Raw genomic sequence first — 57,671 nt, 5'->3', positions numbered from 1 at the left:
CTCATGGACGTTTTTTGGTGCGAGCGTTTTTAGCAAAGGTTTGCCGTAGTTCTGCTTCTACCCCTGCGATTTCAATTGGTCAGCGATCTGTTTGCGGACGGAGGCGATCTCATCTTCAATTGCTGTTAGCTGTTTCATAGCGGCAGCCACATTTCCTCCAGTTGTTTCCACTTTCTCGATGTCGCCTTGGATGCGAACGAAATCGCTTTTTAACTCGGTTAATCGATGTTCTAGCTGTTGAATGGTTTCCATATGGACGCCTCCTCTAATTATAACGATAACGTATCACAAAAGAAGGGGAGGGACAACGAAAGCGGATGTGCTACAATCATCAAAAAGGGGGGACTGAACATTGAGGGCATTGCTCGTTATTGATTACACGGAGGATTTTATTGCCCACGATGGAGCACTGACGGTTGGGGCTCCGGGGCAGGCGGTTGAGCAGAAAATCACGGAGACGATCGAAACGTTTCACAAGGCCAATGATTTCGTTGTATTTGCCGTAGACGTCCATGACGAGGGCGATATCTACCATCCTGAAACCAAACTGTTTCCCCCTCATAACCTCAGAGGAACAAAGGGACGCGATCTGTACGGAAGAGTGGGGGAGTTGTACGAGGAGATCAAAGGGAGTGCCAACGTCTATTTCATGGATAAAACTCGCTACTCGGCGTTTGTTGGGACCGACCTCGATGTGAAACTTAGGGAACGTGGCATCACGGAGGTTCATTTGGTCGGCGATGTGACAGACATTTGTGTGCTGCATACCGCGGTGTATGCGTACTCGCTTGGCTATGAGCTCGTGGTGTATAAGGATGCAGTGGCAAGCTTTGATGCGGCGGGGCATGAATGGGCATTGGGGCATTTTGAGAACGCGCTTGGGGCGAAGGTGCTTTAAGAAAAAGAGAGGCAGAGAATTCCGCTGAGGGCCTTCTCTGCTTCTTTTTATTTCTTGATGAGGATGTTGACGACGAACTTTGACCAGCTTTCCAGCCGCTCGTAGATCTCTTCCTTTTTTAAATCGGAAATGGGGACCCAGCGTCCCGTCATCTGATTCACTTCTTTCACTTCAACAGCCGCATCATCTGCTAGTTCAAGTACGGACAGGATGCCAATGTGAACACGGCCGACTTCCTCTTCATCGTCGTTAATTAAGCCAATCGCTTTGGTTTTTTTCTGTTTGTCTTTATCAAATTGAAGTTCCTCATGAAGTTCGCGATCGGTGTTGGCTTCAAGCATCTCCTGAAAGCTTGAGGACATAATCGTATTCATATGACCGCCAAAGCCGAGTGATAACTTATTGTGGAGCCGTGCTTCCCCGGCCCCGCTTAGACGCTCATACAAAAAGATGTCATCCTGGCGTCGGATCACGACGTAAGGGATGGGCTGCTTGTAGGAATCATTCTCTTCAGCGTCTCCACGTCGCATTTCGCTAAAATGGCGATTGATCCGGTTCATAATGGTGGCGATGTTTTCTCGTTCGCTCGTTACGCCTTGAAACACAAGTGATTCATTATGAAACACATGCTTCCGAGGCACAACGACAATCATTTCATCCATTTTGCCCAATTCAGTTCTCCCCCTATCCTGAAATCTACACATGCAGGTAAGCCCGCAAGCCACTGTACATATAGACATGTCCATTATCATACAGTGGCCGGTGCAAATCAAGAAGATTTTTCATCTGTTTGTCTGGAAAAATGAGCGATCGTTCGGTATTGGACGCAAAGAAACCGGGCACTGCCCGGTTTCTTTGGTTCTAGAAAATGAAAACATTCACAGCTGCGTTTGCGGTTCTTTCTCTTCACTTGGGAAGAAAAAATCATCGTCCCGCAGTGGTTCTACGGTGGCCTTTTTGTACCCATTTCCCTTCATGGAGAAGAAGTCGTGTGATTTGGTTTTTGTGTTTAAGCCGTTAAGGATAATCGGGTTGATTTCCTCCTCTTCAAAGTACGGATCAAAGCCGAGATTCATCAGTGCTTTGTTGGCGTTGTAACGGATGAATTTCTTCACGTCGTGAGCAAGACCGACCGGATCATAAAGTTCTTCTGTGTAGACAAGCTCATTCTCATAAAGATCCTTAAGCAGTTCGAGGGAGAACGCATGAAGCTCTGACTGCTTTTCTGGCGTTTGTTTGTTGTAAATTTCCTGCGCCAAGAGCCCCACATAGACCCCGTGGATCGCCTCGTCGCGGAGAATCAAGTTGATGATCTCTCCACTTTGCATCAATTTCCCCTGCCCGTAGAAATAAAGAGGGTAGTAGAATCCGCTGTAAAACAAGAAGCTTTCCAGATAGACGGAAGCCACCATTGCTTTAAAGAGCGAAATCTCATCGCCTTGCTGAATGTTTTTGTAAAGGGTAACGATGCGATCCGCTTTTTTCTGTAAGCGCGGGTTGGTTTTGACCCACTCAAACACGTCATCAATCTGCTCGGTGGTGGCGAGCGTCATGAAGATATTGGAGTATGATTTGGCATGGACGGCGTTTTCCATCATGGCCATGAAATTGAGTACCGCTTTTCGCTGATGGCCAGCCACATGATCGGCGACAATCGGCATCCCTGTGTTGCCTTGCTCCGTATCGAGGAGGGTCAGTCCAGCGAGTACTTTCATATACGTGTCCTTTTCATCTGGCGTTAAGTACTTCCATGTGAGGAGGTCGCCATTCAAGGCGACCTCCTCTGGAAGCCAGAACTGCTTGACGTTTTGGTTATAAAACATTTGTGTGAAATCATCTTCATGCTTCGACCAGTTGGCCGCATCATAGACATGACTCATACTATCTCTCCTTTCATTTTGCACCTTAGACGACGCAGGAGAGGCAATCGTCCTGGCCTGTATCCTTCGTTCGCGCATAGTACAATGTCTTGATTCCTTTATGATGAGCGTACAAATCAATCCGGTTTAAATCGCGGGTGGTCATTGTGTCTTTTAAGAACAGTGTGAAGCTAATGCCCTGATCGACATGCTGCTGGATCGTTGCAATCATATCAACGACTTTAAACATGTCCATATCGTACGCTTCTTTAAAGAAGAACCAGTTGCTCGTATCAAGGCCAGGCATTGGGTAGTAGGTTTTCGAATTTCCATAGGTGCGTTCTTCAATTCGCTCCATCACAGGCATGACCGACGCGGTTGCTGACTGTACGTACGAAATCGACCCCGTTGGCGCAATCGCTAGACGGTAGCTGTGGAACAAGCCATGCTCCTGTACGAATGCTTGAAGCTCCTTCCAATCCTTCTGTGTAGGGATGTGCATCCCGGTAAAAAGATCAGCGACTTTGGCGTGTTTGGGCGAAAAGTCACCTTCCATGTATTTCCTGAAATAGTCGCCTGTCGCATAGGTGCTGCCTTCGTATCCATAGTAGGTTTCGTTCTGCTCACGCGCAATTTCTGCTGAACGTTTGAGAGAGTAGAAATTCATCATCATAAAGAAGGTGTTCGCAAAATCACGCGCTTCTTCGCTTTCATAGGCGATGTTGTTTGCGGCAAGGTAGCCGTGCAAATTCATTGCCCCAAGGCCGATCGATTTCATCATTTGGTTTCCGCGACGAACGGCCGGCGCATTGACAATATCGGTGGAGGCCGATACGCGAGTGAGTGCATCCGTGGCTAGGCTGACCGTCTGCTCGAGCGACCCGTTCTTCATCACATTTAAAATATTGATTGAGCCGAGGTTGCACGAAATATCTAAGCCAATTTCATCGTCTTGGTCGTAGTCGTTGTAGGTGGACACGGCAGACGCCTGCAAAATCTCTGAACAAAGGTTGGAGAACTTGACGTTGCTGATGTGGTTATTGGCATGCGCTTTGTTGACGTTGTCGGCGAACATAATGTATGGGTAGCCGGACTCTGAACGCAAAATCGCCAGCTTCTGCATCAGGCGGCGCGGGTTGACTTTGTCTTTGCGCACATTTGGGTTCTCCACAAGCGTCTCGTACATGTCATCCATATTCATTTCGTCTAAATACTGACCGTACTCTTTATAAACCGTGTGCGGGTAGAAAAGGTAAGCGTCCTTATCTTCTCGAGCCAGCTCGACAAATTTATCAGGGATGACCACGCCAATCGAAAGTGTTTTGACACGTACATCTTCATCAGCGGAGATTTTGCGTGTATCAAGAAAATCGTTCACATCGGCATGAAAGATGTTTAAGTAGGCCGCGCCTGAACCCTGACGCTGTCCCATTTGATCGGCGTAGCGAAACGCGTTATCAAGCAGCTTCATCACACCAACGACGCCTTTGGTCGCATTAGCAACATCTTTAATCGCTTCCCCTTTCGCCCGTAGCTTGGAGAGATTGAGAGCGACGCCGCCGCCCAGCTTGGAGAGCTGCATGGAAATATCAACCGCGCGGCTAATGTCGTTCAACGAATCATTGATCTCAAGCAGAAAGCAAGAAACAAGTTCTCCGCGACGCTTGCGGCCGGCGTTGAGAAAGGTTGGCGTTGCTGGCTGAAATTCTTGGGAGATCATGGTCTCCACCAGGGCTTTAGCTCTCTCGATATCGCCGTCTCCAAAAAATAAAGCAACGACGGAGACGCGATCTTCATAACGTTCAAGAATCTTCGTTTTGTCATTCGTTTTCAGGGCGTAGTCATTGTAAAACTTAAATGCGCTCATAAACGAAGGAAAGCGGAACTTCTTCGCATAGGCGAGGTTGAAGACTTCTTTTACCTCGTCCATCGTATAGAGCTCAAGGAGCTGCTCTTCATAATAGTCGTTTTTAATGAGGTAGTCGATTTTCTCTTCTAGGTCATGAAAGAAAACGGTGTTCTGGTTGATGTTGTCAACGAAATAGCTATGTACCGCTTCCTTGTCTTTGTCAAACTGGTACACACCATCCTTTGAAATCATCAGTTCGTTATTGAGCTGAACCCACTTTGGTACTTGATTTTGTGGCATAGTTTTCGACCCCCTGTATAAATGCATGCACGTCCGAAGACGTACCGGAAAGCTCAAATTTGTGAAGGATGGGAACGTGGTAAGTTTCCCTAATGACGTCCGCACTGTGAGCAAAATTGTCGCCCCAAATCCGGTTTCCACTTGCCGCTACGCCGCGCAGATTCTGTCCATTGTTCTCAAGGAAGGCTCGCGTGGTTGGCGACATCGTACCGAATCCGGTGGTGTACGTAATTAATAGAAAGGGCTCGTCCACCACCATATTGGCGTCAAGCTGCACGATGTCCGAAAAAGGGAGCTTCGCAACAAAGCGCTTGACGTTTCCTGTTTTAGAATCAAAGACAATTTTCACGAGTATCACGATCCTACTGGTATAAGGATAAGTTTCTTGCAAAGAAGCAAGTATGTATTCTTCTATACCACATATAGTAGAGGATAAACGCCATTAAATCAATATATAGATATTGCCCACAGGCTGTGCATAATCGACTGTATGTCGGGCGGCTCTAGGAGAAGAGCTGTGGACAACTATTTTTCAACCAAAGCCATAAAAAAAACGCCCTGCGAGACGCAGAACGTTTATCATTATACTAGCACTACGATGAAAAAAGCTAGAGGAAATGAAACGGGTAGAGGCGAGGAAGCCACTAGTAATGATTTGTAGTATGATGGGGAGGATCATACGAAAAAAGGAGACATACGATGGGACTATTAGCTGGGTTGTTAGGGAACGCGTCACAGGTGGACAACAAGGAAGTGGAACGAGAGGTAAGCAGCACTCTTGTTCCAAATGAAGAGGTGGACATCGGCTTTAAGGTTGTTAGAGACTTGATTGTTTTTACGGACAAACGGTTGATTCTTGTAGACAAACAGGGGATGACGGGGAAGAAGATCGAGTATCACACCATCCCTTACCACAACATCGCGCACTATAGTGTGGAGACAGCGGGGACGTTTGATTTGGAGGCAGAACTGAAAATTTGGGTGTCTGGCACGCCTGAACCGATTGTGAAACCATTTAAAAAAGACAAAAGCATCATCGATGTTCAAAAGGCTCTGTCCATGTATGTGCTTGGTTAAAGGGGAGCGGGCATAGAGGAAGCTAGGGGGGTGACCATCTCCTAGCTTTTGTCTAGCTCCGGCGGGTAGAAGCGCCGAGATTTTTCAGGCCTGCACCGAAATCCAAGGTCGGGATTTCTGGTGCAGGGCTTCCAAAATTCACGCTCCTGAGCAACCCGCCTGCGCATTTCGGTATTGTCTAGCTCCGGCGGGAAGAAGCGCCGAGATTTTTCAGGCCTGCACCAGAAATCCAAGGTCGGGATTTCTGGTGCAGGCCTTCCAAAATTCACGCTCCTGGGCAACCCGCCTGCGCCGTTTACACGTTAATCGCCTTCAATCAATAAAGGCAACAAGGCCTCTGCCCAGCTTTCATGCCCTTCAATCGTTGGTGAGCCTTCGCTGACATAGTCATCCAGTTCCGCGTCATCGGTCTCCGGCCATGCGTCCCAGTGATCCACGTACGTAACGCCGTCCAGGTCTTCCGCAAATGTATTGAGCACGTCAATCTGGTTTAAATATGGTCCCGTGCTATTAATGGGATTGGTTGGCATCAAGATGATTTCGGTCTCCGGCAATGTTTCTTGAAGTTCGGCCAGCATCGCTTCGATGTTGGCGATTGAATCAGCCGGTTCCACCTCGCCATTGTCATTCAAGGTAAGAGATTCAAAAAAGAGGATGTGCGGGTCCGAATCAATGACCGCCTGAATGGAATTGCTGTTCACGATGGTCTCGCTTGTCGCTGTGTCGACATCCTCGATGACCGAAGTCACTGGCAGTGGGGAGGTAACCTCCTCTACGGCTTCCGTGACAAGCTCTGGCCATGTGGGCCCGTCCGTACTCGTAAGAGAGCTTGAGCCGAAATAAGTGAGTCGCAGTTCGTCAAGCCCTTCTGTTTCCTGAATATAGCCGCCAACCAACCCGTCGCTAAACGTGGAAGTGACTTCTTCCGTTTCATCGCCGCTCTCTTCATTGCCCACGGTTTCCTCAGGCACGGGCGCCCCTCCTGCATGTGCTTCCTCCGCAATCGCGTCAAGCCTTTGCTGGTAAGAGAAATAGCCAATCACAATAACTATCAAGGATAAAACAATCGTTAAAGGAAAAAGTAGTTTCTTCAAATAAAAAGCGTCCTTTCTGTAATGGATACGTTAGTTCTACATTGAACTACCCACCACTTAATTTCTACCGAAATTTGAAGTGGGGGATTCCTACGAACACCAGCGTAACCGCCAGTTGTTTTAGTAGGCTAGCCCCGTAGTCCCTACGGTTAGAAGTCTTAGTGCTTCATTTTTTACGTTGATACTTGCGTTTACATCTCGATCGTGATGGGTGCCACAAGAGGGACAGTCCCACTCACGTAACGCGAGATTCTTCACGTCCTTATATCGGTATCCACAGCACGAGCACAATTGACTGGACGGGAAATTTTTCGCCACAGTGACCACCTGTTTCCCGTACCACGTGGCTTTGTATTCAAGCATCGTGCGAAACTCGGACCAACTGACTTCACTAATAGCTTTGGCCAACTTGCGGTTCTTCAACAAATTGGATACCTGCAAATCCTCTATCCCGATGACATCGTGGTTTTTGATGATCGTGCTAGAGAGTTTATGCAGGTAGTCCGTTCGTGCATTGGCGATCGTTTCGTGGATACGAGCGACCATCCGTTTTTGTTTCTGGTAGTTCTTCGCTTCGTCTAAAGGCTTCCCATCTTTTAATGCTTGCTCCTTCCGTCTGGATAGGACTCGTTGAGCATCCGCTAATTTCGTTTCAAGGGCACGCAGGAAACGTGGATTCTTATACACTGTACCGTCGGAAAGAATCGCAAAATCTTTTAACCCAACGTCAATGCCAACAGAAGAATGGGTTTTAGGTTGATCGTAGATGTCCGTTTCCACTAAAATAGAAACAACGTATTTCCCCGTAGCGTTACGTCTAATGGTAGCGCTTAACATACGGCCTTCCACCTCGCGGCTTTTCACAAAGCGGATCAAGCCGAGTTTAGGCAACTTGAGTTTGTTGCCAACAATCGCAATATTTTCGTTGGTATTCTTTGTGGTGTACGATTGAACGTTGTTGTTTTTGGCCTTGAATCGCGGCGCTTTTGTTTGCTTTTTGAAATAACGAGCGTACGAATCAGCGAGGTGTTTCAGCGACGATTGAAGGGCGATGCTGTCGACTTCTTTTAGCCATGGAAACTCTTTCTTTAGTTGAGGAAGTTGAGAAGAGCAAGCGTTATACGTTAATCCTTTTCCTGTTTCTTTATACGTGTAATTCCAAAGAGAAAGGAAACGGTTAAATACAAACCTACTGCATCCCATCGTTTTGGCGATGACGATCTTTTGTTCTTTGTTCGGGAAGATCCTAAATTTGTACGCTTTATGGACGAGCATGGATGTTCACCTCGCTTCCCTTTTGATTATCAGGAACTTTTGTTCCATATTTTAATTATATCATTCGTCGAAAAAGATGAAAACCCTTTAGGCTATCGCCTAACCGACATTCATCTCCCCCTTACCGTTGGGCTACGCCCTTTACACGGTCGAAGAGGGAGTCTTCTGTAGGAAACAGGTAAACGACAAAAAGTGTGGGAACTTGTCGTTTTTTTAAAAGTTCGACCATATCAATATGGAAGCGAGTGCTTGGGATCAATCGCGGGGAGGTCGAGGTGGCGAGCGACTGGGAGGAGGGTTGTTCACTTTCTCAAACAGTATGTGACTTCTACGAGGTTCTTGAAGATTCGATGAATGTTGTAAAAAAGCACTCGCTTTTGTTTGGCGTGTGTTAAACTAAACGTTAGATCTTAAACTATGAAACTAGGGGTAATTGAGATGCCTACCATCATTCCAAATAAAACGGCTCGTGGGATCACGATCTTTGTTGATTTGCTCTTGATCTTGCTTGCGTACGGGCTTGCTTTTACGATGCTTAGCGATAAAATGTCGCCGCGTAACTTTGAGGCATTTGGCTCCGTTGTGCCGTGGATCCTTTTGATAAGCGTGCTTTTCTTGAGTATTTATGAACTGGATCGTCTTGTTCAGTATGACATCTGGGACATTATCCGCAAGCTGACAGTAGCGATTACCTTCATCATGCTGCTTACCATGACGGTATCGTTCTTCTTTCGAGAGTTCGCTTTGCCACGTTCGCTGATTTTAGTCGCGCATGTGAATGCATTTTTCCTGCTTTTAGGATGGAAGACCCTATACACGAAATACAACCAGGTATCACGGAGAGGCAAAGTGATGTTCATTGGCTCGGCTGCTGAGTACGATGAAATGGAAGAGAGTCTTTCCACCTTCCTTTCAAAGAACAGTTACGTGAAATGCTATGACAAAAAAGAATCTTTGGCACAGCTTAGAACGCAGCTTCTTCAGTACAGCGTCATTTTTCTAGGCTCAGGGTTGGATGAAGACAAAAAGGAACGGCTCATGTTCCATGCGATGAAAAACAATAAGCTCGTCTACGTCGTACCGAAAGTGAATGATATGCTTCTAATGAACACGTCGGTCACTTCCTTGGATGACACGATGATTATGCAGGTTCGTCCGTTTATGCTCAGCGTCCCGCAGCTAGTGCTCAAGCGCTTGATGGATATCGTTGTTTCCTTTGGCATCTTGCTTGTGACGCTACCGGTCTTCTTGTTAACGGCGATCGCTATTAAGACAGAGGACAAAGGCTCGATTTTCTTCCGTCAAGAACGGCTAGGGAAATACCATCAGCCTTTCAATATCTTGAAATTCCGTTCGATGGTGGAGAATGCGGAGGAACAAACAGGACCAACGCTTGCCAAGTCCGGCGATGCTCGTATTACCAAAATGGGCCGGTTTATTCGCAAAACGCGCATCGATGAACTGCCACAGCTGTTAAATGTTTTAAAAGGCGATATGTCACTCGTCGGTCCGCGCCCGGAGCGCGACTTCTTTGCCGACAAGTTTCAAAGAGAAAACAAGTGGTTTAACTATCGTCATGCCGTGAAGCCGGGAATTACGGGCTACGCGCAGGTCATGGGGAAATACACGACCAATGTTGATAAGAAGCTGAAATTTGACCTACACTACATTCGCAACTACTCCCTGTGGCTTGATTGCATCATCTTGATGCGTACAGTGCTTGTTGTGATCAACAAGGCGAAGTCAGAAGGAGCGGGGGAAGCTCCACGTAGGAAGCAGAAAGTCACGTACCTTCCTAGAAAAGAAGGAAACTATCGTTAGGAAAAACGCGCCCCACGCGAAAGAGCGTGGGGCGCGTTTTTCTCATTTCAAACAGACACTGACGTTTCACGAAAAGCTAGATGGCGAGGGCCCTTGTATTTGTACGGACATACTGCCTCATTTTCGCGTATAATGGGAGACAGAATGTTCGTTTAGTCAAAGCTAAGGAGGGCTTACATAATGACAATCTTAGTCACAGGCGGCGCTGGCTACATCGGTAGCCATACAGTTTTGCACTTATTAGATAAAGGAGAGGACGTTGTCGTTCTTGATTCTCTTGAAAAGGGCCATGCGGGTGCCCTTCAAGATGTTCCTTTCTATCAGGGGGAATTGCGTGATGAACCCTTGCTTGATGAGGTATTTACTAAACACAGCATTGACGCGGTGGTTCATTTTGCCGCTCATTCGCTTGTTGGGGAGAGCGTGGAACAGCCTTTGTATTACTATGAAAACAATGTTCTTGGGTCTCACGCGCTCATCAGTAAAATGGTCGAACATCATGTGAAACACATCGTCTTTTCATCGACGGCGGCAACGTACGGCGAACCGGAGCAAATCCCGATTGTGGAATCTCTTCCGACAGCACCGACAAACCCGTACGGTGAGACGAAGCTTGCGATTGAAAAAATGTTACGTTGGTGCGAGCCAGCGTACGGATTGAAATCGGTCTCCCTTCGCTATTTTAATGCGGCGGGTGCTGATCCGAAAGGACGCATTGGCGAGGATCATTTGCCAGAGTCGCATCTGATTCCCATTGTCCTGCAAGTGGCGCTTGGACAGCGACAACAGGTGCAAATCTTTGGCGATGATTATGACACGGAAGATGGGAGCTGCATTCGTGATTACATTCATGTGATGGATCTTGCGGATGCTCATTATCTCGCGTTAAAGCATTTAAAGCAAACGGGCTCAAGCGAGGTCTACAACTTAGGCATCGGGCAGGGATTTTCGGTGAAGGAAGTGATCGAGGTCTGCCGCCACGTCACGGAACAAGAAATTCCGGCTGTGGTTGCTCCGCGCCGAACCGGTGACCCTGCGACGCTGATCGCTTCTCCTGAAAAGGCGAAAGCGCAGCTTGGCTGGGAACCTCGCTACACCGATTTAAGCGAGATTGTGGCCCATGCTTGGGGCTGGCACTCGAATCATCCGAATGGATACGAGAAAGATAAGTAAAAAGTGTAAAAAGCGCTTTTCCGTTGAGGAAGAGCGTTTTTTGTTTAACTCGTGTGAGTTAGAGCGACTGCAAATGCTAACACTAAGGGAAAAGGCGTGTAACGTTTTCCTCATAGATGACAACTGTTGCTGTTCTGATGAAAACAAATGGTATTTCCCAATATACAAGCAGAGAGGAGAGTGAGAAGAGTGGAAGTTTACCTCGTAGCATTGATGACCAGTTTTGCCGCTGCCATAGCGATTACACCGTTGGTCGTTAGGTTCGCGCACAAGTGTCATTTTGTCGACCATCCAGATGAACGAAAAGTACATAAGGAAGCGATGCCTCGCATCGGAGGCTTGACCTTTATTTTCGGGATGCTCGCAGGACTTATTTTCTTAACAGATGTTCTCGTTAGCGAGTGGAGGCAGGTGAGTGCGATAGCGGTTGGAGCAGCGCTGCTAGTGGCAGTTGGATTACTGGATGACCGTTTTGTTTTAAGAGCCCGCTCGAAAGTCATTGTTCAAATCGCAGCCGCGTCCATCGTTGCGTATTCTGGAGTCGTCATTGACTTCATTGCGATTCCTTTTGGAGAGCGGGTGGACTTAGGTTTTCTTAGCTATATGGTTACAGTGCTTTGGTTCTTGGCTGTTATGAATTCCATGAACCTTATTGATGGGTTGGATGGACTAGCTGCTGGGATCGCCATTATTGCCTGTTTAACGATGCTGGTCATCGCAGTAGGCAACCCTACGGCGTATGGCCTTGTTTTAGCGATTGGTGTCACTTTGATCGGCAGCACAGGAGGGTTTCTTGTTTTTAATTTCCATCCAGCCAAGCTTTTTATGGGAGACACGGGCTCTCTCTTCCTTGGTTACATGATCGCAGTGATGTCGATTCTAGGGTTTTTCAAAACTGTGACAATGGTCAGTCTCGTTGTTCCGCTTCTAATTCTTGGAGTACCGATGATCGACACGATGTTTGCGATCATACGAAGAACATTAAATCAGCAAAAAATTGCGGCCCCGGATAAAGGTCATTTGCACCACTGTCTGCTTGCCAGAGGGTATGGCCACCGCAAAGCAGTGCTGCTAATGTACGGGGTAAGCATCCTGTTTGCCATGAGTGCACTGCTTCTCTCGAAAACCGGAATTTGGCTGTCGCTCTTTGTCCTTGTTGTGGTAGCCACGTTCATTCAACTCTTTGCTGAGTTTATCGGACTGATTGGCGACAAACGCCAGCCGTTGTTAACGGCCATTCGAAAGTGGGTGCAAGAGCGGGCGACCCTGCGAAGCAAATAGTGAAAAGGACGAATTTTCTAGATCCCTATGATCTGATGCAGAGGGTGGTTAATCGAGCTGAATGAAAAAAACGTCCAGAGGTGATCACCTCTGGACGTTTCTTTGACTTATGTCATTTCAATGTGTTTTGCCTGAACCCAGCCTTCATCCTTCCCAACTTTCACTTTTACCCAACCGTCTTGTTGATCAAGAATTTCTACCGTCTGGCGGTTATTGAGCGTCGTAAGGACATTGTTGCTAAGGCTTGCGTCCGAGCGCAGATCTACACGAGATTGTGTCACGCCAGTGTCTGGAAAAGCTAGTTCAACTTCCTCTTCCGTGACTGTGGACTCCTCCTCGGTTGTCTCCTTTTCCTCCGCTTCCTCACTTGGAGTTGAGTCAGCTTCTGCTTCCGGCGTTGGTGCCTCGATTTCTTCAGCAGCAGTTTCCTCTGTCTCCTCCGAAGAATCAGCGTCAGGCTCTGGATCTCCCTCTACATCTGAGTCAGAAGGAGAGGGTGCTTCTTCATCTTTGGAAGCCTCGCTTTCATCGGAAGCAGGCTCTTCCTGAGGAAGGGAGTCAAGGCTTTCGTTCTCAGAGCCCAGAGAAGCTTCATTCGCCTCATCCGGAGAATGAGCGTCAAGCTTCACAGTTTCCTCTACATCCGAGTCAGAAGGAGAGAGCTCCTCTTCGTTGGAAGCCTCGCTATCAGAGGAAGCAGGCTGTTCTTGAGAAACCGAGTCAAGATCCTCCTCCTCGGAACCAGGAGAGACCTCCTCGGCCTCGTCCGAAGAGTCGGCATCAAGCGCCGCCTTTCTTTCTAAGTCAGACTCAGAAGCAGTGGTTTCCTCTTCGTTGGAAGCCTCTTCCTCTTTACGGGATGCGGCTTCTTGCTCTTCACTCGCGGTCACACTCTCTTCAACAACCTCTTCCTGAGAGTTGACACTAGTGTTAAATGCTTCTTGATTGTTCTCTCTTGCCTTCGGAGATGCCTCTTCTTCAAGCGACGTAGACTCAGTGTCCTCAGGAACTACGGCCCCGAACGTGCTAAACGTAGCCACGCGACTAGCAGCCGCTTGACGTGATCCAGCTACGTTTAAGTAGTCCGCGGAAACCCATCCAGTCTGATTCCCAGCTCTGACTTGATACCAGTTGCCCTGTTTCTGAAGCAACTCCAAGTTCTGCCCGTTATTGAGCGTCGTTAAAATGCGATGCGAAGTGCCAGCACCGGAGCGCAAATGAAGACGAGCGGTCGTTGTAGCTGAGCCAATGGAAGGAGTGGTTTCACTCGCACTGCTGCCCGACCCACTCACATTTAGGTACTCCGCAGAAACCCATCCGGTTTGGGAACCGGCTTTAACCTGATACCAGCTGCCCTGCTTTTGAAGCAAGGTGAGCGCCTGTCCGTTGTTCAGCGTCGTTACAATACGGTTCGAGGTACTCGCACCGGAGCGAAGGTTAAGCCTTGCGGTGGTGGTAGCCGATCCAATGGAAGACCCTTCACTCGCATCTCTGCTCGACCCACTCACATTTAGGTACTCCGCAGAAACCCATCCGGTTTGATCGCCAGCTTTAACCTGATACCAGTTGCCTTGTTTCTGAAGCAAGTCGACGTTCTGCCCGTTGTTCAATGTCGTTACAATACGATTCGAAGTCCCTGCACCGGAGCGAAGGTTAAGCCTCGCGGTAGTGGTGGCTGAGCCAATGGAAGACCCTTCACTCGCATCTCTGCTCGACCCACTCACATTTAGGTACTCCGCAGAAACCCATCCGGTTTGAGTGCCAGCTTTCACCTGATACCAGTTGCCTTGTTTCTGAAGCAAGTCGACGTTCTGCCCGTTGTTCAATGTCGTTACAATACGATTCGAAGTCCCTGCACCGGAGCGAAGGTTAAGCCTTGCGGTGGTGGTAGCCGATCCAATGGAGGAAGACCCTTCACTCGCATCGCTGCCCGACCCACTGACATTTAAGTACTCCGCAGAAACCCATCCCGTCTGAGAACCGGCTTTAACCTGATACCAGTTGCCTTGTTTCTGAAGCAAGGCAACGTTCTGCCCGTTGTTCAATGTCGTTAAAATACGATTCGAAGTCCCTGCACCGGAGCGAAGGTTAAGCCTTGCGGTGGTGGTAGCCGATCCAATGGAGGAAGACCCTTCACTCGCATCGCTGCCCGACCCACTGACATTTAAGTTCTCCGCAGAAACCCATCCCGTCTGAGAACCGGCTTTAACCTGATACCAGTTGCCTTGTTTCTGAAGCAAGGCAACGTTCTGCCCGTTGTTCAATGTCGTTAAAATACGATTCGAAGTCCCTGCACCGGAGCGAAGGTTAAGCCTTGCGGTAGTGGTAGCCGATCCAATGGAGGAAGACCCTTCACTCGCATCGCTGCCCGACCTACTCACATTTAAGTACTCCGCAGAAACCCATCTCGTCTGAGAACCGGCTTTAACCTGATACCAGCTGCCTTGTTTCTGAAGCAAGGCGACGTTCTGCCCGTTGTTCAATGTCGTTAAAATACGATTCGAAGTCCCTGCACCGGAGCGAAGGTTAAGCCTTGCGGTAGTGGTAGCCGATCCAATGGAGGAAGACCCTTCACTCGCACTGCTGTCTGACCCACTGACATTTAAGTACTCCGCAGAAACCCATCCCGTCTGAGAACCGGCTTTAACCTGATACCAGCTGCCCTGCTTTTGTAGCAAGTCCAGTTCTAGCCCATTATCGAGCGTCGTTATAATAGAATGCGAGGTCCCTGCGCCAGAACGAAGGTTGAGCCTCGCAGTGGTGGTGGCTGAGCCAATGGAAGACGTGTCTTCTTCGCCACTTCCTGCCTCGTTTATGTAATCAGCGGAGACCCAACCTGTGCGGGAACCGGTTCTCACTTCGTACCAGTTGCCTTGCTTTTGTAACAGTTCGAGCGTTCGCCCTTGATTCAAGGTTGTGAGAATGCGACTGGAAGTGCTCGCCTCTGTCCGCAAATTAAGCCTCGCGGTCGTTGTGCCTGAGCCAATCGAAGGGGAGCCTTCATCAACATGGTCATCGCTACCGTCCGCGTTGACATAGTCCGCGGAAACCCATCCCGTCTGATGCCCCACTTTAACCTGATACCAGTTGCCTTGCTTTTGAATGAACGTAAGCTTCTGTCCACTGTCTAATGTTGTGAGGATACGACTGGAAGTGCTTGCCTCAGAGCGTAAGTTAAGACGTGCGGTCGTCGTGCCCGAGCCAATCGAAGGAGTTTCTTCTTCGACATTATCGGTTCCTTCAAGATTCACGTAGTCTCCGGACACCCAGCCTGTGTGTGAACCCGCCTTCACTTGATACCAGTCCCCTTGCTTTTGCAATAGTTCAAGCGTTTGACCACTATCCAATGTTGTGATAACAGAAGCCTGGGTTCCAGGGGCCGTGCGCAAATTGAGCCTCGCGGTAGTTTCACCCGTTGAACCTGAAGGCATCGGCTCTATTTCACCAGCTGTTCCACCTGGTTGATTTAAATAAACAGGGACATCGAAATTCAGTGAATAGTCATCAACAGAGCTGTAGAGTCGGGACATGGTATGCGTTTGCTTTGAAGCCCATCCAATATCTGTTGCATATTGGTGACTGCCAGGGTTGGCAGGATTCCATCTCATTTTATATAAAGTGTCCTGCCCTCGGTCGATGTAGCTTCGCGAAACAAATTGAGCTCCCCCCACAATCGCGTCTTCAACAGTGAACCAGCCTTGGTTATAAGCGTACTGGGCCCCTGATCGCACAGCGCTCCCATCAAAAGCACCTATGCCAAAGACGTTGTAGACGGTTCTGCCGTTTTGCTCCACCCCTCTCGCCAACTGGGAGGCCCCGTTTCCAGTCTCAAGCAATGCGTGTGAAATCAAGTAAATTTCATTGATGCCGTGGGTTCTGCTTGCATTGATAAAAGCTTGTCCTTGGTTGCTCAAAACACCTTTCCCACTTAACAGCTGATTGTTAATGGAGCTAGCGCTTAGGCCAGCACTGGAGGATAAATTCAAGAACTGCATATAGGATGGTGTCCCCTGAGAGAAATTGCTTGGGTTCAGGTGGGCAGCAACCTCAGAAGAGCTGGCATTTTGCCATCGGCCATTTCTGTCTGTCTGAGGACTCACATTCATTTGTCTTTCCAGCGCCTGTTGAAAACTAATGTTGTAATGAGTCTCTTTCGTTGTCGTTGAACTCGCAAAAGCGCTTTGCAGCGGAAAAGCGAAGGCAACGAGTGCCATCACCGAAGCGGTACCGCCGGCAGCGAACAATAAGTGTTTACGAATGATTCTCGCCTCCTTAAAAATATGGCCTAACCTATGAATCTAGCCTTCTCTATTATCGTCGAAAAAGAGTGAGATGTTAATAGAATATCGACATTTTCTCTAAAAAAATTGTAAAAAAAACCATGGTTCGCTAGCCGCACTCTGATCTACACAATCCGAAAAGCGCAGGCGGGTCGACCAGAAGCGAGGATTTTGGAAGGCCTGGACTAGAAATCCTGGTTTTGGATTTCGGGCCAGGGCTGAAAAATCCTGAGCTTCTACCCGCCGGAGCTAGACAAAAAAACACTGACTCTTTTAGTGAGTCAGTGTTTTTGTCTCAACCTTTGTTTTTTAGGTTCGTTAGTAATTGTAGTTTGGTTCGGGTTCTGAAGGCTCAGTGGAAGGAGGCTCTTCTACTGGAGCAGTCTCAGACGGTTCAGTAGGTGGTTCTTCCACAGGGTTAGTCTCAGAAGGAAAGGGATTTTCATACTCAAGATGTTCTTTCAACCGATTTTGTATTTCAAGCAAAGAGTTTTCATCCACTCTAAAATAGGAAACGCCGTCCATTCCTCTAAAATCCGCTCCTTCAAACTGCAATGTTTCAATATCACTAATAGAAGAAGCGTATCCGTGAAGAGAGATGAGGTGACCAAACTGCAGGTCTGTAATCATGTTATCGCCAATGCTGTCGAACACATCATCAAAACGATGGATACTGGAGAAGGAGGCAGCTTTCTCAATCATCGCCTCAATTACTTGTTGCTGACGCTGGCCACGGCCAAGGTCTCCGCCGCTATCGGGGTGTTTTCGCTCTCTTGCATACGCCAAGGCATGTTCTCCGTCTAAGTGAGAAGGCCCTTCCTCAAATTGTAGGAATTGTCCATCGTGTGTAAAATCGAAAGTGAAGGACACATCAACCTCAATGCCCCCAAGCGCATCAACAATATCTTCTAGGCCTTGGAATTTTACAAGTGCATAATGGTCTATAGGAATATCAAGTAAGTGTTCAACGGTATCAATCGTCATGTCGATGCCACCAAAGGCATTGGCATGTGTGATTTTGTCCATGGTTCCTTGGCCGACAATTTCTACATAAGAATCACGCGGGATACTTGTAAGAACAATCGAGCGTTCTTCCTTATTAAAGGTGGCCACAAGCATCGCATCTGTACGTGCCCGTTCTTCACCAGGTCTTGCGTCGTCCCCGAGTAACAGAACCGAAAAATTGTCTTGCCCAATGTCGATCGCTTCAGCGCGCCGCTCTGATTTCTCTCCGCGATCAAGTCCCCTGTAGGCCTCATTTGCTGCATTGCTCGCTTGCGTAGCTAGATAAGCGAGACCAGACCCAACAACGAGAAAGGCAAGGATGGTCACAGTCAACAAAATTTTAAGAACACGTTTCGTCTTTCGTCGACTGCGTCTACGCGATCGTGATTCATTATCCATCATGAGTACCCTCACTTTTATAATCAGAAATAGAAGAGCCATTCAGTAATAATATACAATTCGACTTTTCATTTTACCATAGTTTATTCGATATGCCTATGGGCGTTAAGTTAATTAGGAGATTAGAGTTTTATGGAAATAGGAATATGTAAAAGAAGTCGACGAAAATGGGGGTGATGATCTCGGCGATAAGCCCAATGTAACCGCTGTTTTTCAGAAAATAACTTCTAAACAAGCACAAACTGTTATATAATTTCACAAAGAAATATGCCTTACTTTCAAATTTTCTATTGCTTTCTAAAAACTTCTCTTTTATACTTAGGCTAATAATTTTACGAAATCAGTTAACTTTCAACAATTTTTTAATCAGAATCGAAAGAACAGTGAACGATTTTTGCTTATTGGGAAATGTGGAAAAGAAGTGAGTTGATGGGATGTCAAAGTTAGATACGTTAGATTTCTCTGTTCTTTCCCTGCTTCAGGAGAACGGAAAAGCTTCTTATAGCGATATAGCGAGAAAGCTCTCAGTAAGCGAAGGGACCATTCGTTCAAGGATTGGGAAAATGGTCAAGGATGGTGTGTTTGAATTTATTATCCACGTCAATCCGAACAAAGTCGGTCTATGCGTCCAGGCGATTATTGGACTTACGACGAAGCTCGGAAGGCAAGAGGAAGTCGCTGGCTGGCTTCATCAGTTTCCAGAAGTTCGCTTTGTCGCTGCATTTTCCGGGAAACATGACTTAATGCTACAGGCGTATTTTTCAAGCAACGAAGAGCTTGTTCATTTTGTTAACAAAGAACTGGCCAAGCTGGACGGGATTGACACGGTCGATGTCAGCATCGAATTAAAACAGTACAAGGATTCGTTTTCATACGCGATCCCTAAGAATTCAAATAATTCAATATCGAGCTAGGGTGGTCAAGATGGATAAAAAGAGATTGTTACGCCTAGAAAACGTAAAAACATCCTTCCTCATTGGCGATGATTATTATGCCGCCGTTGATGGAGTCTCTCTGGATGTAGGCAAAAACGAGATTCTCGGCATTGTCGGAGAGTCCGGATCAGGAAAAAGCGCACTGGCTTTCTCAATTATGGGCTTGCACCCGAAGAAAAAGTCGAAAATTGAGGGGCACATCTATTATAAAGACGAAGACATTGCCACTGCTTCCGATCGAAGGATGAACAAACTTCGCGGAGGGGACCTGGGCATGATTTTTCAGGATCCTTTGTCCGCCTTAAATCCTTTAATGACGATGGGCGATCAAATTGGTGAAGCGCTTCTTCTTCATACGAAACTTGGAAAAGAGGAACGCAAAGAGAAGGTGATACAGCTCTTAAATCAAGTAGGAATCCCTAGACCGGAACTCGTGTACAATCAATATCCGCATGAACTTTCCGGAGGCATGAGGCAACGGGTCGTGATTGCAATAGCGATTGCCAATGATCCCACGTTTTTAATTGCGGATGAACCGACAACGGCACTCGACGTTACCATTCAATCGCAAATTCTAGACTTGATTCGCCGGTTGAAGGACGATTTAGACAGCGGTATCATCCTCATCACACATGACTTAGGGGTGGTCGCGGAAATGGCGGACCGGGTAGCAGTGATGTATGCGGGTCAAATTGTCGAAATAGCGCCAGTTCGCGAACTGTTTAAAAACCCAAAACACCCGTACACACGGTCGCTTTTGCAGTCCAACCCAACGGTGAATGAAGCGAAAACGAAATTACACGTGATTCAAGGGGTCGTTCCGTCTCTTGTAAACTTGCCGAGGACCGGATGTCGGTTCGCCAGCCGAATTCCTTGGACCCCAGAATCGGCCCATGAGGAAAACCCTGAGCTTCATGAAATTTCACCGGGACATCTTGTCCGCTGTACCTGTTACAAAGAATTCTATTTTCCAACTAAGGCAGAGGGGGCGGCAGCCGATGGGATTTCTTAATGTTTCTGATTTGAAAGTTCATTTTCCGATTAAAGCCGGCATTCTCAAGCGAACCGTCGGTTACGTGAAGGCTGTGGACGGAGTCTCCATTGAACTCGAAGAAGGCAAAACCTACGGTCTTGTAGGAGAGTCCGGTTCAGGAAAAACCACCACTGGTCGCGCGATCATTGGGCTAAACGAGATTACTTCCGGACAAGTTTTGTTCAATGGCCATGACATTACGAAAAAGAACCGGAAAACTTATGACTACAAGCGTGATGTGCAAATGGTTTTTCAGGACCCCTTTTCTTCATTAAATCCAAAGAAGCGAATTCTAGATATCGTCGCGGAACCATTCCGGAATTTTGACAAGATGAATAAAGAACAAGAGCGTAAAGCGGTGGAAGAATTGCTCGATAAAGTGGGGATCTCTAAAGACAGCATCTTTAAATACCCCCACGAATTTTCCGGCGGGCAGCGCCAGCGGATTGGCATTGCCAGAGCGATTGCCTTAAATCCAAAGCTAATTATCGCCGATGAACCGGTATCAGCTCTGGATGTGTCGGTGCAGGCACAGGTCCTGAACTTTATGCAAGACATCCAGAAAGAACTTAATCTTACATTCTTATTTATTAGCCATGATTTAGGCATTATACGCCATATTTGCGATCGTATCGGCATTATGTACAAAGGACGGTTCGTCGAAGAAGGCTCGCCCGACGATATTTTTCAAAACCCGCAACATATCTATACGAAGCGATTGGTCTCAGCAATTCCGGATATTGACCCGGACAATCGGGAAGCACAGAGGGCCTTTCGGAACGAAATCAACCAAGAGTACAATGAACATTTTGACAACTACTTTGATGAAGAAGGTCTTGCGTACCCACTCACGCCCGTATCGGACACGCATCTGGCGGCCTTGCCGGAAAGAGGGTGAGGGTAGGATATGTGGAAATTTATTGTGAGACGGACGTTGATTGCGATTCCGCAAATCTTTGTACTAAGTGTGCTCGTCTTCTTCATCGCCAGCCAAATGCCAGGGGATCCATTCTCGGGCCAAATTGATCCAAACGTGACGGCTGAACGGTTAGCAGAGCTCCGTGAAATTCATGGATTAAATGATCCCTGGTATCAGCAATACGGGCGTTGGGTAGCCAATGTTGCACAGGGAGATTTCGGACAATCGTTTCGTTACAGTATGCCTGTACTTGACCTCATCGATGATCGCATTTGGAATACGGCAGGGTTAGGGGTTTTAACACTCGTGTTCTCATATCTACTCGCCATTCCAATGGGAATCACTAGTGGACGCTACAATGACACGATGCTTGATCGAGGTATTGCCGGGTATACGTATATAGGATTTGCGATGCCAAGTTTTATTTTCGGGTTAATTGCGTTGTTCTTATTAGGGTATCAATTCCGCTTGTTCCCGACGGGGGGGAGTGTAACACCGGGTCTAACCCCTGGTACATTTGATTATGTGCTAAGCAAAATCTACCACATGACGTTGCCTGCTTTGTCACTCGCTTTTTTGACAACAGCGAACACGGTTCAGTATTTGAGAAGTGAGGTCATTGACACGAAGCATAAGGAGTTTGTTGTAACAGCTAAAGCAAAAGGGGCTAGTGAGGATAGGGTGTATAACCGTCATATTTTTCGCAACTCCCTGCTGCCGATCGCTGCTTTCTTAGGGTATGAGATTACAGGAATCCTTGCGGGTGCTGTCTTTATTGAACGTGTCTTTAGCTTTCCAGGAATCGGGGATTTGCTTGTAAGTTCGATACTACAAAGAGATTATAGCGTAGTTACAGCTTTACTAATGTTAACAGGCGTACTAGCTATAATAGGAACGATGTTGTCGGACATTATTTTAAGCATTGTAGATCCGCGAATTCGAGTGAAATAAAGGGAAGCGAGGGGTGAAGTATGGAACAACCAAGGGTTAAAAATGCTGAGCAAATAGAAGTAGTCAAAACGCCATCTGGATTCAGAGTCATCATGAAAGAAATCTTGAGAGATAAAGTTGCGCTTATATCATTAATCTTTTTGATTTTAGTGGCGGGATTTGTATACGGTATCTCTTTATTTTTGGACCAGGAGCAAATTGTAACCGTTGATTTATTTGCGATTTTTCATCCGCCTTCATCAGAGTTTTGGCTTGGGACCGATCACGGAGGTAGAGATGTCTTTGGTCAACTGATTATTGGTACTAGAAACTCACTCACAATTGGGATTGCTGTTACGGCCCTTTCTGGGATTATTGGATTGGTTGTTGGACTCGTCGCTGGTTATTTCGGGGGGCAAGTAGACAATGTCTTAATGAGAGTGCTTGATTTCTTCCTCATTCTACCTACAACAATGCTCATCATTGCTTTTGTGGCGATTGTGCCGAACTACTCCATCCTACAGTTCACGTTAATTTTTACGGCGTTCATGTGGATGTCAATGGCTCGATTAATTCGCTCCAAGGCTTTGCAAGAAAGCTCACTTGAGTACATTCAAGCGTCCAAGACATTAGGCACACCTAATAGTAAGATTATTTTCAGTCACTTGCTGCCAAATTTAAGTTCGCTTGTCATTGTCAATATGACATTAAGTTTGGCAGCCAATATCGGTATTGAGTCGGGCTTGTCCTTTTTAGGATTCGGTTTCCCAGAATCAACGCCGAGCTTAGGAACATTGATGAGTTATGCGACGAATCCTCAGATTTTTGAGCTTCGTCCATGGGTCTGGTTACCTGCATCAATTCTCGTTCTGGTTTTGATGCTGTGTATAAATAACGTCGGTCAAGCGCTGAAGCGTGCGACGGACGCAAAACAAAGAAGAGGCTAAGGGGGAAAAGGGAATGAAGAAAATGTTAAAGCCGAGGTTTATGTTTGCGCCTGCGTTAGTGTGCGTGCTGGCTCTAGGGGCATGCAGTGATGAAACTGGCGGCGAGGGTGACGGAAATGGCGGCGGTGAATCTGAAGGCAATGGCGGGGAAGAGACTGTAGAAAATGAAGATGGCCTATACTCTATTGATGATTTTGAGATAACGAAAGACAATGAAGGGGATGCCATTGGGGGGACGTTAAACTACGGGGTTGTTACGGATACACCGTTTGAAGGAACCTTAAATTGGCAGTTTTATTCAGGGACTCCGGATGCAAGGGTGATTGAATGGTTTGATGAATCATTATTTACTCAAGACGAGGCTTTTGGTGTGACGGACGAGGGTGCTGCTACGATAGAAGCGTCCGAGGATAACCTGACCTACACGATTACAATTAGGGACGATGTAAACTGGCATGACGGGGAACCTGTCACAGCAGAGGATTATGTTTTCGCGCATGAAGTAATCGGCCATCCAGACTATACAGGCGTCCGCTATGACTCAAGTTTCCAAAACATTGAGGGCATGGAAGAGTATCATAACGGAGAAGCGGATGAGATCTCAGGCTTTAATATTATTGATGAGAAAACCGTAGAACTCACCTATCTTGAAGCAACCCCTTCGCTATTATCAGGTGGGATTTGGTACTACCCAATGGCGAAACATGTGTTTGAAGATATGGAGGTAGCGGATATGGAGGGTTCTGATGAGATTCGATCGAACCCCATTGGATTCGGACCGTTTAAAGTAGAGTCGGTCGTTCCCGGGGAGTCCGTCACTTTTACGGCAAACGAAGACTACTGGCGTGGAGAGCCGTTGCTTGATGGCGTTACGTTAAGCGTAGTCAATCCAGATACAGCGGCTCAAGCTCTAAGAGCAGGGGACATTGATATGGTCGATCAATTCCCAGCTACTCAATTTGCGGACAATGCCGACATGACAAACGTGGAATGGTTGGGTCGAGTGGCCCCGGGTTGGAGCTATACTGGATTTAAGCTTGGTACATGGGATGCCGATGCAGGAGAAGTTGTTCCGGATGAAGATGCTAAAATGGCGGACCCGGAGCTTCGAAAAGCGATTGCCCATGCAGTTAACTATGAAGACCTTGGAGAGCAAATGTATGATGGGTTGCGCTTCCCGGCTACGACTGTAATCCCGCCTTACCATGCTCTTTATCATGATGAAACGAACGAAGGCTTAGGCTATGATCCTGACTTGGCCAATCAACTCCTTGACGACGCAGGGTACGAGGATGTTAATGGTGACGGGTACAGGGAAACACCTGAAGGAGAAGAACTAGTCATTACACTTGCGGCTATGAGTGGGGATGCAACGGCTGAAGCTGTAACAAACTATGAAATTCAAGCGTGGGATGCTGTCGGTCTAAACGTTGAATTGCTGGATGGCAGCTTAACGGAATTCAACTCCTTCTACGACCGAGTGGAAGAAGATGATCCGGCGATTGACATGTACTCAGCTGCGTGGAGTGTCGGGTCGGACGTAGATCCTTCTAGTCTATGGGGACCGAGGGCGTTGTTTAACTATACTCGCTACACGGACGATAGAATTCAAGAATTGCTAGCAGACGGCCTTTCTGACGAGGCTTTTGAGGTCGACTATCGTCAGGAGGCGTACAATGAGTTTCAAGAGTATATGAACGAAGTTGTGCCTGTCGCACCGACTCTTTACCGTCTTGAAGTTCGTCCTATGAATGAGCGCGTTAGCGGTGTTACATGGGAAGTTGGAAACAATGATTATGGCTTCCATACCATCCAGCTAGATGCTGAAGAGCCTGCAGTGGACGAGTGATGTTGTTCTGAAATAAGAGGTTTCATAGATCAGGGGGAGAGCGTTACGCTCTCCTCCTCATTTTATTTATTTTTCATGTCAGAACAAGGTTTTCCTAAGTGATGAAAATATTTTTGGGAATATTTTAAATTAATTTGTCAAGCCTTTGTCCGCGTTGTAAAATAGCAAAGAAGAACGCTTGGTGTAAAACTAAAAGCGTATTCCGAAATTTAAGGAGGGTAACACCATGAACTACATTGCTGAACTGAATGCGTTCCACACACGCCAGGAGACAAATCCACTCACCCCCAAGGCGAAGGTCCTTTGGTCCGTGCTAATGGATGTTTGCAATCGAACAGGCTGGAAGCAACCATTCACCGTTGCCGTCTCTGTTCTCTCGGTGAAGACGGGGCTGACTGAAGACCAGGTTTTCAAGGCCCGTCGAGAAATGGTCAAACACAAATACATCACCGTTCACAGCCGTCCGGGCAAGGCAGCGGCCTACGAGATTCATTCTTTGAGAATTGATTACGCCGTCACACCCCCAGATAACGCCTCTGAAGCAACTGCACTCAAGTCGAACGAGCCTTCTGACCTTTCACCTAAAAACCCTCACCTAGATTTACCACATGATGAAACGAATGACCCATTGCATGAGGATTCGCATGGAGATGTGCAAGGGGAAGCGCATGACCAATTGCAAGGAGATGTGCACGGAGATCCGCATGCATTAGTTAAAAAAGAAAAGACGATACCAGACCATACCAAAGCAGAAGAAGAGCTTTTAAAAGAGGTGCTCCACTTTTGTCAGGAGCAAGGATTTGAGACGCCTACTACGAGAGTTAAAAATGCGATGCAAAAGTGGTGCACGGACAGTGCCTTTGAGGCGCCCAACGAGGTGGTGATTGAGGCGATTCGGCGCAGCGTTGCAAGAGGAGTGCCTCAGTGGCAGTATGCGGCTTCGCTGCTTCTGGATTGGAAAGAAAAGAGACTGACGCGCTTGGCGGATATCCACTTCGCCGACCCTAATCGAAGTTTGTTCCACCGTGAGACTAGGAAGGTCAATAGGGATTGGGGAGATGAGTTTCGGATTCCAGATGACCGCCTTGGGTTCTAACATGGCTTTGGCGGTTGAATCGTGAATGAGTGAAGAGCGCCTCTCTTGGAACAGGGGAAGGGGTTTCCTTTCCAGCGCCGCCATATGATTTCAAAGGGGCAATCAAGGATCGAAAAACGTTGGAAGACCCTCTGCATCGCTGGTTGCTCTTTTTGGATGAACAAATGCCCGAGAAAACGATAAAGGGTTGACGGAAATGGACTCGAGCATTCGGAAGGCCGAAAAACGTTTGAAATGGCTTAGCAGTAATGAGGAGATCAGGCGCCTTTATGTGGCGCGCGAGGAATCGTTGATTGAGCGGAACAGTTTGATTGATGAGGGGATGGAAAAGGAATAGAAAAAGGAAGAAAAGAAGTACAAATAACAGTCGTCGCTCGAATGCTTGAGAGAGGCGAAGATCCTGAGAGGGTCGCTTCTCTTACAGGTCTCGATCTGGACTGGCTCAAACAGATTCAATGCTCGCGGTACGTAGTGGTAGATGGTCCGAGGCTTCCGAACATCCATCCATGAGCTCAATTCTTTGCGGAACGAGCTCATGGATACCGTTTAGACTAAAGGATTACGAATCTTTCGCCGTAGAACGAAAACCCTTAGGTAGGTTCATCGTCTAAAAGGGGGAGGACACGCTCCAGACCCCACTTATCCCGCCTTCTGCACCACCGGCAACCGCCAACTGTAGCGGTTGGTTAGCATCCGCAGCACGACAATGGTGCCAAACAATACATACAAAAAGATGGCGTGGTTAAGCCCGAGTCCAACGACAAGTCCGGCTAGCAGCGCCCAGCCTGCATAAATATCACTATGCAGAACCATCGGCTTCCTGCCCGCAAGCACATCTCGTACGACACCGCCGCCGACCCCTGTTAACACAGCGGCCATCATCACCGCAACTATCGATTCATTCGCGCCTTGTGCGAATAACGCTCCCTGAATCGCAAAGGCAGAAAGCCCGACGGCGTCAAAAAAAACCCCCCAACGGAACCAGTGGCGAAACCAAGAAGACGGGACGACAAAAATGAGCGTGATAAGAACAAAGGTCGAGACGAATAGCGTGGTCTGAGCCCAAATCTCGGAAACGGGGAGACCGATCACGACATTGCGAATCATCCCACCGCCGAATGCAGTGATAAAGCCAAGGGTGTAGACACCGAACAAGTCATATTTTTCATCCAGTGCGACGAGTGCACCTGACAAGGCGAAGGCAAGTGTACCGGTAAGCGTGAATATTTCCCAAGTGTCCAAAACGATTCCCCCATTTATAATAATGATAGAGTTGAAACAGGGAGGGTAATTCATGAAGACAGTCCTACTAACAGGGTTTGAACCTTTTTTAAATCATCAAATGAATCCGACACAGCAAGTCGCAAGCGCCCTGGATGGCGAGCAACTAGCTGGATTTCAAGTGAAGTCACTTGTTCTTCCAGTGACGTTTCGTGAAGCGGCTGACACCGTCCTTAAAGATCTCAGTGAAAACGAACCAGCCGCTTTGATTATGCTCGGTTTAGCGGCAGGCCGTACACAGGTGACTCCCGAGCGTGTGGCCATCAACGTCATGGACGGTGAGCGGGATAATGATGGTGTCAGAAAAGAGGATGAACCCATTGTCGCCTCTGGTCCCGATGCGTACTTCTCAAAGCTGCCGGTTCGGAGAATAGTGAATCGGATGAAGGACCACCAAATTCCAGCGGCGATTTCCAATACGGCCGGAACCTATGTCTGTAATTTTCTCATGTATCGCGTGCTTCACGCATTAGCGAACCAGGGTAAATCGATTCCAGCTGGGTTTATTCACGTTCCTTACTCTCACGAAATGAACCTCTCCGCGCAGCCAAGCCTTGCGGAAAGGGACATGACTCAGAGCATACGGGTGGCCATCCGCTCACTCGCTGAGGATTAAAGCGCGTCTTCCTCTAAATACGTGAGCGCGCCCTCTTTTACAGTCGCTTGGCCATTCGTTAATTCGGTTACCCAAGCGTTGAATCTCTCTAGTTCCGTGCTTGGAACATAGACTTCCATTTCCACTTGATCGAGGTAGTGAATGTCTTTAAGGAGAAAGCTTGATTGCCGAATTTCATTTTCTACTTTTCCAAGCCATGTATAGTCTATGGTGGCGTGCATCACTTGGGTGAGCGTGCGCGTAACGAGGCCGATGGCTTGAAGGCCTTCCGTAACGGCTCCTCCGTAAGCGCGAATTAACCCGCCGGCTCCGAGTTTTATGCCGCCGAAGTATCTAGTCACAACAACGGTTGTATCTTTCAGCTCTCTTTTCTTGAGTACTTCTAGCATGGGGACTCCAGCCGTACCACTTGGTTCCCCGTCGTCATTGGCTTTCTGTATAAGGTCGTTTTCACCGATTAAATAGGCGGAGCAATTGTGAGTTGCATTGCAGTGCGCTTTTTTAATCGCTTCGATAAAACGCAGCGCTTCTTCTTCCGTTTCGGTGCGTTTGATATGGGCAATGAAGCGTGATTTCTGAATCACAATTTCATGGTTCCCTTCTTTTTTCACCGTTCGATACGTTGAAAGCAATGCGGCTCACTCCTTTCGCAAGTTGTCTAGATTTCATAGGTTTAGGTTGGCAGAGATGTGCGGCCACCGTCGCTTCGAGCGCACGAATCCTACAACAACTCAAGCCAGTCCACAAAGCTTTTTCACGAGCCTGTGACTGGTTGTCGTGTGTTTTTGACACTTTTACACATATCCGTTATCGTGATGTAACACAGCTTTGGTAGTATAGGCGGTGTTATAGAGAAAACGACCTAGGCAATCGTGCGCTTGGAACCAGCCTCCCAACGCAAGTGAGTCTGGTCCACCAACCCATGATTTATCGTCTTTTTCTAAGATATTCTAACGCTTTTCCCATGGAGATAGTGTAAGATAAGGATAGCGGAAAAAAGAATAAAAAGTAAAGCAAAGCAAAGGATGCTCTTTTCTGCTTTTAGAGAACGTGTTTCGGTAGTCATAGTGAAACAAGGTGAGAAATGACGATGACAGATGCAAAAGTGCTCGATCATATTATTACGCAGACCCTTGATTCAGTGGGAACCAGCCGTGAGAAGATTTTTGAAATCGGGGAGCGTTCGCGGAGTGAATTTGAGGATCTGGAGAAAGAGTTAAAAAAGATTCGTTCAAAAGTTGCAACGGTGATTGAAAAGACGGATCGCACGATGATGCATTCCCGCTTTTCTAGAAATCGACTGGCGGAAGTGAGCAGGGAATTTACGCGTTATACAAATCAAGAAGTAAGACAGGCTTACGAGCGAGCGAACGAGTTCCAAGTCCAGCTTGCGGTTCTCAGGCAGGAGGAAATGCAGCTCCGCGAGAGACGAGATGATATCGAGCGGCGCTTGCGAAATTTAAAAGTTACCATTGACCGTGCCGAACAGCTTTCCGGCCAAATGTCCATTGTCTTTGATTTTCTGTCTAGTGATTTAAAGCAAGTCGGCGAATACATCAAGGACGCGGAAGAGAAGCAGGCTTTTGGTCTTAAAATTATCGAGGCGCAGGAGGAAGAGCGACGGAGGCTTTCCCGAGAAATTCATGACGGACCAGCGCAAATGATGGCGAATGTGATGCTTCATTCCGAGCTTATCGAGCGCGTCTATCAGGAGAGGGGCATCGAGGAGGCATTATCGGAAATTGGCAGTCTCAGGAAAATGGTCAAATCCTCTCTTGCTGAGGTGCGCCGGATTATTTACGATTTACGCCCGATGGCGCTTGATGACTTAGGACTTGTGCCCACGCTGCGAAAGTACCTGGAAACCATTGAAGAACGACACCAGATTCCTGTGGTATTCAAGCACTTTGGGCAGGAGCAACGTCTCGCTCAGCGTTTTGAAGTGGCCCTGTTTCGCTTAGTTCAAGAAGCGGTTCAAAATGTGATTAAGCATGCCAACGCGAAGGAACTATCGGTCAAAATTGAACAGAAAACAAGCAATGTTTCACTGGTGATCAGAGACGACGGAAAAGGGTTTGACCCGTCAAGTCTACAGGAGGGCACCTTTGGATTAATGGGCATGAAAGAACGAGTAAGCATGCTAAGCGGTGTATTAAGCATCCACTCCAAGCCCAGGAATGGGACGACTATTATGATCCAGCTACCAATACAAGAAGAAATGCAAACGAATTACAAAACATAGTGACGTAGACAATGGGCTGCTAAAGAAGGCGTCACTCGAGAGGTGAAAACAAATGAATGCAATCGACAAAAAGGAAATCCGTATTATTATCATCGACGATCACCCTCTTTTTCGCGAAGGGGTGAAGCGTATTTTGGCAATGGAAGAACAGTTTGCCGTCGTGGCTGATGGGGAAGATGGAAGTGAAGCCATTGACCTCGTACGTGAGCATCAGCCGGACGTGATTCTCATGGACATTAATATGCCGAAACAGAGCGGTGTTGAAGCAACCAAAGAACTCGTGAAGACGTTCCCAAAAGTCAAAGTGCTCGTCTTGTCGATTCACGATGACGAGTCCTATGTCTCTCACGTGTTAAAAACAGGGGCATCTGGCTATTTGCTAAAAGAAATGGATGCAGAATCTCTCGTCGAGGCGGTTAAAGTGGTCGCCTCCGGTGGAGCGTATATCCATCCGAAAGTAACACATAACTTGATTAAGGACTATCGTCGACTGGCGAGGCAAGACGAGGCGCATCAGGATTCTGTTGGGTATCGTGAAGTGGAATACCGCAAGCCGCTTCACATTCTTACTCGAAGAGAGTGTGAGGTTTTGCAGCTCATGACAGATGGTCAAAATAACCGCAACATTGGGGAATCGCTTTATATCAGCGAAAAAACGGTTAAAAACCATGTGAGCAATATTTTGCAAAAGATGAACGTGAACGATCGAACGCAGGCCGTGGTTGAGTCTATTAAAAAGGGATATGTGCTCGTTCGCTAGATTTCGAGATTATTTCTCGGGAAATGTCGAGAGCGCTCAACATTTGCTTGAACACCCGCTCGATTTTCGATACATTAGGAAAGAAGCGCCGGCAAACGCCGTGTGTGAGGAAAAGCGAGGAACGGATGTGGCAGTATGAGAAAAACGGCAATTGTAACGGACAGTACAGCGTATCTCTCGAAAGAAGAGTGCGTGCAGCTCTCCATTCACACGATTCCTTTAAGTGTCGTGTTTGGCAACGACAGCTATCAAGAGGGGGTGGATTTAACCACAGAGACGTTTTATAAAAAGATGGAAGACACCTCCCTTGAGTTACCGACCACCTCTCAGCCTGCGATTGGCTCCTTTGTGGATTTGTTTGAAACGCTCAGAAACGAGGGCTATGAAGAGATTGTTTCCATTCATCTCTCCGCAAAAATTAGCGGGACCTTTCAAACCGTCGTTTCTGCAGGAGAGATGGTGGATGGCATCCAAGTCTATGCGTTTGATTCGAAGATTAGCTGTGCCCCTCAAGGATTCTTTGTACGAGAGGCGGCGAAATTAGCGCATGAACAAGAGGGTGGTGAGACCATCGTTCACCATTTGGAGGGCATACGCTCGCAAATGGGGGCGTACTTCATGGTCGATAACTTGAACCATTTGAAACGTAGCGGCCGTCTCAGTGGAGCCCAGGCACTTGTTGGCAGTCTGCTGAAAATTAAGCCGATTCTTCACTTTGATAACGGGGAAATCGTTCCATTTGAAAAGGTACGTACGGAAACTAAGGCCCTCAATCGAATGTTAACCCTTTTGGATGAAGACGTGAACAAAGGCGACGTCAATGAAGTGGTCGTGATTCATGCAAACCGACGTTCAGGCGCTGAAGAGCTCAAAGAAAGAATTTTAGAGCGCCATCCCAACCAACATGTTCGTATCAGTTATTTCGGTCCTGTGATTGGCACTCATCTTGGGGCCGGAAGCCTCGGTGTCAGCTGGTATTAATCCAGCTGACATTCCCCCTCTCAACTTTCTGAATAGGAGATGAACGAATTGATTCCATCTTCCCCTCCCCCTCCCCCTCCCCCTCTTACCTCCCTGCGTTCTTGTCTAGCGGGTCGCAGACTCCTCCGCTCCGAACTTCCTTTTGCCGACGCTCTTCTTGAGGCGGGCATAGAGGCTCAATTCATCAAGCAGGAACCTGCTCTTCTACGTGAACATGGAGAGTGGCGCTGTGTGCGCTGCAACAACAGAGACCAACGTCTGTTTGCCTCCCACTCGTGTGCGAAATGTTGTAAGCGCTGCGCATATTGCCGTCACTGCTTGAAGCTCGGTAAAGTGATGAGCTGTATGAGCTTGTACTCTTGGAGCGGTTCGCCTTTCGTCTACGAGGGACTAAAAAATGCCTGCAGCTGGAACGGCTCCCTGTCGATGCATCAGCAGAAGGCAGCGGCAACATTGGTCAAGGCGGTTGAAGCCAAAAGCAGATGCCTGTGCTGGGCCGTTTGTGGGGCCGGGAAAACGGAGATTCTCTTTCCTGCGCTAGAGCAAGCCTTTGCCAAAGGGGAGAGAGTGGTGCTTGCAACGCCAAGAACGGATGTTGTCAAAGAACTCGCCCCTCGCTTCAAACAAGCCTTTCCGCAAATTGTTCAAGCCGTGCTTTATGCAGGGCAAAAGCAGCAACCGCTTCATGCCCAGTTTGTCATCGCCACGACTCACCAACTTCTCAGGTATTTTCAAACGTTTGATTTGGCGATCATCGACGAAGTGGACGCCTTCCCTTTTTCCTACGATCCAAGCCTCGAACATGCCGTAACTGCAGCCTTAAAACCTTCTTCTACTCGCATTCTTCTAAGTGCCACCCCGTCAAAAGCATTGCTAGGGGAGGATGTACAAACGATCAAAATTCCGGTGCGTTATCACGGGTACCCACTTCCTGAACCAACGTTTCGCTGGTGTGGCAATTGGCGCCGATCACTTGCGAGAGGGGCACTTCCCAAGAAATTGCTGCACTGGATTTATGAAAACGAGTCCTTTCCGCGGATGGTCTTTGTACCCTCGGTGCACGTATTGGAATCGCTCTCAACCGGGTTGAAAGATGTAGGCATCTCACACAAGGCGGTTCACGCTGAAGCTACCGATCGTCATCCCGCCATTGCGGCGTTTCGCAAGCAGGAATGTTCGCTTATTCTCACCACAACGATTCTGGAACGAGGGGTCACGATTGCCAACTTGCAAGTAGCCGTCCTCGGTGCCGAAGACGATATGTTTACCGAAGCCGCTCTCGTGCAAATCAGTGGTCGCGTTGGGCGCAGCTCAAGTTGTCCAACAGGAGAGATCGTCTTCTTCCATTTCGGAAGGACACAGGCGATGAAGGACGCCCTCCGCCACATACGAGCGATGAATGAAGAAGGAGGGAATCGTGAATGAATCTTTGTCTGGTCTGCGGAGAAAGTTTCTGGCAGCCGTATAGCTGGAAGAGTCTGTTTGGCCTCTCAGAGCACAAGGGACTTTGCCTCAACTGTTCAGAGAAGCTCGTTCGCTTGGGAGAAAGAGGCTGCCTTCGTTGTCATAGAAGCCTTGAAGGGGATCAGGTTGTACGAGCGAGAGAAGGGGTTTGTTATGACTGTATTCGCTGGGAGAAGCGGTTAGGAGAAGACGTCTTAAAAGCGAATTACTCTCTCTTTGCGTATCAATCGCTTGTGAAAGAAATGATCACCAGCTATAAGTTTAGCGGCGATGCAAAGATGAGCGTCTTCTTCTCAAAGGAATTGGAAACCGTTTATCACCGATGGTTTGACGCCTGTCTCGTTGTTCCCATTCCTCTTAGCCCCAGCCGCCTTGCTGAAAGAGGCTTTAATCAGGCTGAACTCTTGCTGGAAGGATGGGCGGTGGACCCGAAACTTTTATATAGAGAAGAGCGGGAGAAGCAGAGCAAAAAAGGGAGGAAGGAGCGAATTTCACATGTGAATCATCCTCCGTTTTATTGCGCGCCAGCGGAAATCAGCCAATTAACGCTTCAGGATGTCCTGCTTGTCGACGATATATATACAACAGGGACTACCGTCAGACAAGCGGCCACCGTTTTAAAAAACAGCGGTGCGCGTTCGGTTTCATCCTTAACGATCGCCCGGTCGTAGAGGAAGCGGTGTCGTTTTGTTAAAATGATAACAACTAAAAGGTGATAGCATGGGAGAGTTAGCAAACTGTGGTCGATGCGGAAAGGTCTATGTGAAAACGATTCAAACGATTTGTCAGGATTGTTACAAGGAGGAAGAAGCGTGGTTCAAGGCGATTGACCGATTCCTTAGCAAAAAGGAAAACCGCGCAGCGTCGCTTGAGGAGATCCATCAAGAAACCGAGGTCCCTGTGAAAATCATTCAGCAGTTTATCCGCAAAGGCAGGCTGCTGCTTCAGCATTTTCCTCATCTTAAAGTCCCTTGTGAAAGATGCGGAGAAACAACGCAGGGAGGACGGATTTGTTCAGCGTGCATCAGTCAGCTGAAAAAAGGGTTGGCAAAAGCCGACCGAGAGCAGCAAGTTCAACGCAAGCAGCACCCGTTCGATGAACCAAACGTAGAACGTCCTCCTGACTATAGGCTTAAAAGAATTTTGGGTCAAAATGACCATCAATAAACGGCGGCGAGCCGTCGATAACTAAGGTGAGGCAGGTGACGGATAATGAAAATTAATGAAACCGGATCATTCCAAGCACTTTCTTATAAAAAACAAATGGAACAGCAGCAGCGTACAACAGAAGTGAAGGCCGTTGCAAAACAAGATCATTTGGAAATATCGGCGGACGCAAGAGCCATGCATGTGAATCATCAGGAAGGAAACGCGCGTTCAAGTCGAATCGAAGCGTTGAAGCAGCAAATTGAAAGCGGAGAGTATGAAATCCATTCTCAAAGAACGGCCGGCGCGCTTTATGATTACTGGAAAAAGGGAGGGAAATAACGAGATGAAGGAAACGCTTGATCAGCTGACGCAGATACATGAGGAGCTGCTTTCTTCTGCTTACGAAAAGCAAAACAGCCTTTTGCAGCAAGATATGGCTGCACTGGATACGACGACGCGTCAGGAGACCTCCCTTGTGGCGAAGGTGCGTTTTTTTGAAAAGCAGCTGAAAGCGCGACTCGAGTCGATCACTATGGGAGCGAATCGTACCTTCTCGGAATGGCTAGCCACAAGCGATGATCCGGACAACACAGAGCTGCAAGAAGCTCACGAAAAGCTACGGGCCACCATAGAGAAGGTGAAGCAGGTGAATGGGGTCAATCAGCAGTTAATACAAGATTCCTTGTCGTACGTTCAGGCGTCGCTGCAAGTTCTTAGGCCGAGCGAGGAAGACACACGCTACACCAAGAAGGCGTCGCACTTAGATAAAGGAACAAGTCAAGGTCGCTCCATTTTTGATTCCAAAGCGTAAGAAAGGGGGAAGGAAAGATGTCGACTTTTTTTGGCTTGGAAACGATGCGTCGAGCTGTTGGGACGAACCGTGCCGCTTTGCAGACGGTCGGTCATAACATCGCCAATGCGGGAACTCCCGGGTATTCAAGACAGCGCGTGAACCTCCAGGCAACCGGCGGATTTCCAAGTGCGGGAACACAACAGACAACCATCAACGGTCGCCTTGGAACGGGTGTGGAACTCGGAAGTGTCCAACGTGTCCGCGATCAATTCTTGGATAAGCAGTTCCGGACAGAATCAAAAAATGAGGGTTTTTATTACATGCAGACACAGGCGCTTGAGAGGTTGGAGGACATCTTTAATGAGGCGCCTAGCAATGACGGGGGAATGCCAACAGGCACCTTGTCAAGTCAGCTTTCCGCTTTTTGGAACAGCTGGGCGGAGCTCGGTGCGGGTCAAGAAAACCGAGCGGTCCTGAGGGAACAGGCAAAAAGTGTGAGCGATACATTTGCGCATCTACATACATCGATCACAGAAGAAAAGGAAGGGCTGGAGCGAGAGGCAGCCACACAGATGAAACAGGTCAATACCCTGCTCGAACAGATCGCTCAAAACAATCAGCGAATTGCGCAAGCAGAGGCAAGTGGCCATTTGCCGAATGATCTATACGATGCCCAAGACCAACTGGTGGATCAGCTGTCTGGCATGATGGACATTACTGTCGAACGCCAAACGCTGTCCGGGCAAGCCAAAGGGAATGCGGAGGGTGTTTACGAGATTGCATTAAAGCAGTCCAACCAGTCAGAGCAAGATCTGACGTTGGTCTATGCGAGTGGCGAGGAGCCAAGGCAGCTATCACTGTCTAAGGATGACGCAAATGGAGGGTTTAGTTGGAGCTTTGAAGGTGGCGAGCCCGTTGATCTAGGAAGGGGCGAGTTGGCCGGACTGGCGGAGTCGCACAAGGTTTTTGAGGAAGCCTTGCAAAAAGTGGATGAGATTGCGGGGGCCTTTGTTCAAGAGGTCAACGAAATCCACCGGCTGGGGTTCACAAAGGATGGTGTTCAAGCCGGTGATTTCTTTGTAATTGATGGGGACGTTGCCGCTACCTCGATAAACGTACACGAGAGAATCGAGTCTGACTTGGCTCAAATAGGCGCTTCGAGTGGGGAAATCGCTGGCGATGTCACGAATGCCCAGCGCATGGCTGAATTAAGGGATCACGCAACTATCGGCGGAGCTTACCGAGATTACATGGAGGAGCTTGGGGTGAGGACGGCTTCTTCCAGGCAGAACCTCGAAGCCTCGACAATGCGAATCGCCAATATTGAGACGAACCGAATGTCTGTGAGCTCGGTTTCGCTTGATGAAGAGTTGACGATGCTCGTTCAGTATCAACATTCGTATAACGCCGCTGCCCGAGCGTTGACGGCGATGGATGAAATGCTTGATCGAATCATTAACGGCATGGGTGTCGTAGGAAGGTAAGGGAGGGAGCCAGCAATCATGCGCGTAACACAAGGAATGATGACGTTTAATGCGCTTCGTCAGACGACTCAGAGCTATGCACGGCTTGGAGAGCTGAATGAACAGCTCTCGACGCAGAAGAAGATTAGTCGTTTCTCGCAAGATCCGGTCATTGCCACGAAGTCGTTACAGCATCGTGAAAGCTTAGCCCAAATAAACCAGTTCAAACGGAATATGGGGGAAGCGCACAGTTGGCTTGATCAGTCGGACGCGGCGCTCACCGAAACAACGGACGTACTAAGCCGAGTCCGTGAGCTAGCAGTTCAGGCGGCTAACGATACGTACAGCGAGGAAGAACGGAACAGCGTCGCCAGAGAAGTGCACGAACTGCGCGAACATTTACTCACGCTCGCGAATACGAACGTGAACGGCAAATACATTTTCAACGGGGCGGACACGACGAACAAGCCTGTCACCGATGGAGACGTGTCCATCAATAGCCAAACGGTGGAGCTTGAGTTGCAAAAAGGGGTTTTTATCCAAGTGAACGCGCAGGCCGGGAATCTATTCTCCCAAGAATTGTTTGACGATATGCAGAGGTTTATCGATGCTCTCGGGAATCCTGAGGTCACTTCTGATGAGCTTTCCTCGTTTCTTGGAGAGGTCGAGGGCTATTTAAATTCGGCGATTGATGTGCATGCCGAGGTTGGAGCGCGGATGAGTCGGGTGGATATGGTCGAAAATCGCCTAGCCCAACAGGAGTTCTTGCTCAAAGGCCGCAAGTCCGAAAATGAAGATATTGACTTTGAAGAAACCGTGATGAATTTACTGGTGGCTGAAACGGTTCATTCCGCGGCACTGGCCTCGAGTGCAAGGATCATTCAACCGTCACTGCTTGATTTCTTGCGTTAAGCGTAGGATATGTAAAGGGTAAACCAAAACGCGGGCATGGTCGATGCTTATGAGGACAAGCTCCTCTAATTCGAGTGAAAGGATGATATCGATGCGGCTATCGGGGATGTCTTCGGGTCTTGACATTGATCAAATGATGAAAGACCTGATGCGGGCAGAACGAATGCCTGTGAACAAACTAGAGAAGCAGCGAACGGAAATTGGTTGGAAGATGGATGCTTACCGGGAAATTAATATTAAAATGAGAGCTTTTCACTCCAACATCTTTGACACGGTGATGCGAAGCTCACAGATGCAAAAGCGGAGTGTGAATTCCTCGAACCCAAGCATTGCCTCAGCTACAGCGTCTTCCAATGTGGGGAATACCTCCTTTACGCTAAACAAGGTAAACCAGTTAGCGACAGCGGCGACGGCTGAAGGGGATCCACTGACCGCTGAGAAAGGTGGAGGCGTAAACGAATCTTCCTCATTAAAAGAACTCTCCGGTGATATGAACTGGGTGAAAGGCAGCCTGCACAAAGAAACCCACCAGGTGGATAATGACGGAGCTTTTTACTTGAACCATGAAGCACTTACGTCCATTGATCAGGCAGTTGTTAAAGTGGATGGAAAAACCTATGAGGTAGTGACAGCTACTGGGGATTTGAACGATGATCAAGTGCTCATCACCGAAGAGGGAAAGGTGCAATTCAAACAGGGTGCGGTAGCGGAAGGCGCTTCCGTTGAGGTGACGTACTTGAATGAATACGCACAAAGAAGCGTCAACATTCCAGAGCCGGATGAGGATGGCGTTCGTGAAATTCAGCTGGCTCAAGGGTTGGAAAACATTAAACTCTACGCCAACGGAGAAGAAGTATCCACGGATAGTTTTGATTATAGCGACGGCAAACTGACCATCCATACAGGCGTTGAGCTGGAAGGGCCCGTGACCTACCGTTATACGGATCAAACAGAATACACCAAGTCTTCGGTTCGTAGCGTGAACGCCGATGGGAAGGAAGACGAGAGCTCCTTTTTCTTCCGCTCTACCGATTCGTTAGCAACAGTGATGCGGACGATGAGAGATTCTGATGCTGGGGTCAACGTCTTTTTTGATGATTTTAGCCAAAAGCTCGTAGTGACCCGCAAGGAGACGGGTGCATTTCCAGGTGTGGAAGGTGACACCTCCTCACAGTTATCGTTTTCAGGGGACCTGTTTGCTGGAGTCTTTGGCTTAAACAATAACGTAACAGCTGGTCAGAATGCCCAATTTAAGTTGAACGGCATTGAAACAGAGCGCCGGTCCAATTCGTTTTCAATCAGTGGCATGTCGATTACATTAAAGGATGTATCGGGGGGGCCCGTTACGCTGAGTGCGTCTGTGGATACGGATTCGGTTTTTGATACGATCAAAGGGTTCGTGGATGAATACAATGAAATGCTTGAACTGGTTCATGGACGACTTGGGGAAACCTATTACCGCGATTTCGATCCGTTGACAGATGAAGAAAGGGACGCGCTCTCAGAAACGGAAGCTAAGCGCTGGGATGAGAGGGCCCAAAGCGGAATGCTACGGAATGATGCCATGCTGCGCGGGCAGTTGGAACGAATGCGCCAGGGACTCTACACGAATGTGCTTGGGGACGGAACGTTTACTCACCTTTCGCAAATAGGGATCACGACCTCACGTGACTACAATGAAGGTGGAAAACTTGTGATCGATGAAGATCAGCTTCGAGCAGCGATTGAGGAAGATGTAGACGGTGTTTACACCCTGTTTAGCGGGGACGGGTCGACAAGCGCTGAAAAAGGAATTGCTCGCCGGATGCGTGATGACTTGCAGCAGGGAATGAGCGCGATTGCGCGGCGTGCCGGAGGGTCGGAAGGATTTCATCAAAATCATCAATTTACCTTGGGGCGAGAGACAAGCTCGGTGGACGACCGCATTTCCAACTTTGAACGACAACTAGAACAAAAGGAAGCCCGCTATTGGCGTCAATTTACAGCGATGGAACAAGCGATGCAGAGGGCGAATCAGCAAAGTGAATCGTTGTATAACTTACTCTATGCAGGCCTTTAGAAGGGGGAATCGTGGAAGTGGGAGCATTTAAACAAGCGGCTTATAAACAGCAGTCCATCCAAACAGCCTCGCCAGGTGAGTTAACGCTTATGCTCTACAATGGCTGTCTAACGCAACTTAAGCAGGCCAAACGGGCGCTGGAAGCAAAGGATATTGAAGCAAGGCATCTCCATATTGGGAAAGCGGAGACGATCATCCGTGAACTCATGGTGACGCTGAAGCAGGACGCACACATCGCGGGAGAGATGCTACGAATGTATGAGTACATTTTGCATCAGCTGATTGAAGCAAACGTCAAGCAAGATGAACAAGCGCTTGATGAGGCCATCCTGTATGTCACCGAGTTTCGTGATACGTGGAAGCAAGTGATACAGCGTGATAGACAAAACCGATACAGCGCAGGCGGGGGCCACGAATGACAAGGATGGAGGAGGCGCACAGAGTGACCCGCAGGCTTCTTGAATCTTTGCGCACAGGACTGCCAACCTCTGATGATGAGCGAGAGACGTTTCTAGCGGCCGCGCGAGATTTGCTTGGGGAAAGAGAGGCGGTGCTAAAGACGCTCACACCGGAAATGAGCAGTGAAGAAAAGGCGGTCCGGGAGTTGCTGCTACTGGACAACGAGCTCAGGCAGGAACTCACCTCGATTCAGGCGCTGATCAAGCGTGACATTCAAGAACTCTCCCTGCGACGAAAATCGAATCAACGCTATTCTTTTTCGCAAATAACGGATGGTATTTATGTGGATAAGAGAGGCGTATGATAAGGGAGTATGCACTGTTTAGTACGAAAAGGAAGCTCATGAGACAATGTCTCATGAGCTAATTCTGGTCTTCCTGTTGCAAGGCGGTCTCTTTTGCTTCCTCTGGCAGCTGAATGCTCGTTTCATGATTGTAATCCGTCATCACAAGGGAGAGTTCTTGGCGTAAGGTAACCGGATCATCATCCTCTTGGTTCACATCCACCTCAATGGCGGAGTTCGTTCCTTCTAGCAAGAATGTTTCCTTGTTGATGAAGAGCATGTAATCCAGCTGGGCGACTGAGTATTCATCCGTATTTCCTCCCACGATGTCGAAAAGCTTTATGCCAAGCATTTCGAGATGTTTTGCAATTTTTTTAAGATCCTCGCTATTCGCTTCAATGGAAATGGTATAGATATCCTCTTCCTCACCGAGCGTTAAATAGTCCTTGGCGCTTAGTAACAAAGAGAGCTGCTGGTCAGGGGTCAGCCCAAGGGGATTCGCATGTTTGGATGCCGAAGTCAGTGCCGGGTCCGACACGGTCCAGCCGTCTTCTTCGGTGTATGAATAAAAACCGTCCTCCGTTAGATAGCCCACATGTTCCTCTTGAATGGTGTCACTGCCCAATGGGGTGGTGACAAAGTTGGTAGAGAGCATCGACGGATTTTCTTGGTAACTGAGGCGTCCCTCGACCTCTCGATTGCTATATGAATCATCATAAATAGGGTCTCCTCGTTGATCAAAGGCAAATTCCTTCATTTGCACTTTTGCTGAGAAGCTCGTTATCTTCTCATCTACTTCCAGCGACTGCTGGATCACATCAGCTGCAGAGAGGTTTTCTGAGTTCAAATCGGCAGACTCTACCTCGTCTACGGAATGGGGAGAGTGTAATTCGTCGAGATTCTCTGATGAACTGGACGTGCATGCCGCAAGAATAAAAACGGAAGCCAAACCAAAGAAGAGCCAGCTCGTTTTTTTCATGTATGTTCCACTCCTAAATTAAAGCTGTTCCAAAAAGAAGAAAAAAGTTATGTTACATTTTCATTACAAAGGATGTCTTTCATTGTAACAAAGCTATTCGGTAATAGAAATAGGAAAATAGAACTAACCAGCGGAGACAGAGAAGCCTATGGTTGTGCTTCACTTGAATGCCCCTCGTCTTGCTCCGGCGGGTAGGAGCGTCTAGATCTTTCGTGCTGACAACGAAATTCAAGATCGGGATTTTCTTTTGGTCAGGTCTCCAAAATTCTCGCTCCTGAGCACCCCGCCTGCGCTTTTTGATTCATCGTTAAATAACCTCAAAAACACCAAAAAAATTCGACACATTTTGCGTATATTTGGTCGGTATTTCGGGGCTAAAACGCCTTGTTATGGAAAGCGCTCTCAAAAGTAGCGTATCTCCTTCGACAAAATCAGACAACATTCTTTCAAATGTATGAAGAATAAGGGTTTGACTTTGCAGAACTTCGCTGTTATAGTAAAAACTGTGGAAAAAGCACCACAATGAATTTTCAGTAACGAAGGGAATGTGAAGCATGCAAGGAAAAGTAAAATGGTTTAATGCAGAAAAAGGTTTCGGTTTTATCGAGCGTGAAGATGGAGACGACGTATTCGTACACTTCTCTGCAATCAACGCTGAAGGATTCAAAACGCTTGACGAAGGTCAAGACGTAGAATTCGAAATCGTTGAAGGCGCGCGTGGACCGCAAGCAGCCAACGTAGTTAAGCTTTAATTCACATTCCTGATTGGATTTGAATAATAGCTAATTATGATCCCATCTCAAGTTTCTTGAGGTGGGTTTTTTGCGTTTTTCACTAAATGAGGGGCTTTTTCATTTCGTGGTTTAAAAAGGATTTGACCAGGGTATTGTAGAATAAGTAGGGTAGAAAAGGAGGAGTTCTTAATGCATTATAATATTCGTGGCGAAAACATTGAAGTAACTCCAGCAATACGAGAATATGTCGAGAAAAAGGTTGGCAAGCTCGAAAGATATTTTGACACGACCCCAATAGCGGATGTAAACGTAAAGCTACAAATTCTTGGTAACAGCGAGTCCAGTATCGAAGTAACCATTCCGATGCCGAAGCTGCTCCTACGTGGGGAAGAAACCAATGCGGATATGTACGCAGCGATTGACATCGTTGTAGAAAAGTTAGAGCGGCAAATTCGCAAACACAAAACGAAAGTGAACCGCAAGTTTCGTCAAGAAGGAAGCTTGAAATATATGTTTAAAAATGAGCTAGAATCGCTCAGTGACGGATCGGAAGAAGAGGATTCGGACGATCTGGATGTGGTACGTACGAAGCGTTTTAACTTAAAGCCGATGGATGCTGAAGAAGCCATCTTGCAAATGGATATGCTTGGACATAGTTTCTTTGTCTTCTCCGATGCTGAAAGCGGCAGTACCAATGTTGTCTATCGTCGGAAAGACGGGAAATACGGGCTGATTGAATCTGAAGCCTAAGCGAAGAGTTCACATAATCAAGGCGTAGCCGACTTCCGGTTGCGCTTCTTTGTGCGCGTTTGGACTTGCGGACGCCCTGTCTTGTAAGGTGGTATGGAACCTGATAAACTATAGCGTACAGGATTTCCTTTCAAAAGAGTACGCTTTAACGGAAATAGATGAGCCAAAGAGAGGAAGATTGGATGCTTGGGTTATTAAAAAAAGTGGTTGGTGATCCTAGCCAAAAGCAGCTAAAGAAAAATGAGAAAATCGTGGACCAAATTGAAGCATTAGCCGATGATATGCGTAAACTCTCTGATGACGGCTTAAAACAAAAAACGGTCGAATTTCAGAAGCGAATGGAGGACGGAGACAAGCTAGATGATATTGTCGTGCCCGCACTCGCTGTCGTTCGTGAAGCCGCAGGCCGTGTGCTTGGCGAATATCCGTACCGTGTTCAACTGCTTGGCGCTCTTGCTCTTCATCAAGGAAACATTGCGGAGATGAAGACAGGGGAAGGGAAGACGCTTGTCGGTACCATTGCTGTTTATGTCCAAGCCCTCGCCCGTAAAGGTGTGCATATTGTCACGGTGAACAACTACTTGGCTGGACGTGACCTTGAAAATTACGGACGTATTTTCCAGTTTCTCGGTCTGACGGTCGGGCTCAATGAAACGGGTTTGTCCAGAGAGGAGAAACAAGCCGCCTACGCCGCAGATGTGACCTACAGCACAAACAATGAGCTCGGGTTTGACTATTTGCGTGACAATATGGTGCTGTACAAAGAACAGATGGTTCAGCGCCCGCTGAACTTTGCGCTTGTGGACGAAGTCGATTCTATTCTCGTTGATGAAGCAAGAACGCCGCTGATTATCTCCGGCTCAGTGGAACGAAAAACACAGCTTTATGCACAGGCGAATACCTTTGTGCGCGTTCTTAAAAATGAAGAGGACTACACGTATGATGAGAAGACGAAAAACGTTCAGCTGACCGAGGAAGGGGTCAATAAGGCTGAGCGTGCCTTTAATATTGATAATCTTTATGACCAAAAACATGTCCAACTCAACCATCACATCACGCAAGCGCTGAAGGCTCATGTAGCGATGGAGCGCGATGGCGATTATGTGGTAGAGGACGGAGAGGCTGTCATCGTTGACCAGTTTACCGGTCGCTTGATGAAAGGGCGGCGCTACAGCGATGGTCTTCACCAAGCGATTGAAGCGAAGGAAGGCCTGCAAATCCAAAAGGAAAGCATGACTCTCGCATCAACCACGTTTCAAAACTACTTTCGAATGTATCAGAAGCTGGCCGGGATGACAGGGACGGCGAAAACGGAAGAAGAGGAATTCCGTAATATTTACGGGATGGATGTGATGGTCGTTCCAACAAACAAGCCGATTGCTCGTGAGGACAAGGCCGATCTCATTTACAAAACAATGGAAGCGAAGTTTAAAGCGGTGGTGCAAGAGATCGAGGAGCTGTATAAAAAGGGGCAGCCTGTGCTTGTCGGGACTGTGAGTGTTGAAACGTCTGAGCTTGTTTCCAAGATGCTTGCGAAAAAGCGGATTAGGCATCATGTGTTAAACGCAAAAAACCATGAGAGCGAAGCGGAAATTATTGAGCGAGCTGGCCACAAGGGATCGGTGACGATTGCGACCAACATGGCTGGACGAGGGACCGATATTAAGCTTGGCGACGGTGTTAAAGAGATTGGCGGTCTGCATGTGCTTGGCACAGAACGCCATGAAAGCAGACGGATTGACAACCAGTTGCGTGGGCGTGCCGGACGGCAAGGGGATGTAGGCTCCTCCCAGTTCTATTTGTCGATGGAAGATGAGCTCATGCGTCGCTTTGGCTCCGATAATATGCGCTCAATGATGGAGAGGCTCGGCATGGAGGAAGATCAGCCGATCGAATCAAAGCTTGTTTCTCGTGCGGTGGAGACCGCCCAGAAACGAGTGGAAGGAAACAACTTTGATGCGCGGAAGCAAGTCTTGCAGTATGATGACGTGATGCGTGAACAGCGCGAAATCATATACAAGCAGCGGATGGAAGTCATTGAGGCGGACAACTTGAAGGCTATCGTTGAAAACATGATGAAATCGACGGTGGAGCGCACGGTGCAGCTGCATACACCTGAAGCAGAAGTTCAGGAAGACTGGGACCTCGCAGCGATTGTTTCTTATATGAACTCTCAACTTCTTGGAGATGATGAGCTCGCAGAACAAGAAATTAAAGGTAAAGAGCAGGATGAAATCATTGAAATTCTCAATGACAAAGTCATGCAAGCGTACAACGCGAAGCAGCAAGAAGTAACGGAAGAGCATATGCGTGAGTTTGAGAAGGTGATCGTGCTTCGTACCGTCGACCGAAAGTGGATGAATCATATTGATCAGATGGATCAGCTCAGACAAGGGATTCACCTTCGGGCCTATGGTCAGAACGATCCTTTGCGTGAATATCGTTTCGAAGGGTTTAGCATGTTCGAGGCCATGGTAGCTGAAATTGAAGATGAAGTCTCCATGTACATTATGAAAGCCCAGGTACAGCAAAACCTTGAGCGACAAAAAGTGGCTGAAGGAAAAGCGGTTCGTCCCACGGGTGAAGAGCAGGAGAAGCAACCGAGACGAAAGCCGATTCGCAAAGGTGAAACGATTGGACGAAACGATCCGTGTATTTGCGGAAGTGGAAAGAAATACAAAAATTGCTGCGGCGCAAGCGCCTAAAGGGTTTGTCCGCCGTAACTTGAGGTGTCGAGATGGATTTAACGGAAATAAAGCAAGAGCTGACGACAATAGAGAAGCGACTATCAGAGTTTAGGGGGTCTCTTTGACTTAGAAGAAAAGGAAGAGAGAATTGCCGAGCTTGAAGAAAAAATGACGGACCCGGAATTTTGGAACGATCAGGAAACCGCACAGAAGGTGATTAATGAAACGAATGGCCTGAAGGAGCAGGCGTATACGTTTCGAGATTTAGAGTCCGCTTATGAGGATCTCGAAGTGTCGTACGAGCTAGTGAAAGAAGAGGGCGATGCGGAACTGGCCTCAGAACTTGAGAGTGGTGTTACGTCGCTGATTTCTAAAGTCAATAACTTTGAGCTACAGCTTTTATTAAGCGAGCCCTATGACAAGAACAATGCCATTCTTGAGCTGCATCCAGGTGCCGGGGGGACCGAGTCCCAGGACTGGGCAGCGATGCTGCTTCGTATGTATACGCGCTGGGCGGAACAGCGAGGGTTCAGCGTCGAAACGCTTGACTACCTCCCAGGAGATGAAGCTGGTGTAAAAAGCGTGACGCTTCTAATTAAAGGCCATAACGCTTACGGCTATTTGAAAGCAGAAAAAGGTGTCCACCGTCTTGTGCGCATTTCGCCGTTTGATTCCTCCGGTCGACGCCATACGTCCTTTGTGTCGTGTGAGTTAATGCCGGAACTTGATGATACCATTGACATTGAAGTTAACACAGAAGAGTTAAAGATTGATACGTACCGAGCCAGCGGCGCAGGTGGACAGCACGTCAATACCACTGATTCGGCGGTCCGAATCACGCATTTGCCAACGAATACGGTTGTCACCTGCCAAAGTGAGCGCTCGCAAATTAAAAACCGCGAGCAAGCGATGAAAATGATGAAAGCGAAACTCTATCAGCGTCGGATTGAAGAGCAGGAACAGGAGCTTGCGGAAATTCGCGGCGAGCAAAAAGAGATTGGGTGGGGAAGCCAGATTCGCTCGTATGTGTTCCATCCGTACTCGATGGTCAAAGACCACCGCACCAATTTTGAAGTCGGCAATACGAATGCGGTGATGGACGGAGAACTCGATGGCTTTATCGATGCCTATTTGCGCCAATCGATGTCTGTATAAGAAAGAGGAGAGAGGTTGCTGTTTTACGGCGATCTCTTTTTTTTGTCTCGCTCCTGCCCATCCGCCTGCGCTTTTCGTGTCTAGCTCCGGCGGGTAGGAGCGTCGAGATTTTTCGTCCTGACAACGAAATCCAAGATCGGGATTTCTTTTGTCAGGTCTCCAAAATTCTCGCTCCTGATCAACCCACCTGCGCTTTTCTTGTCTAGCTGCGGCGCCCACTCGCTCGAGGTTTCTTCACGCCGCCAGATCAAGCCAAGACCGGGCTTGATACTGACGGCGCTCCAGAACTTGTCGCTCGTGAGCAGGGCGCCTGCGCTTTTCAGTTCACATACCGAAAAAAGGACTATATGCCCTCATTTAGGAAAAGCACACGGGTAAATAGTCTTTTTTAGTGCAATAAACTGGTACGAAAAGCTAACGAAATCATTAGAGAAACGAAATGGTTTCTCCAGTATAATAGATTCATAGGTTCCTCTTTCAGAACCTTCTTAGCTTTCGCAAATGAGAAAGGAGGCCATGTTGTTTTTTAAAAATTAGCCAGATAAAATCTAGTTAGAAAGAGGGGAATAGGGTTTGTATTTTACGAATAAGAAACCATTTATCGTCGTATTAGCACTTTTATTTGCATTGTCGCCCTTTGGCTCGGCGTTCGCCAATCAAGGGGACGGAGGTACGCCGGAGTTGGCGGAATTGTATGGGACGATTGACGTTTCATCAACGGAACCAACGACGGTCATTGTTGAATTGAAGGAAGAAGCGGTCGTTGAAGCGAAGCAAAATGGACAAGCTCAAAGCGAGTCGGAGATCGAAAGCAAAAGAAATCAACTTGTCGCAGACCTAGAGGATGAGGTTGGCAATGTAGAAGTTAAGCAGGAGTATGACTACTTGTTGTCAGGCCTCTCTGTGGAGCTTCCGGCAAATGAGATTCAGTATATTCTCTCCCATGAAGAGGTTAGAGCCGTCTACCCTGACGTGGAATACGAAGTGCCGGAAATGGAAACAGCCCCTGATGATGCTGTTCCATACATGTTTGACAGCGCGCCTTTTATTGGGGCGAATGAGGTATGGGAGGATCTAGGCTACACAGGTGAAGAAGTTACCGTTGCTATCATCGACACGGGTGTGGACTATACCCACCCTGATTTGGCACATGCTTTTGGTGATTACAAAGGACGGGACCTTGTAGATAATGACGATGATCCGCAAGAGACGCCGCCTGGTGACCCGAGAGGAAACGCCACGAATCATGGCTCCCACGTTGCGGGAACGGTAGCTGCAAACGGTGAAATTAAAGGTGTAGCTCCGGATGCGACGCTGCTTGCCTATCGTGTGCTAGGGCCTGGAGGCAGTGGCTCGACGGCCAATGTGATCGCCGGTATTGAACAGGCGGTGCAGGACGGAGCGGACGTCATGAACCTCTCTCTCGGCAATACGTTGAATGATCCGGACTTCGCCACGAGCTTGGCTCTAGATCGAGCGATGGCAGAAGGAGTGATGGCCGTCACGTCAAACGGAAACGCAGGCCCAGCAGAGTGGACAGTCGGTTCTCCTGGTACGTCTCGTGATGCCATTTCCGTAGGCGCTACGCAACTGCCATATGCGGTATTTAATGCACAGGTGGAGACGGACGGAGGTGTCTCTTACCCGAGCGCAGCTGTAATGGGTCCGGGTCCGGAGGAAGGCATTACGCAGCTAGATGGCAATGACTATGAACTTGTGGATGTAGGACTAGCCTTTACGGAAGACTTTGAAGGCGTAGATGTAGAAGGGAAAGTGGCCCTGATCAGCCGTGGCGATCTTCCTTTTGTCGAGAAAGTCGACAATGCGAAGGAAGCCGGAGCAGCGGGTGTCATTATGTATAATAATGTAGATGGAGATATGCCTTATATCCCTAGCTTGGCTCTACCTACAGTGATGCTGAATAATGTGGACGGTCAAAAGATGCTCGATGAACTGGAAGCGGGAAATAACACCATCACCATCTCTATCGAAGAAGCAGGAGAAGTAGGGGAATCTGTGGCTGACTTTTCTTCCAGAGGCCCGGTCATGGACACTTGGATGATCAAACCGGATGTGGTTGCGCCCGGTGTGAACATTACAAGTACGGTCCCAACGCATAACCCTGAAAATCCACACGGGTATGCAGCTCTACAAGGGACGAGTATGGCTGCCCCTCACGTTGCTGGAGCAGCAGCTCTCATTCTGGAAGCTCATCCTGACTGGGGTGTGGAGGAAGTGAAAGCGAGTCTCATGAACACCGCGGAACGTATTACTGATCCGGACGGGACTATGTATGCTCATAACACGCAAGGAGCAGGCAGCATTCGTGTGCCGGAGGCCATCCAAACAAAAACATTGGCTGTGCCAGGGAGTTATTCGTTTGGAAAATTTGCTAAAGACAACGGGCGTCAGGTGGAACGTCAACACTTTGAAATTAAAAACTTATCCGATGAACGCAAACGGTATTCGTTTGACGTAGAGTTTAAGGGAGATCCGCAGGGGATCAGAGTAAACACAAGCAATAACTTGAATGTGCAACCGGGCAAATCTCAGAAAGTCAACATGAACGTACAAGTGAACGCTTCCCAGTTGGAGCAGGGGTATTATGAAGGAATGATTCGCATTAGCGATGGGGAAGAAACGTTTGAAGTGCCTACGATTCTCTTTGTGCAAGAGCCAGACTATCCGCGTGTGACCAGCTTGGCTGTCTCTGAAGCAAGCGAGGGCTTTGCGCTGAACTTCTACTTGCCAGGAGGCGCTGATACCGTCCAAGTTGCTGCTTATGATGAAAACTTGCAGCCACTGGGAGCAGGTCCTTCCACTGAAGACCTTTCAGAAGGGTATAATACGATCGAGTGGGATGGAACCATCGCTACAGGTGAAGTGATCGAAAATGGGAACTATGTGGCCGTATTTGCCACAGCTAACGGTCAAACAGACTATGTTTTAGCAGAGTTGGATTTTTAATAGCCAACCCCAAAAGTAATGAAAAAGGATGACCGCAGGCAGCTTTGCTTGTGGGTCATCCTTTTTTACTGTTGATGTATAGGAGAGAAGGCTGGTGTGCATGAAAATGGTCTCTGTGCGCACGATAAGAAACGTGGAACGTCGCACCTTGACTGATGTAGTGGTTTCCTCCTAGGTGCGCGCTTAAAATTGAAAGGAGTGAACCTCACGATGCCACCTCGTCCCAGAGCCAGAGTCCGTAGTCCTTTTTTACAAGGGATCTATGATTATACCCGTATTTTGATTGGGGCCGCGTTGATCGCTTTTGCCTTTAATCTGTTTTTCCTGCCCAATCAAATTGCTCCTGGCGGCGTAAGCGGGATCAGTACCATTGTCACGTATACGCTCGGAATTGAGCCGGCTTATACCCAGTGGGCGCTGAATATTCCCCTTTTTCTCATGGGCTTGTGGCTACTTGGGGGGTTGCGCTACGGGGTGAAAACGCTCGTGGGCACGGTTTTTTTGCCATTCGTCGTCTTTATTAGCCGAGGTTGGCAAGTCGACGTCAGCGACCCTTTGCTTGGTGCTCTATTTGGAGGCGTTCTCGTCGGAGTGGGGCTTGGGATCGTGTTTCAAGCTAATGCCAGTACAGGAGGGACGGACCTTGCTGCTCAGGTTGTGCAACGGTTCACAAATTTATCTGCTGGGCTCTGCGTCGGGATTATTGACGGCCTTGTTGTTTTGACATCCGCAATTGTGTTTTCGATTGAGCTTGGCCTTTATGCGCTCATCTCCTTGTTTGTAATCAGCAAGACAATTGATCTCGTGCAGTTAGGAATTGGCTATTCGAAGGTGGCTTATATTATTTCGGATAATGAGGAAAAGCTGCAACAAGCGATTTTTCAGTCGATTGATCGTGGGGTGACCAAGCTTGTGGGGTATGGAGGGTATACGAAGCAGTCGCGGTCGGTGCTGATGTGCGTGGTCAATCAAACGGAGATCGCCAAGTTGAAGCAAACAGCGAGAGCCGCTGATCCGAAAGCGTTTGTGATTGTGACCAACGCTTCGGAAGTCCTAGGCGAAGGGTTTAAAAATACATAACCGTAGAAACGCTACTGACTTCGTGTGGTGGCGGTTTTTTGTCTAGCTGCGGCCCCACTCGCTCGAGGTTTCTTCACGCCGCCAGATCAAGCCAAGACCGGGCTTGATACTGCCGTCGCTCCAGAACTTGTCGCTCGTGAGCAGGGCGCCTGCGCTTTTCGTGTCTAGCTCCGGCGGGTAGGAGCGTCGAGATTTTTCGCCCCGATAACGAAATCCGAGAGCGGGATTTCTTTTATCGGGTCTCCAAAATTCTCGCTCCTGATCGACCCGCCTCCGCTTTTCAATCCATTCATCGAAATGAAATAGAACTGTAATGTTACCCAGTATTGGCCGGTGATATAATTACCGCAAAGAGATTGTGACAGATTTGCCTCTTTACCGACAAAAACCTTCACAGAACGAGTTGATTGCGTTAGAAGGAGTGTATATATGATCAAACTGCAAGATGTCTGGAAAGTCTATTCGAACAATGTTAAAGCCATTAATGGCATTACCATTCATGTAGATAAAGGAGAATTCGTTTATATTGTCGGCCCAAGTGGTGCAGGCAAATCGACGCTAATCCGCTTATTGTATAGAGAAGAACGAGCCACACAGGGAGAGATTTTCATTAACAATGTAAGGCTTTCTTCACTCAGGCCCCGAAAAATACCCGCACTTCGCAGAAAAGTGGCTGTTGTCTTTCAGGATTTCAAACTTCTTCCCACCCTCACAGTCTTTGAAAATATTGCGTTTGCTTTAGAAGTGATTGAGGAGCACCCGACGATTATTCAGAAAAAAGTGAATGAAGCGCTAGATCTTGTGAAATTAAAAAGCAAGGCGAAGTTTGTGCCCGGGGAATTGTCCGGGGGAGAGCAGCAGCGTGCGGCGATTGCGCGGGCGTTTGTCAACAGCCCGGACGTGATGATTGCGGATGAGCCCACGGGCAACTTGGATCCTGATACGGCTTGGAGCATTATGGATGTTTTGGAATCTATTAATGCAAAAGGGACGACCATCATGATGGCTACCCACAACAAAGAAATTGTCAACACCTTAAAGCGTCGTGTAATTGCGATTGAGCGTGGACGAGTCGTACGTGACGAGGCAAGAGGGAGTTACGGGTATGAAGCTTAGAACGTTTAAGCGCCATCTCATTGTAGGCTGTAAGAACCTCGTTCGAAGTGGTTGGATGACATTTGCTTCCGCAAGCGCCGTGATGGTGATGCTTCTTGTCGTTGGCATCTTCCTCCTATTTGTGTTAAACGCCAATCATATTGCGAGTACGCTCGAGGATAATGTCGAGATGCGCGCGCATATTGCCTTGAACGCGTCAGAGGAGGAGCAAGAAGAGCTTGAAAGAACCATAGAAGAAATGGAAACGGTCGAGAGCGTAAACTTTGTGAGCCGCGATGAAGGACTTGAGGATTTAATTGCCTCTACCGGTGAAAGTGGACAAGCTTTTGAGAGTTTGAGAGAGGAAAACCCCTTGCCTGACGCCTTCCAAGTCTTCGCTACAAATCCCCAGCTAACCGAACAAGTCGCCGGTTCCATTGATGAACTAGAGTCTATCCGCTCCGTCAATTACGGAGAGGAAGCCGTAGGTTCTCTGTTTGCCATCACCAATGTTGGGCGAATGATCGGCGTGATTTTAGCGGTGAGCCTGATGTTCACGGCGATGTTTTTAATCTCCAACACGATCAAATTAACCATTGTCGCTCGCTCAAAAGAGATTCAAATTATGAAGCTTGTTGGTGCAACGAATGCCTTTGTGCGCTGGCCCTTCTTTGTAGAGGGGGCATCACTCGGGCTCATTGGATCCTTTGTGCCCATAGGTCTGGTCGTAGGCGGTTACTCCTACCTATATACCCAGTACGGAGCGACGTTAAGCAGTAGCTTCTATTCGATCCTACCGCCGTTCCCGCTCGTATGGCAGGTGGGGATGCTGCTGCTGGCCATTGGGCTTTTTGTTGGCATTTGGGGAAGTGTGATGTCTGTCCGTAAGTTTTTAAAGGCTTAGAAGAATGTTTGATGGGGGAGTGGGGACATGAGGAAGAAGGCGGCAGTTGCTGCGCTGGCAGTCGGTTTAGTTGTTGGGGGGATGGTATCTCCGTCGCCGTACGTCAGTGCCAATGAAGAACTGAGGGGCCAAATGAATGACGTTCAGGATGAGCAGGAAGAAAAAAGCAAGGAAGCGAAAAACAAGCAGGAGGAAATCACAAAGCTAGATCTGGAACTAAAAGAGCTCACTCGGAATCTAGAAGAGATTGAGGTGGAGGCTTCAGAGGCGGCCGAGGAACTTGAGGAGAAAGAAGCGGAACTCGCTGATCTCGAAGAGGACATTGTCCGACAAGAGAAAGAGATTGCAGAGCTTGAAGAACGCATCAGCGAAAGGAATGCGCTACTAGAAAGCCGCGCGGTCGCCATCTATGAAGCGGGCGGCGATATGAGCTATCTGGAAGTTCTCCTCGGTTCGCAGAGTTTTGGCGATTTCATTGACCGAATGGGGGCTGTAACAACCATAGCTGAACACGATCGGTCGCTAGTAGAAGAGCATGCGAAAGATCAAGAAGCGCTCGAAGCATCCAAGCAAGCGGTTGAAGGGCAGAGGGCTGCTGTGAGCGAACAAAAGACGGAGCTTGAAGGATTGAAAGCCGAGCTTGATGAGCAACAGGAGGAAATGGCGACGGCCCTGGATGAGCTTGAAGACACGGAGGCACAGCTTGCAGAAGAGCTGGGTGAGATTTCAAGTGAAGAAGAAATTTTAAAAAGCCAAGAAGAGGCGCTGCAGGTAGAGCTGGCCGCCTGGGAAGAGGCGGAAGAAAAGCGCAAGCAAGAGGCGGAAGAGCAGCGCCAGCGAGAATTCAGAGCAGAACAGAAGCGCGAGCAGGAACAAGAGCGCAAAAAAAGAGAAGAAGCGAGTGCCTTTTCTTCAGAGACTGAATCGGATTCATCGTCTGAGTCAGCCTCTGGCTCAACGTCTGAGTTAAAGTCAGCGAATGCGAATCAATCAGCTGAACGAGGCGCTGAAGTTCAAGGCTCTACCGTTTCAGAGAGCGGCTTTATCCGTCCAGCGGCAGGAAGGGTTACTTCGCCCTTTGGCCCACGCCTGCACCCAATTTCTGGAGAACGGTCGATGCACAATGGCATTGACATTGCTCAAGGAGGGGACGTACCTGTCGTGGCCGCTAAAGAAGGAACCGTTGCTCTAGCAGAATACAGCGCTAGCTACGGCAACTGGGTGATTGTCACTCACCAGGTTGATGGCGAGCGTATGAGCACTGTTTATGCCCACCTCGATGCAACGGATGTGAGCGTTGGCGATCGTGTGGAGCAAGGGCAAACGATTGGTACCATGGGCAATACCGGCTCTTCAACAGGACAGCATTTGCATTTTGAAGTGCATGAGGGGGAGTGGAACCGCTCCTTCTCAAACGCTGTGAATCCATTAAACTATATTCCACATTAAGAGATTGAAAGTACTAGAAGGCGCTCGTTCGATACAACGAGCGTCTTTTCATTTCTAGCTCCGGCAGGGTAGAAGCTCGGGATTTTTCAGTCCTGGCCTGAAATCGAAGACCGGGATTTCTCGTCCAGGCCTTCCAAAATCCGCGCTTCTGTTCGACCCGCTTGCGCTTTTCTTGTCTAGCTCTGGTGCCCACTCGCTCGAGGTTTCTTCACGCCGCCAGATCAAGCCAATACCGGGCTTGATATGACGTCGCTCCAGAACTTGTCGCTCGTGAGCAACCCGCCTGCACTTTTCGGATATGCAGTAAACGTCTTTTGACAACGATTCAACTACGTTCTAGAATAGTAGGAAGTGAACGTGCATACGACGTACAGGCTTTCATATACATGACATAGAGTCTTCCGTTCCGGTTCACATGGTGTGGCGCTAGGTGAACCCTAGGATTTAGCCAATGAAGCCAATTTGTGGGAGTGGTTAGTGTGAGATCGAAGCATTTTTTTATAATGATTGCCTGTGTGCTCATCGTGGCTCTAGGCGCGGTATTTTTCTTTACGAGTAACGATAGCGGAGAGCCACTTTCTCCATCAGGGACTCCGTTGACTGGAGGAGAGGCCACTGAATCACTGAGTGATGAGGAGCTTCTCGAGAAGTTTTCCCAGGCTCTGGAAACCATTGATTCAAGCTACGTCGAGGAGCTGGATCAAGCCGACCTGATTGAAGGGGCGATAAACGGGATGGTAGAGACGCTAGACGATCCATTCTCAAGCTATATGAACCGGGAAGACGCTGAGGAATTTCAGCAATCGCTTAGCTCTAATTTTGAAGGGATTGGGGCGGAAGTGGGAATGGTGGATGGGCAGGTCACCATTATTAGCCCGATGAAAGATTCGCCTGCGGAACAAGCAGGAATTCTCCCGAATGATAGCATCGTCGCAATTGACGGCGAATCGATTGAAGGTTGGTCGGTGGATGAAGCCGTTGCGCAAATCAGGGGCGAGGGCGGAACCGATGTGACACTAACGATTGATCGAAGTGCAGCAGCGGACACGTTTGACGTAGAAGTGACACGCGATACGATTACGGTGGAGTCAGTGCGTACGGAGACGATTGAGAAGGACGGTCAAACCGTTGGGCACTTAGAAGTCACCAATTTTTCTGAAGACGTCGCCACTCAGTTTGAAGAGGGGCTAACAGAGCTAGAAAACGAGGGAATGGACGGCCTCATTGTGGATGTCCGTGGAAACCCTGGCGGCTACTTGCAAGCGGCAGAGGAGATTGGTGATCAGCTGATTCCAGAAGGCGAGCCCGTGGTACAAATTGAGGACGGATCAGGAGAAAAACATGCGTACCTTTCAAAAATGGAAGAGACAAAGGATTACCCAGTGGTTGGTTTGATTAACGGCAGCAGTGCTTCCGCTTCTGAAATTTTGGCCGCCGCGATGAAAGAGTCCGCAGGCTTTGAGTTGGTTGGCGAAACGACATTTGGAAAAGGAACCGTCCAGCAGTCGATTCCGATGGAGGACGGCAGTGCCTTAAAAATAACAACGGATCGCTGGCTGACGGCGGGAGGAAACAATATTGATGGCGAAGGGGTAGAGCCAACGATTGAGAAAATGCAGCCGGATTATTTTTATTCGATTGCACTTTCTGTGGAGGAGCCGTTAGTTGCGGATACAGTCTCAGACCAAGTGACCAATGCGCAAAACATGCTGAAGGGTCTTGGCTTTGAAACGGGGCGAAACGACGGATACTTTGATGAGCAAACGGAGCAGGCGGTGAAGGCCTTCCAACAGTCTGTCGACCTAGAAGATAGCGGCGAGATTGATCAGGAAACGGCAGGGAGGTTGCAGGAAGAAATTCTTGAGCACATCCGTGATTCAGACAATGACCTCCAGCTGCAAACAGCGATAGATGTCGTTCTTGGACATAGGGATAACTAATGACTCGGACGTTTGTGTGAAAAAGAGGAATTGTTGCAGGGTTTGTCGAACGATAAGGGGCGTCTGCCTAAGTGGTAGACGAACCCTTTTTTTTAGACTAAGAGTTGAAGGACTCGTGTGAATGTGCTAGGAGTGGGACATGATGGATGTTGTACAGATGCTTGGTGTAATGCTTGGAGGTTTTTTTGCTCATCCTCTTCTATATATAGGTGTGGTCGCTATCTTTGTCATGAGCTTGCATCGCGTTTCTAAGGAACGTGCGTCTTTTCATACAAGGGTTCTAGCCAAGAGGGCGGACATGATCATCCCTTTTTTGCCAAGTCTTGTGATGGGTGTGCTGATATCATTGGTGACTGTTAGTCTCGGAGTGGTCCTCCCTTTTTCTGCTCTTCTGCTGCTATTATTTGGCTATGTTCTTATGGTAGCTACTGCGCAAGTGCACGTGATGTCCCCGGTCTATGCCTTGGGGAGTACGCTTGTAGCGATTGTGGTTTTAGATGGGGCGAGCGTCCCAGGCTGGCTTGAGGTATCAACAGAGGTGGTGCCAGGTCTCTTTCTTCTTCTAGCTCTTTTGCTTGTCGCAGAGTCGCTGCTTATTTTGAAAAATGGACCAGCATTCACGTCTCCGCAGCTGGAACGTGGAAAGCGTGGCAAATGGATTGGCGTCCATTTGGCAAAACGATTGTGGATTTTGCCTGTGGTCCTCTTTATTCCGGAAGGGTTAATTCCTGCAGCTGGATACTGGCCTGTTTTTAGCCTAGGTGAGACAAGCTTTCAGCCGCTGCTTGTGCCCTTTCTTATCGGATTTCAAATGAAAAAACGTTCGGCCCCACCTCAGGAAGCGATTCGCACATATGGTCACCGATCGCTCGGGTTCGCCTTACTAGCGCTTGCCTTGGCTTGTACGTACGTTGCCTGGCCGGTCCCTTGGCTTTTGGTCGTCATGGTTCTCGTGCTTCTTGGCGTGAGAGTGACAATGACCCTCCTGCCCATGCTAACCGAACGGACCAAAACCGCTTTCTTCACGGAATCGAGGGAGGGCTGTACGATTGTCGGCGTAATCCCAGGGAGCCCGGCAGCGAAAATGAACCTCAAGCCTGGAGAGCAAATTGTGAAAGTGAACGGCTTGCGTGTTTCTTCGGAAGAGAATTTTTATGCAGCGCTTCAACAAAACGCTGTTTACTGCAAGCTCGACGTCCGCGACTTAGAGGGCGAGATCCGCTTTGAGCAGGGGGCTTTGTATGCCGGGCAGCACCATCAAGTCGGAGTCTTGCTCGTACGAACAGAGACCAAGCTATCCAATTCTGTAGTGTGAAGAAAAGCGGAGGCGGGTTGGTCAGGAGTGAGAATTTTGGAGACCTGACAAAAGAAATCCCGGTTTTGGATTTCGTTGTCAGGGCGAAAAATCTCGAAGCTCCTACCCGCCGCAGCTGGATCAGAAGAAAAGCG

At 48.2% G+C, this 57,671-nt stretch carries 50 protein-coding genes; 38 read left to right on the top strand and 12 right to left on the bottom strand.

Translation table 11 applies throughout. The annotated features are described in order from the left end of the window. Positions 1 to 57: 57 nt before the first annotated feature. Entirely contained in the window at positions 58 to 252 is a 195-nt protein-coding gene (locus tag AVZ68_RS04815) for an SE1832 family protein (protein WP_059103395.1), read from the bottom strand. Between the two features lie 100 nt (positions 253 to 352). Between AVZ68_RS04815 and AVZ68_RS04810 the strand changes: the two genes are divergently transcribed. Continuing rightward, entirely contained in the window at positions 353 to 898 is a 546-nt protein-coding gene (locus tag AVZ68_RS04810) for a cysteine hydrolase family protein (protein WP_059103394.1), read from the top strand. 47 nt (positions 899 to 945) lie between these two features. On the opposite strand, the gene AVZ68_RS04805 is transcribed toward AVZ68_RS04810, so the two are convergent. The 4 genes from AVZ68_RS04805 to nrdI all read right to left on the bottom strand — a co-directional run bounded on the left by AVZ68_RS04805 (position 946) and on the right by nrdI (position 5,261). Beyond that, entirely contained in the window at positions 946 to 1,569 is a 624-nt protein-coding gene (locus AVZ68_RS04805) for a hypothetical protein (protein WP_059103393.1), read from the bottom strand. 207 nt (positions 1,570 to 1,776) lie between these two features. Further along, a complete protein-coding gene (gene nrdF, locus AVZ68_RS04800; RefSeq protein WP_059103392.1) occupies positions 1,777 to 2,778 on the bottom strand; it encodes a class 1b ribonucleoside-diphosphate reductase subunit beta in 1,002 nt (333 codons plus the stop codon). Between the two features lie 25 nt (positions 2,779 to 2,803). Next, positions 2,804 to 4,906, bottom strand: a complete 2,103-nt coding sequence (nrdE, locus tag AVZ68_RS04795) for a class 1b ribonucleoside-diphosphate reductase subunit alpha (protein WP_059103391.1) — start codon at positions 4,904 to 4,906, stop codon at positions 2,804 to 2,806. Beyond that, positions 4,866 to 5,261, bottom strand: coding sequence for a class Ib ribonucleoside-diphosphate reductase assembly flavoprotein NrdI (gene nrdI, locus AVZ68_RS04790; RefSeq protein ID WP_059103407.1), 396 nt, complete (start codon positions 5,259 to 5,261; stop codon positions 4,866 to 4,868). The genes nrdE and nrdI overlap by 41 nt, the downstream gene beginning before the upstream one ends. 344 nt (positions 5,262 to 5,605) lie before the next feature. Here nrdI and AVZ68_RS04785 point away from each other — a divergent pair, with 344 nt between their 5' ends. Then, complete coding sequence (locus tag AVZ68_RS04785; RefSeq protein WP_059103390.1) at positions 5,606 to 5,983, top strand: PH domain-containing protein; 378 nt, start codon at positions 5,606 to 5,608, stop codon at positions 5,981 to 5,983. Between the two features lie 302 nt (positions 5,984 to 6,285). Here AVZ68_RS04785 and AVZ68_RS04780 read toward each other — a convergent pair whose 3' ends face one another. Together AVZ68_RS04780 and tnpB are read right to left on the bottom strand one after the other, a co-directional pair. Then, a complete protein-coding gene (locus AVZ68_RS04780) occupies positions 6,286 to 7,077 on the bottom strand; it encodes an SGNH/GDSL hydrolase family protein (RefSeq protein WP_059103389.1) in 792 nt (263 codons plus the stop codon). Between the two features lie 120 nt (positions 7,078 to 7,197). Then, entirely contained in the window at positions 7,198 to 8,352 is a 1,155-nt protein-coding gene (gene tnpB, locus AVZ68_RS04775) for an IS200/IS605 family element RNA-guided endonuclease TnpB (protein WP_059103388.1), read from the bottom strand. Between the two features lie 438 nt (positions 8,353 to 8,790). On the opposite strand from tnpB, the gene AVZ68_RS04770 reads away from it, so the two are divergent. From AVZ68_RS04770 to AVZ68_RS04760, 3 genes are all read left to right on the top strand, one after another. Next, complete coding sequence (locus AVZ68_RS04770; protein WP_059103387.1) at positions 8,791 to 10,173, top strand: sugar transferase; 1,383 nt, start codon at positions 8,791 to 8,793, stop codon at positions 10,171 to 10,173. A gap of 180 nt (positions 10,174 to 10,353) precedes the next feature. Continuing rightward, complete coding sequence (gene galE, locus AVZ68_RS04765; protein ID WP_059103386.1) at positions 10,354 to 11,346, top strand: UDP-glucose 4-epimerase GalE; 993 nt, start codon at positions 10,354 to 10,356, stop codon at positions 11,344 to 11,346. A gap of 189 nt (positions 11,347 to 11,535) precedes the next feature. Beyond that, positions 11,536 to 12,627, top strand: a complete 1,092-nt coding sequence (locus AVZ68_RS04760) for an MraY family glycosyltransferase (protein ID WP_059103385.1) — start codon at positions 11,536 to 11,538, stop codon at positions 12,625 to 12,627. A gap of 107 nt (positions 12,628 to 12,734) precedes the next feature. On the opposite strand, the gene AVZ68_RS20125 is transcribed toward AVZ68_RS04760, so the two are convergent. Beyond that, positions 12,735 to 16,841: an SH3 domain-containing protein gene (locus tag AVZ68_RS20125; protein ID WP_245628056.1), complete on the bottom strand. Its 4,107-nt coding sequence runs from the start codon at positions 16,839 to 16,841 to the stop codon at positions 12,735 to 12,737. A 384-nt stretch (positions 16,842 to 17,225) separates the two neighbouring features. Next, positions 17,226 to 18,311 carry an LCP family glycopolymer transferase gene (locus AVZ68_RS04750; RefSeq protein WP_059103406.1) on the bottom strand — a complete coding sequence of 362 codons (1,086 nt, stop codon included), beginning with the start codon at positions 18,309 to 18,311 and terminating at the stop codon, positions 17,226 to 17,228. A gap of 434 nt (positions 18,312 to 18,745) precedes the next feature. Between AVZ68_RS04750 and AVZ68_RS04745 the strand changes: the two genes are divergently transcribed. The 8 genes from AVZ68_RS04745 to AVZ68_RS20120 all read left to right on the top strand — a co-directional run bounded on the left by AVZ68_RS04745 (position 18,746) and on the right by AVZ68_RS20120 (position 26,357). Continuing rightward, entirely contained in the window at positions 18,746 to 19,225 is a 480-nt protein-coding gene (locus tag AVZ68_RS04745; protein ID WP_059103383.1) for an Lrp/AsnC family transcriptional regulator, read from the top strand. A 10-nt stretch (positions 19,226 to 19,235) separates the two neighbouring features. Then, a complete protein-coding gene (locus AVZ68_RS04740) occupies positions 19,236 to 20,258 on the top strand; it encodes an ABC transporter ATP-binding protein (RefSeq protein ID WP_059103382.1) in 1,023 nt (340 codons plus the stop codon). Beyond that, the gene (locus tag AVZ68_RS04735; protein WP_059103381.1) at positions 20,245 to 21,177 is read left to right on the top strand and encodes an ABC transporter ATP-binding protein; all 933 of its coding nucleotides are present in this window, start codon (positions 20,245 to 20,247) and stop codon (positions 21,175 to 21,177) included. The genes AVZ68_RS04740 and AVZ68_RS04735 overlap by 14 nt, the downstream gene beginning before the upstream one ends. 9 nt (positions 21,178 to 21,186) lie before the next feature. Next, positions 21,187 to 22,149 carry an oligopeptide ABC transporter permease gene (opp4B, locus tag AVZ68_RS04730; RefSeq protein ID WP_059103380.1) on the top strand — a complete coding sequence of 321 codons (963 nt, stop codon included), beginning with the start codon at positions 21,187 to 21,189 and terminating at the stop codon, positions 22,147 to 22,149. Between the two features lie 20 nt (positions 22,150 to 22,169). Beyond that, positions 22,170 to 23,075 carry an ABC transporter permease gene (locus AVZ68_RS04725; RefSeq protein WP_059103379.1) on the top strand — a complete coding sequence of 302 codons (906 nt, stop codon included), beginning with the start codon at positions 22,170 to 22,172 and terminating at the stop codon, positions 23,073 to 23,075. Positions 23,076 to 23,088: 13 nt separating this feature from the next. Next, positions 23,089 to 24,924, top strand: a complete 1,836-nt coding sequence (locus AVZ68_RS04720) for an oligopeptide ABC transporter substrate-binding protein (protein ID WP_059103378.1) — start codon at positions 23,089 to 23,091, stop codon at positions 24,922 to 24,924. Positions 24,925 to 25,150: 226 nt separating this feature from the next. Beyond that, positions 25,151 to 26,020, top strand: a complete 870-nt coding sequence (locus tag AVZ68_RS04715; RefSeq protein ID WP_059103377.1) for a DnaD domain protein — start codon at positions 25,151 to 25,153, stop codon at positions 26,018 to 26,020. A 196-nt stretch (positions 26,021 to 26,216) separates the two neighbouring features. Beyond that, positions 26,217 to 26,357, top strand: coding sequence for a hypothetical protein (locus tag AVZ68_RS20120; RefSeq protein WP_157404575.1), 141 nt, complete (start codon positions 26,217 to 26,219; stop codon positions 26,355 to 26,357). Positions 26,358 to 26,659: 302 nt separating this feature from the next. Here the strand turns inward: AVZ68_RS20120 and AVZ68_RS04710 are convergent, their stop codons facing one another. Further along, positions 26,660 to 27,262, bottom strand: a complete 603-nt coding sequence (locus tag AVZ68_RS04710) for a trimeric intracellular cation channel family protein (protein ID WP_245628055.1) — start codon at positions 27,260 to 27,262, stop codon at positions 26,660 to 26,662. A gap of 52 nt (positions 27,263 to 27,314) precedes the next feature. Between AVZ68_RS04710 and pcp the strand changes: the two genes are divergently transcribed. Further along, positions 27,315 to 27,917, top strand: coding sequence for a pyroglutamyl-peptidase I (pcp, locus tag AVZ68_RS04705; protein WP_059103375.1), 603 nt, complete (start codon positions 27,315 to 27,317; stop codon positions 27,915 to 27,917). On the opposite strand, the gene AVZ68_RS04700 is transcribed toward pcp, so the two are convergent. Then, complete coding sequence (locus AVZ68_RS04700) at positions 27,914 to 28,549, bottom strand: YigZ family protein (RefSeq protein WP_059103374.1); 636 nt, start codon at positions 28,547 to 28,549, stop codon at positions 27,914 to 27,916. The genes pcp and AVZ68_RS04700 overlap by 4 nt on opposite strands. A gap of 458 nt (positions 28,550 to 29,007) precedes the next feature. On the opposite strand from AVZ68_RS04700, the gene AVZ68_RS04695 reads away from it, so the two are divergent. From AVZ68_RS04695 to fliT, 13 genes are all read left to right on the top strand, one after another. Beyond that, positions 29,008 to 30,159 (top strand): sensor histidine kinase, encoded by a 1,152-nt coding sequence (locus AVZ68_RS04695; RefSeq protein ID WP_059103373.1) that lies wholly within the window; start codon positions 29,008 to 29,010, stop codon positions 30,157 to 30,159. Between the two features lie 52 nt (positions 30,160 to 30,211). Then, positions 30,212 to 30,919, top strand: a complete 708-nt coding sequence (locus AVZ68_RS04690) for a response regulator transcription factor (protein ID WP_059103372.1) — start codon at positions 30,212 to 30,214, stop codon at positions 30,917 to 30,919. 135 nt (positions 30,920 to 31,054) lie between these two features. Next, positions 31,055 to 31,900 (top strand): DegV family protein, encoded by an 846-nt coding sequence (locus AVZ68_RS04685; RefSeq protein WP_059103371.1) that lies wholly within the window; start codon positions 31,055 to 31,057, stop codon positions 31,898 to 31,900. A gap of 39 nt (positions 31,901 to 31,939) precedes the next feature. Next, the gene (locus AVZ68_RS04680) at positions 31,940 to 33,325 is read left to right on the top strand and encodes a DEAD/DEAH box helicase family protein (RefSeq protein ID WP_082676304.1); all 1,386 of its coding nucleotides are present in this window, start codon (positions 31,940 to 31,942) and stop codon (positions 33,323 to 33,325) included. Next, positions 33,322 to 34,035: a ComFC family protein gene (locus AVZ68_RS04675; protein ID WP_059103369.1), complete on the top strand. Its 714-nt coding sequence runs from the start codon at positions 33,322 to 33,324 to the stop codon at positions 34,033 to 34,035. The genes AVZ68_RS04680 and AVZ68_RS04675 overlap by 4 nt, the downstream gene beginning before the upstream one ends. A 49-nt stretch (positions 34,036 to 34,084) precedes the next feature. Beyond that, positions 34,085 to 34,531, top strand: a complete 447-nt coding sequence (locus AVZ68_RS04670; protein WP_059103368.1) for a TIGR03826 family flagellar region protein — start codon at positions 34,085 to 34,087, stop codon at positions 34,529 to 34,531. Positions 34,532 to 34,576: 45 nt separating this feature from the next. Beyond that, positions 34,577 to 34,852: a flagellar biosynthesis anti-sigma factor FlgM gene (gene flgM / locus AVZ68_RS04665; protein ID WP_059103367.1), complete on the top strand. Its 276-nt coding sequence runs from the start codon at positions 34,577 to 34,579 to the stop codon at positions 34,850 to 34,852. Between the two features lie 4 nt (positions 34,853 to 34,856). Beyond that, positions 34,857 to 35,324 carry a flagellar protein FlgN gene (locus AVZ68_RS04660; protein ID WP_059103366.1) on the top strand — a complete coding sequence of 156 codons (468 nt, stop codon included), beginning with the start codon at positions 34,857 to 34,859 and terminating at the stop codon, positions 35,322 to 35,324. A gap of 17 nt (positions 35,325 to 35,341) precedes the next feature. Then, positions 35,342 to 36,790, top strand: coding sequence for a flagellar hook-associated protein FlgK (gene flgK / locus AVZ68_RS04655; RefSeq protein WP_059103365.1), 1,449 nt, complete (start codon positions 35,342 to 35,344; stop codon positions 36,788 to 36,790). 18 nt (positions 36,791 to 36,808) lie between these two features. Further along, complete coding sequence (gene flgL / locus AVZ68_RS04650; RefSeq protein ID WP_059103364.1) at positions 36,809 to 37,681, top strand: flagellar hook-associated protein FlgL; 873 nt, start codon at positions 36,809 to 36,811, stop codon at positions 37,679 to 37,681. A gap of 91 nt (positions 37,682 to 37,772) precedes the next feature. Beyond that, positions 37,773 to 39,740 (top strand): flagellar filament capping protein FliD, encoded by a 1,968-nt coding sequence (fliD, locus tag AVZ68_RS04645; protein ID WP_059103363.1) that lies wholly within the window; start codon positions 37,773 to 37,775, stop codon positions 39,738 to 39,740. A gap of 17 nt (positions 39,741 to 39,757) precedes the next feature. Then, a complete protein-coding gene (gene fliS, locus AVZ68_RS04640) occupies positions 39,758 to 40,159 on the top strand; it encodes a flagellar export chaperone FliS (protein ID WP_059103405.1) in 402 nt (133 codons plus the stop codon). A gap of 23 nt (positions 40,160 to 40,182) precedes the next feature. After that, on the top strand, positions 40,183 to 40,503 hold the full coding sequence (gene fliT, locus AVZ68_RS04635; RefSeq protein WP_059103362.1) for a flagellar protein FliT: 321 nt from the start codon (positions 40,183 to 40,185) through the stop codon (positions 40,501 to 40,503). A 58-nt stretch (positions 40,504 to 40,561) separates the two neighbouring features. Here fliT and AVZ68_RS04630 read toward each other — a convergent pair whose 3' ends face one another. Further along, positions 40,562 to 41,461, bottom strand: a complete 900-nt coding sequence (locus tag AVZ68_RS04630) for a DUF6612 family protein (protein ID WP_059103361.1) — start codon at positions 41,459 to 41,461, stop codon at positions 40,562 to 40,564. Positions 41,462 to 42,015: 554 nt separating this feature from the next. Between AVZ68_RS04630 and AVZ68_RS04625 the strand changes: the two genes are divergently transcribed. From AVZ68_RS04625 to AVZ68_RS04575, 11 genes are all read left to right on the top strand, one after another. After that, a complete protein-coding gene (locus AVZ68_RS04625) occupies positions 42,016 to 42,213 on the top strand; it encodes a cold shock domain-containing protein (protein ID WP_059103360.1) in 198 nt (65 codons plus the stop codon). A gap of 171 nt (positions 42,214 to 42,384) precedes the next feature. Continuing rightward, on the top strand, positions 42,385 to 42,945 hold the full coding sequence (hpf, locus tag AVZ68_RS04620) for a ribosome hibernation-promoting factor, HPF/YfiA family (RefSeq protein WP_059103359.1): 561 nt from the start codon (positions 42,385 to 42,387) through the stop codon (positions 42,943 to 42,945). A gap of 182 nt (positions 42,946 to 43,127) precedes the next feature. Then, positions 43,128 to 45,650 (top strand): preprotein translocase subunit SecA, encoded by a 2,523-nt coding sequence (gene secA / locus AVZ68_RS04615; RefSeq protein WP_059103358.1) that lies wholly within the window; start codon positions 43,128 to 43,130, stop codon positions 45,648 to 45,650. 32 nt (positions 45,651 to 45,682) lie between these two features. After that, positions 45,683 to 46,787, top strand: a protein-coding gene (prfB, locus tag AVZ68_RS04610) for a peptide chain release factor 2 (protein WP_157404574.1) whose coding sequence is annotated in 2 segments (ribosomal slippage) — positions 45,683 to 45,754 and positions 45,756 to 46,787 — 1,104 coding nt in all. Because the reading frame shifts where the segments join, the coding sequence is not laid out codon by codon here. A gap of 573 nt (positions 46,788 to 47,360) precedes the next feature. Continuing rightward, the gene (locus AVZ68_RS04605) at positions 47,361 to 49,754 is read left to right on the top strand and encodes a S8 family peptidase (protein ID WP_059103356.1); all 2,394 of its coding nucleotides are present in this window, start codon (positions 47,361 to 47,363) and stop codon (positions 49,752 to 49,754) included. Between the two features lie 210 nt (positions 49,755 to 49,964). After that, positions 49,965 to 50,834 (top strand): YitT family protein, encoded by an 870-nt coding sequence (locus AVZ68_RS04600; protein WP_059103355.1) that lies wholly within the window; start codon positions 49,965 to 49,967, stop codon positions 50,832 to 50,834. 429 nt (positions 50,835 to 51,263) lie between these two features. Further along, positions 51,264 to 51,950: a cell division ATP-binding protein FtsE gene (gene ftsE / locus AVZ68_RS04595; protein WP_059103354.1), complete on the top strand. Its 687-nt coding sequence runs from the start codon at positions 51,264 to 51,266 to the stop codon at positions 51,948 to 51,950. Then, positions 51,940 to 52,833 (top strand): permease-like cell division protein FtsX, encoded by an 894-nt coding sequence (ftsX, locus tag AVZ68_RS04590; protein WP_059103353.1) that lies wholly within the window; start codon positions 51,940 to 51,942, stop codon positions 52,831 to 52,833. The genes ftsE and ftsX overlap by 11 nt, the downstream gene beginning before the upstream one ends. Positions 52,834 to 52,860: 27 nt before the next feature. Then, positions 52,861 to 54,282: a peptidoglycan DD-metalloendopeptidase family protein gene (locus AVZ68_RS04585; RefSeq protein WP_059103352.1), complete on the top strand. Its 1,422-nt coding sequence runs from the start codon at positions 52,861 to 52,863 to the stop codon at positions 54,280 to 54,282. Between the two features lie 479 nt (positions 54,283 to 54,761). Beyond that, the gene (locus AVZ68_RS04580) at positions 54,762 to 56,222 is read left to right on the top strand and encodes a S41 family peptidase (RefSeq protein WP_082676301.1); all 1,461 of its coding nucleotides are present in this window, start codon (positions 54,762 to 54,764) and stop codon (positions 56,220 to 56,222) included. A gap of 142 nt (positions 56,223 to 56,364) precedes the next feature. Then, positions 56,365 to 57,537, top strand: coding sequence for a PDZ domain-containing protein (locus tag AVZ68_RS04575; protein WP_059103351.1), 1,173 nt, complete (start codon positions 56,365 to 56,367; stop codon positions 57,535 to 57,537). Positions 57,538 to 57,671: the final 134 nt, after the last annotated feature.

The sequence above is a fragment of the Shouchella shacheensis genome (assembly GCF_001484965.1).
Lineage (GTDB): Bacteria > Bacillota > Bacilli > Bacillales > Bacillaceae_D > Shouchella > Shouchella shacheensis.
This window is presented reverse-complemented; position numbering and strand designations above follow the sequence as displayed.

Bases quoted from the DNA above. Each gene is read 5' to 3' on its own strand.
- AVZ68_RS04815 (WP_059103395.1), bottom strand. From the start codon at position 252: ATGGAAACCATTCAACAGCTAGAACATCGATTAACCGAGTTAAAAAGC.
- nrdF (WP_059103392.1), bottom strand. From the start codon at position 2,778: ATGAGTCATGTCTATGATGCGGCCAACTGGTCGAAGCATGAAGATGAT.
- nrdE (WP_059103391.1), bottom strand. From the start codon at position 4,906: ATGCCACAAAATCAAGTACCAAAGTGGGTTCAGCTCAATAACGAACTG.
- AVZ68_RS04785 (WP_059103390.1), top strand. From the start codon at position 5,606: ATGGGACTATTAGCTGGGTTGTTAGGGAACGCGTCACAGGTGGACAAC.
- tnpB (WP_059103388.1), bottom strand. From the start codon at position 8,352: ATGCTCGTCCATAAAGCGTACAAATTTAGGATCTTCCCGAACAAAGAA.
- AVZ68_RS04770 (WP_059103387.1), top strand. From the start codon at position 8,791: ATGCCTACCATCATTCCAAATAAAACGGCTCGTGGGATCACGATCTTT.
- galE (WP_059103386.1), top strand. From the start codon at position 10,354: ATGACAATCTTAGTCACAGGCGGCGCTGGCTACATCGGTAGCCATACA.
- AVZ68_RS20125 (WP_245628056.1), bottom strand. From the start codon at position 16,841: ATGGCACTCGTTGCCTTCGCTTTTCCGCTGCAAAGCGCTTTTGCGAGT.
- AVZ68_RS04750 (WP_059103406.1), bottom strand. From the start codon at position 18,311: ATGGATAATGAATCACGATCGCGTAGACGCAGTCGACGAAAGACGAAA.
- AVZ68_RS04745 (WP_059103383.1), top strand. From the start codon at position 18,746: ATGTCAAAGTTAGATACGTTAGATTTCTCTGTTCTTTCCCTGCTTCAG.
- AVZ68_RS04740 (WP_059103382.1), top strand. From the start codon at position 19,236: ATGGATAAAAAGAGATTGTTACGCCTAGAAAACGTAAAAACATCCTTC.
- AVZ68_RS04735 (WP_059103381.1), top strand. From the start codon at position 20,245: ATGGGATTTCTTAATGTTTCTGATTTGAAAGTTCATTTTCCGATTAAA.
- opp4B (WP_059103380.1), top strand. From the start codon at position 21,187: ATGTGGAAATTTATTGTGAGACGGACGTTGATTGCGATTCCGCAAATC.
- AVZ68_RS04725 (WP_059103379.1), top strand. From the start codon at position 22,170: ATGGAACAACCAAGGGTTAAAAATGCTGAGCAAATAGAAGTAGTCAAA.
- AVZ68_RS04720 (WP_059103378.1), top strand. From the start codon at position 23,089: ATGAAGAAAATGTTAAAGCCGAGGTTTATGTTTGCGCCTGCGTTAGTG.
- AVZ68_RS04715 (WP_059103377.1), top strand. From the start codon at position 25,151: ATGAACTACATTGCTGAACTGAATGCGTTCCACACACGCCAGGAGACA.
- AVZ68_RS20120 (WP_157404575.1), top strand. From the start codon at position 26,217: ATGGACTCGAGCATTCGGAAGGCCGAAAAACGTTTGAAATGGCTTAGC.
- pcp (WP_059103375.1), top strand. From the start codon at position 27,315: ATGAAGACAGTCCTACTAACAGGGTTTGAACCTTTTTTAAATCATCAA.
- AVZ68_RS04695 (WP_059103373.1), top strand. From the start codon at position 29,008: ATGACAGATGCAAAAGTGCTCGATCATATTATTACGCAGACCCTTGAT.
- AVZ68_RS04690 (WP_059103372.1), top strand. From the start codon at position 30,212: ATGAATGCAATCGACAAAAAGGAAATCCGTATTATTATCATCGACGAT.
- AVZ68_RS04685 (WP_059103371.1), top strand. From the start codon at position 31,055: ATGAGAAAAACGGCAATTGTAACGGACAGTACAGCGTATCTCTCGAAA.
- AVZ68_RS04680 (WP_082676304.1), top strand. From the start codon at position 31,940: ATGAACGAATTGATTCCATCTTCCCCTCCCCCTCCCCCTCCCCCTCTT.
- AVZ68_RS04675 (WP_059103369.1), top strand. From the start codon at position 33,322: ATGAATCTTTGTCTGGTCTGCGGAGAAAGTTTCTGGCAGCCGTATAGC.
- AVZ68_RS04670 (WP_059103368.1), top strand. From the start codon at position 34,085: ATGGGAGAGTTAGCAAACTGTGGTCGATGCGGAAAGGTCTATGTGAAA.
- flgM (WP_059103367.1), top strand. From the start codon at position 34,577: ATGAAAATTAATGAAACCGGATCATTCCAAGCACTTTCTTATAAAAAA.
- AVZ68_RS04660 (WP_059103366.1), top strand. From the start codon at position 34,857: ATGAAGGAAACGCTTGATCAGCTGACGCAGATACATGAGGAGCTGCTT.
- flgK (WP_059103365.1), top strand. From the start codon at position 35,342: ATGTCGACTTTTTTTGGCTTGGAAACGATGCGTCGAGCTGTTGGGACG.
- flgL (WP_059103364.1), top strand. From the start codon at position 36,809: ATGCGCGTAACACAAGGAATGATGACGTTTAATGCGCTTCGTCAGACG.
- fliD (WP_059103363.1), top strand. From the start codon at position 37,773: ATGCGGCTATCGGGGATGTCTTCGGGTCTTGACATTGATCAAATGATG.
- AVZ68_RS04630 (WP_059103361.1), bottom strand. From the start codon at position 41,461: ATGAAAAAAACGAGCTGGCTCTTCTTTGGTTTGGCTTCCGTTTTTATT.
- AVZ68_RS04625 (WP_059103360.1), top strand. From the start codon at position 42,016: ATGCAAGGAAAAGTAAAATGGTTTAATGCAGAAAAAGGTTTCGGTTTT.
- hpf (WP_059103359.1), top strand. From the start codon at position 42,385: ATGCATTATAATATTCGTGGCGAAAACATTGAAGTAACTCCAGCAATA.
- secA (WP_059103358.1), top strand. From the start codon at position 43,128: ATGCTTGGGTTATTAAAAAAAGTGGTTGGTGATCCTAGCCAAAAGCAG.
- AVZ68_RS04600 (WP_059103355.1), top strand. From the start codon at position 49,965: ATGCCACCTCGTCCCAGAGCCAGAGTCCGTAGTCCTTTTTTACAAGGG.
- ftsE (WP_059103354.1), top strand. From the start codon at position 51,264: ATGATCAAACTGCAAGATGTCTGGAAAGTCTATTCGAACAATGTTAAA.
- ftsX (WP_059103353.1), top strand. From the start codon at position 51,940: ATGAAGCTTAGAACGTTTAAGCGCCATCTCATTGTAGGCTGTAAGAAC.
- AVZ68_RS04585 (WP_059103352.1), top strand. From the start codon at position 52,861: ATGAGGAAGAAGGCGGCAGTTGCTGCGCTGGCAGTCGGTTTAGTTGTT.
- AVZ68_RS04575 (WP_059103351.1), top strand. From the start codon at position 56,365: ATGGATGTTGTACAGATGCTTGGTGTAATGCTTGGAGGTTTTTTTGCT.